Source organism: Streptomyces sp. NPDC024555, from assembly GCF_055559335.1.
The window spans coordinates 56,569-111,442 of sequence record NZ_JBVHKV010000003.1; the positions used below are offsets into that span (position 1 = coordinate 56,569).

Sequence of the window (54,874 nt, forward strand, 5' to 3'; positions counted from 1 at the left end):
CAGGTGGGCCCAGCCCCCGAGAACCGAGGTACCGTCCGTGACCCCCCGCCCCGCCGCGCCCGCCCCGCACACCGTGAGCGTGGTCGGCATCGGCGCCGACGGCTGGGCCGGACTGACCGGGACCGCCCGCGCGGAGCTGACGGACGCGGAGGTACTGATCGGCGGCGCACGCCAGTTGGACCTGCTGCCGGCCGCCTGCGAGGGACGCCGGGTGCCCTGGCCCTCGCCGCTGCGCCCCGCCCTGCCCGGACTGCTCGCCGGCCACGCCGGCCGGCGCGTCGCCGTCCTCGCCAGCGGCGACCCCCTGTTCTACGGCATCGGCCGCGCCCTCACCGAGGTCCTGGGCGCGGCGGCGCTGCGCGTCCTGCCGCACCCCTCGTCCGTCTCCTACGCCTGCGCCCGCCTCGGCTGGCCGCTGGAGGACACCGAGACCGTCACCCTGGTCGGCCGCCCCCCGGCCCGGCTCGCCGCCGCCCTGCACGACGGCCGCCGGATCCTGGTCCTGAGCGCCGACGCCACCACCCCCGCCACCGTCGCCGCCCTGCTGCGAGACCGGGGCTTCGGACCGAGCCGGATCCGGGTCCTGGAACAGCTCGGCGGCGAGGACGAGTCCCGTACGGAGGGCACCGCCGACAGCTGGGAGCACCCGCCGGGCGACCCGCTCAACATCGTCGCCGTGGACTGCCGCCGCGCCCCCGACGCCCTGCGCCTCGGCGCCGTCCCCGGTCTGCCCGACGAGGCGTACGCGCACGACGGCCAGCTGACCAAGCGCCACGTCCGGGCCGCCACGCTCGCGGTCCTCGCCCCCGCCCCCGGCGAACTCCTCTGGGACATCGGCGGCGGCTCCGGCTCCATCGCCGTCGAGTGGATGCGCACCCACCCCTCCTGCCGGGCGATCACCGTCGAACGCGATCCCGAGCGGGCCCGCCGCATCACGGAGAACGCCGAGCGCCTCGGCGTCCCCGCCCTGCGCGTCGTCACCGGCCCGGCGCCCGCCGCCCTGGCCGGACTGCCCGCCCCCGACGCCGTGTTCATCGGCGGCGGGCTCACCGCGCCCGGACTCCTGGACGCCTGCTGGGAGGCGCTGCCGCCCGGCGGACGGCTCGTCGCCAACACCGTCACGCTGGAGTCCGAGGCGGTCCTCGCCCAACGCCACCGCCGGCACGGCGGCGAACTCGTCCGTCTCGCCGTCGCCCACGCCGTCCCCGTCGGCGGCTTCACCGGCTGGCGCCAGGCGATGCCCGTCACCCAGTGGTCCGTACGCACCCCCTCCGCCCCCGTTCCCCGTCCAGGAGACGACAGATGACCGTGTACTTCATCGGCGCGGGCCCCGGTGCCGCCGACCTCATCACCGTGCGCGGCGCCCGCACCCTCGCCTCCTGCCGGGTCTGCCTGTACGCCGGCAGCCTGGTGCCCCGCGAACTCCTCGCCGAATGCCCCGACGGCGCACGGCTGGTGGACACCGCCGGACTCGACATCGAGCAGATCACCGCCGAACTGACCGCCGCGCACCGGGCCGGCCACGACGTCGCCCGGCTGCACTCCGGCGACCCCTCGGTCTTCAGCGCGGTCAACGAGCAGATGCGCCGCCTGGACGAGGCGGGCATCCCGTACGAAATCGTCCCCGGAGTGCCGGCCTTCGCCGCCGCCGCGGCCGCCCTCAAGCGGGAACTGACCGTGCCCACCGTCGGCCAGACCGTCATCCTCACCCGGATCGCGCGGCGGGCCACCGCGATGCCCGAGGGCGAGGACCTGGCGACCCTGGGCCGCAGCCGCGCCCTGATCGTGCTGCACCTGGCCGCCGGACACATCGACAGCGTCGTCGAGGAACTGCTGCCGCACTACGGCGCCGACTGCCCGGCCGCCGTCGTCGCCCTGGCCTCCCGCCCCGACGAGATCGTCCTGCGCGGCACCCTGGACTCCATCGCCGCCCAGGTGAAGGCCGCCGGAGTCGTCCGTACCGCCGTCATCATGGCCGGCCGCACCCTGGGCGCCGAGCAGTTCCACGACAGCCACCTCTACTCGCCCGCCCGTGAACGGCACACCTGCTGACCCCACGGCCGCCCCGGACCGGTCAGCGCACCCCGCTGCGCCCCACGACCGCGCCCGCCCGGTCGATGCAGACGACGTCCACGGCGACCGGCGCGCCCCGCAGCACCGACAGCGCCTGCTCGCGCGCCTCGACCGCCACCAGATCGCCCAGCGGGACCCCGCGCGCCCGGCACGTCTTCAGCGCCGCGAGACCGGTGTTGGCCGAGGCCACCTCGGCCGCCAGCTCCTCGTCCGCACCGCCCCGCCGGGCCAGCCGGGCGAGGAACTCCTTGTCGACCTGGGAGCGGCCCGAGTGGAGGTCGAGATGACCGGCCGCGAGCTTGGACAGCTTGGCGAACCCGCCGCAGATCGTGAGCCGTTCGACCGGGTGGCGGCGCACGTACTTGAGGACCGCGCCCGCGAAGTCCCCCATGTCCAGCAGGGCCAGCTCCGGCAGCCCGTACTCGGCGACGGCGGTCCGCTCCGAGGTGGAGCCGGTGCAGCCCGCCACATGGCGCAGACCGGCCGCCCGCGCCACGTCCACCCCGCGCCGGATCGAGTCGATCCACGCAGAGCAGGAGTAGGGCACCACGATCCCGGTCGTGCCGAGGATCGACAGACCGCCCAGGATGCCCAGCCGGGGGTTCCAGGTGGAGCGGGCGAGCTCCTCGCCGTGGTCCACGGAGACGGTCACCTCCACGTCCCCGGAGCCGCCGTGCGCCGCCGCGACCCGGGCGACGTGGTCGCGGATCATCTGCCGGGGCACCGGATTGACGGCCGGTTCCCCCACGTCCAGGGGGAGTCCGGGCAGCGTCACCGTGCCCACGCCCGGCCCCGCCCGGAACACCACGCCCGCCCCCGCCGGCAGCGCCCGCACGGTGACCCGGACCAGCGCGCCGTGTGTGACGTCCGGATCGTCGCCCGCGTCCTTCACCACCCCCGCCGTCGCCCGCTCCCCGGCCAGCTCCTCGACCGCCAGGGCGAAGGCCGGAGTCTGCCCCCGGGGCAGCGTGATCGTCACCGGATCGGGGAACTCGCCGCTCAGCAGGGCCGTGTACGCGGCGGTCGCCGCCGCCGTCGCACAGGCACCGGTCGTCCAGCCGGGCCGCAGACCGGTGTGCGCGAGCTGGGCACCCCGCCCGCCCTTCGCCTCGCTCATATCACTCACACCACTCGTGTCACTGGGGAGACCCGTGCCGCTGGGTCCTGTAGGGCGTTCCCCGGAGGGAATCGATGCACGTTCTGATCCTCGGCGGTACGACGGAGGCCCGCAGGCTCGCCGAACTGCTGGCCGCCGCCCGCCCCGCCGCGACCACCGTGACCAGCTCGCTCGCCGGACGCGTCGCCGGCCCCCGGCTTCCGCCGGGGGAGGTCCGCGTCGGCGGGTTCGGCGGCGTCGACGGACTCGCGGCCTGGCTGCGCGACCACCGGGTGGACGTGCTCATCGACGCCACCCATCCGTTCGCCGGGACCATCAGCCGGAACGCGGCCCTCGCCGCCACCGCCGCCCATGTTCCCCTGCTGATGCTGCGCAGACCCGGCTGGGTGCCCGTGGACGGCGACGACTGGCACCCGGTCGGCTCCCTCGCCGAGGCCGCCGGGGCGCTGCCCGCGCTCGGCCGCCGGGTCTTCCTCACCACCGGCCGCATGGGCCTGGCCGCGTTCGCCGGACTGGACGCGCTGTGGTTCCTCGTCCGGTCCGTCGACCCCCCGGAGCCCCCGTACCCCGCCCGGATGGAGACCCTGCTGGAGCGGGGCCCGTTCACCCTGGACGGGGAACGGGAGCTGATCCGCCGCCACCGCGTCGACGTCCTCGTCACCAAGGACAGCGGCGGCGCCGCCACCGCGCCCAAGCTGGAGGCCGCCCGCGAGGCCGGGATCCCCGTCGTCGTGGTGCGCCGGCCCCCGCCCCCCGAGGGGGTCGCGGTGACCGGCACCCCCGAAGGGGCCCTCGCCTGGCTGCGCGGGCACGGAATCGGCGGTCAGACCTCCGGGTAGCGGCGCGGCGTCCACACGATCTGCCGGCCGCCCGGCCCCTGTTCCCAACGGGTCTGCGAGGAGCCGACGATCAGCAGGGTGCGCATGTCGACCTCGGCCGGATCGAGCGCGGCCAGCCGGACCGTACGGACGGACTCGGCCGGACCGCCCACGTCCTGGGCCACGACCACCGGCGTGTCCGGGGAGCGGTGCTCCAGCAGCAGATCGCGCGCCTTCCCGACCTGCCAGGTCCGGCTGCGGGAACCGGGGTTGTACAGGGCGAGCACCAGATCCGCCGAGGCCGCCGCCCGCAGCCGCTCCGCGATGACCTCCCACGGCTTGAGCCGGTCCGACAGGGACAGCACGGCGTAGTCGTGGCCGAGCGGCGCCCCCGCCCGCGCGGCCGCCGCGTTGGCCGCGGTCACCCCCGGCAGCACCCGCACCGGCACCGCCGCGTACTCCTGGCGCGCGGCCACCTCCAGGACGGCCGTCGCCATGGCGAAGACCCCCGGGTCACCGCCCGAGACCACGGCCACCCGCCGCCCGCGCCGCGCGAGGTCGAGGGCGAACTCCGCCCGCTCCGACTCGACCTTGTTGTCCGAGCCGTGCCGAGCCTGCCCCGGACGCACCGGCACCCGGTCCAGATACGTGGTGTAGCCGACCACGTCGTCGGCGGCGGCCAGGGCGCCCCGGGTCTCCGGCGTCAGCCAGAGCGGTCCCGCCGGACCCGTCCCCACGACGACGACCTCGCCGCCGCCGGGGACGCGCTCCGGACGCGGCGCGCCGACCCGGCTGGGCAGGACCGCCACCGCGAAGTACGGCACGGACGCGGCGTCGGTCTCCGCCAGTTCGCCCAGCCGCTCCCCGGCCATCGTGGCCCGCTCGACGTAGCGGGCCTCGGGCAGCCGCCCCGACGCCTCGAACGCACGCCGCACGGTGGGGAAGGTGCGGCCGAGCTTCATCACCACGGCCGCGTCGGTCCCGGCCAGACGCGCCGTCAGCTCCTCCTCCGGAAGGGTGCCGGGCAGGATCGTCAGCACCTCCTCGCCCTCCGCGAGCGGGGTCCCGAGCCGGGCCGCCGCCGCGCTGACCGAGGTCACGCCGGGGATCACCTCGGTGGGATACCGGTCGGCGAGCCGCTTGTGCATATGCATGTACGAGCCGTAGAACATCGGGTCGCCCTCGGCCAGCACGGCCACGGTCCGCCCCGCGTCGAGATGGGCCGCCAGCCGCGCCGCCGCCTCGGTGTAGAAGTCCTCCAGCGCGCCCCGGTAGCCGCCCGGGTGGTCGGTGGTCTCGGTGGTGACCGGGTAGACCAGCGCCTCCTCGATGTGGTCGGCCCGCAGATGCCCCGCCACGATGGACCGTGCGATGGAACGGCCGTGCCGGGCGCTGTGGTACGCCACCACGTCGGCCCCGGCGACGACCTCCACCGCGCGCAGCGTCATCAGGGACGGATCGCCCGGCCCCAGCCCGACTCCGTACAGCCGGCCGGTCTTCTGCTCACTCACGCTTACTCTTCCTCGCTGGCGATCGCGTTGAGCGCGGCGGCCGCGATGGCGCTGCCCCCGCGCCGCCCGCGCACGATCAGATGGTCGAGGCCGGACGGGTGCGCGGCCAGGGCGTCCTTGGACTCGGCGGCGCCGACGAAACCGACCGGCACCCCGATGACGGCGGCGGGGCGCGGAGCCCCCTCCTCGATCATTTCGAGGAGCCGGAACAGGGCGGTGGGCGCGTTGCCGACGGCCACGACCGCGCCGTCCAGCCGGTCCCGCCACAGCTCCAGGGCGGCCGCGCTGCGTGTGGTGCCGAGTCCGGCCGCGAGTCCGGGCACGGCCGGGTCCGACAGGGTGCAGACCACCTCGTTGTCCGCGGGCAGCCGCTTGCGGGTCACCCCGCTGGCGACCATGGCCACGTCGCACAGGATCGGCGCCCCGGCGCGCAGCGCCGCACGGGCCCGGACCACGACGTCCGGGCTGAACGCCAGATCACGGACCAGGTCGACCATGCCGCAGGCGTGGATCATCCGGACCGCGACCTGGCTCACCTCCGGTGACAGGCCCGCGAGGTCCGCCTCCGCCCGGATGGTGGCGAAGGACTGGCGATAGATGGCCGGTCCGTCCTTCTCGTACTGGTGCACAGTGGTGTCGCTCTCTTCATCGGGCGTGGAAGGGATGGGGAAGTTCACGGGGCGGGGGTCGGGGGCCGGCCGTCGGCGGCGCGGGCCGCCGCGATCGCCGCCGCGAGGGCCGACGGATCGTCCGGCACGTCGGCCGGGGCCCCGGGCACCCCGTCGCGGACCCGGGTGACGCGGTGTCCGTCGCCCAGGGCGAGGACGTCGACCCAGGTGCCGCGCGGACGGCCGCACCGGCGCTCGCACCCCGACCAGTACACCGGCAGCGGACCCACGGCCCCCAGCGCGGCGGCCGCCTCGGCCCGCACGTCCGCGCGCGATTTCGCGCAGCCCGGCCGTCCGGCACAGGCCCCGACCCCCGTCCAGGGGGAGCCGGGACCGGTCACCAGACCGGCCGCGTCCAGGGCCTCCAGCGCCGCGTCCGCCCGTCCGGCCGCGACATCGGGCACGATCACCCCGCGCCACGGGGTGAGCCGCAGTCCGCCGGATCCGTGCTCCCGGGCCAGGTCCGCCAGCAGCCGCCACTGCGCGCCCCGGAGCCGTCCGAACGGCACCCCGACGGACAGGGAGGCCGACCCGTCCGGCCCCGGCACGAGACCCGGCGGCGGTGATCCTGACGTGGCGTCAATCCCCGGCGCGGGCAACGCGATCGGGGTGAAGGGGACGCCGTCCCTCCGGAGTCGTCGCGCCAGCTCGTCGAGCACGGGCCGCGCCCCGTCCGCCAGGTCCGCCACCCGCCAGGCACTGGTGGGGCGCGCCGCGTCCAGGAACGCCTCGGCGGCGGCCAGCGCGGCCCGGGGAGCGCCGGCGTCCGGGACGCGCAGCGCCTCCCGGACGGGCCCGACGCGCAGGGCCGCGTCCCCGCCGTCCAGCGCCCGCAGCGTCACATCCGCGCCGAGCGCGTCCATGTCGCCCCGGCCGTCGTCGAGCGCGAACAGGAACCGCCCGGAGAGCCGGGTCGCCGCCTCGCTCGCGCACACCAGCGCGTCCAGCGCGACCAGCCACGGCCGGACGGCCCGGACCCCGCGACCGTCCAGCCCGGACAGCGGCGAGGCCACCACGTTGCGGACCCGCTCATGGCGTTCCGAAGGCAGCAGACCCGACGCGCGCAGCAGGGCGGACAGTTCGCCGCCGCACTCCTCGCCCAGGCCCCGAATCTGCACATTGCCCCGCGAAGTGAGATGCACGTCACCGTCGCCGAGCCGCCGCGCCACCTCGGCCAGAACCTCCGTGCCGTCCGCGTCCAGCACCCCGCCCGGAACCCGGATCCGGGCCAGCGCACCATCGTCGGCCGCGTGCAGCCGCAGCGCTCCCGGACACCGGTCACCAGCCTCTGACCTGCGCGAACGCACACCGGCTGGCGGTTCGGGGCGCTCGCCGCCGGACCCGTCGGAGGCATCGCCGGGCAGCGCGGAAAAGGTGGGAGAGGGGGGCATGGCGGCGAGCATACCGACCATCTCATCAGACCCGGCGCCGCCCGCAGTCGCTACTATGCCCCCTGACGGACCCACCGGTCCGTCGTCGCCACAGACGGCGACAGGGGAGGAAGCCCGGTGCGAATCCGGCGCGGTCCCGCCACTGTGAGCCCGGTCCCCGGACCGGGTGAGTCAGGAACTCCCTTTCCCCGCACCCGGCTCCGGCCGGGCCAGGGGGAAACTCGACACCGCCCGGGGCGTGGACACCCCGAGGAAGGCCTGACGCCGCATGATCCTGCTCCTGTCGACGTCCGACACCGACCTGCTCAGCGCCCGCGCGTCCGACGGGCCGGTCGCCTACCGCCACGCCAACCCCTCCCGGCTCCCGCTCCAGGACCTGCCCGGCCTCCTCGACGGCGCCGAACTGGTCGTCGTACGGCTGCTCGGCGGGGTCCGCGCCTGGCAGGACGGGCTCGACCAGGTCCGCGCCACCGGCCTCCCCGTCGTCGTCCTCACCGGAGAACAGGCCCCCGACGCCCAGCTGATGGCCGCCTCCACGGTCCCCGTCGGCATCGCCGCCGAGGCCCACGCCTACCTCGCCCACGGCGGCCCCGCCAACCTCGAACAGCTCGCCCGCTTCCTGTCCGACACCGTCCTGCTCACCGGCCACGGCTTCGAACCTCCCGCCCCCGCACCCTCCTGGGGCCCGCTGGAACGCACCCCCCGCGCCACGGCCCCCGACGCCCCCACCGTCGCGGTGCTCTACTACCGGGCCCACCACATGAGCGGCAACACCGCCTTCGTGGAAGCCCTGTGCGGGGCCGTCGAGGACGCCGGGGCCCGCGCCCTGCCGCTGTACGTCGCCTCGCTGCGCGCCCCCGAGGCCGAACTGATCGAGGCCCTGCGCGCCGCCGACGCGATCGTCACCACGGTCCTCGCGGCGGGCGGCACCCGGCCCGCCGAGGCCTCGGCCGGCGGCGACGACGAGTCCTGGGACGCCGGCGCGCTCACCGCACTCGACGTGCCGATCCTCCAGGCGCTCTGCCTCACCAGCTCCCGCACCGACTGGGAGGACAACGACGAGGGCGTCTCCCCGCTCGACGCCGCGAGCCAGATCGCCGTACCCGAATTCGACGGCCGCCTCATCACCGTCCCGTTCTCCTTCAAGGAGATCGACGAGGACGGCCTCCCCGCCTACGTCCCCGACCCCGAACGGGCCGCCCGCGTCGCCGGGATCGCCGTACGCCACGCGACGCTGCGCCGCATCCCCAACGCCGGCAAGCGCCTGGCGCTGGTCCTCTCCGCGTACCCCACCAAGCACTCCCGGATCGGCAACGCCGTCGGGCTCGACACCCCCGCCAGCGCGATCGCCCTGCTGCGCCGCCTGGCCGCCGAGGGCTACGACTTCGGGGACGAGGAGGTCCCGGGGCTCGTCTCCGGCGACGGCGACGCACTGATCCGCGCCCTCATCGAGGCCGGCGGCCACGACCAGGAGTGGCTCACCGACGAACAACTGGCCCGCAACCCGGTCCGTATTCCGGCCGCCGACTACCGCCGCTGGTACGCCACGCTCCCGGCCGCACTCCGCGAGGGAGTCGAACGCCACTGGGGCCCGCCGCCCGGCGAGATGTTCGTCGACCGCTCCCGCAACCCCGAGGGCGACATCGTCCTCGCCGCCCTGCGCCGGGGCAATCTCCTCATCCTCATCCAGCCGCCGCGCGGCTTCGGCGAGAACCCGATCGCGATCTACCACGACCCCGATCTGCCGCCCTCGCACCACTATCTGGCCGCCTACCGCTGGATCGCCGCCCGCGCCGACGACGGCGGCTTCGGCGCCGACGCCATGATCCACCTCGGCAAGCACGGCAACCTGGAATGGCTGCCCGGCAAGAACGCCGGACTCTCCGCCGCCTGCGGCCCCGACGCCGCGCTCGGCGATCTGCCGCTCGTCTACCCGTTCCTCGTCAACGACCCCGGCGAGGGCACCCAGGCCAAGCGCCGGGCGCACGCCACGCTCGTGGACCACCTCGTGCCGCCGATGGCCCGCGCCGACAGCTACGGCGACATCGCCCGCCTCGAACAACTCCTGGACGAGCACGCCCAGATCGCCGCCATGGACCCGGCGAAGCTCCCCGCGATCCGCGCCCGGATCTGGACCCTCATCCAGGCCGCGAAGCTCGACCACGATCTGGGCCTGGAGGACCGCCCGGAGGACGAGGGCTTCGACGACTTCATCATGCATCTCGACGGCTGGCTCTGCGAGATCAAGGACGTGCAGATCCGCGACGGACTGCACGTCCTGGGCGGCGCCCCCACCGGCCCGGCCCGGGTCAACCTCGTCCTCGCGATCCTGCGCGCCCGCCAGATCTGGGGCGGCACCGCCTCCCTGCCCGGACTGCGCGAGGCCCTGGGCCTGGACGAGTCCGCCGCCGTCCGCGCCGACGCCGACGCCGTCGAGGAGCGGGCCCGCGCCCTGGTCCAGGCGATGGAGGACGCCGGCTGGGACGGGTCCGCCGTCGCGACCGTGGCCGCCGGACACCCGCAGGCCGTCGCCGACATCCTCTCCTTCGCCGCCTCCGAGGTCGTCCCGCGCCTGGCCGGCACCACCGCCGAACTCGACCACTGCGTCCACGCCCTGAACGGCGGCTTCGTCCCCGCCGGACCCTCCGGCTCCCCGCTGCGCGGACTGGTCAACGTGCTGCCCACCGGCCGCAACTTCTACTCCGTCGACCCCAAGGCCGTTCCCTCCCGGCTCGCCTGGGAGACCGGACAGGCCCTGGCCGACTCGCTCCTGGAGCGCTACCGCGCCGACAACGGCGACTGGCCCGAATCCGTCGGACTCTCCCTGTGGGGGACGAGCGCGATGCGCACCGCCGGGGACGACGTCGCCGAGGCCTTCGCGCTGCTCGGCATCCGCCCCGTCTGGGACGACGCCTCACGCCGCGTCACCGGCCTGGAGCCGGTCCCCGCCGAGGAACTGGGCCGCCCCCGCATCGACGTCACCCTGCGCATCAGCGGCTTCTTCCGCGACGCCTTCCCGCACACCGTCGGCCTCCTCGACGACGCGGTCCGCCTCGCCGCCTCCCTGGACGAACCCGACGCCCTCAACCACGTACGCGCCCACACCCGCGCCGACCTCGCCGCGCACGGCGACGAACGCCGCGCCACCACCCGGATCTTCGGCTCCCGCCCCGGAACCTACGGCGCCGGACTCCTCCAGCTCATCGACTCCCGCGACTGGCGCACCGACGCCGACCTCGCCGAGGTCTACACGACCTGGGGCGGCTACGCCTACGGCCGCGACCTGGACGGCCGCCCGGCCCGCGAGGAGATGGAGACCGCGTACCGGCGGATCGCCGTCGCCGCCAAGAACACCGACACCCGCGAGCACGACATCGCGGACTCCGACGACTACTTCCAGTACCACGGGGGCATGGTCGCCGCCGTCCGCGCCCTCCGGGGCAGCGCCCCCGAGGCGTACATCGGCGACTCCACCCGCCCCGAGACCGTCCGCACCCGCACCCTCACCGAGGAGACCTCCCGGGTCTTCCGCGCCCGGGTCGTCAACCCCAAGTGGATCGAGGCGATGCGCCGCCACGGCTACAAGGGCGCCTTCGAACTCGCCGCGACCGTCGACTACCTCTTCGGCTACGACGCCACGACCGGCGTGGTCGCCGACTGGATGTACGACAAGCTCACCGAGACCTACGTCCTCGACCCGGTCAACCGCGCCTTCTTCCAGGAGGCCAACCCCTGGGCCCTGCACGGCATCGCGGAACGCCTGCTGGAGGCGGAGTCCCGGGGCATGTGGGCCGAGCCCGACCCCGAGGTGCTGGCCGCGCTGCGGCAGACCTTCCTGGAGACCGAGGGCGAGCTGGAGGGCGAGGACTGAGCCGTACGGCCCCGGCTCAGCGGGCCGCCGGGGCGCGGCCGTGCCCCGCCCGGGTGCTGAGCCGGTGCGCCGTCCGCAGCAGCAGCCGGCCCAGCTCCGGGCGCCGGTCGTCGCGGAACCGCGATTCGACGCCGGTGATGCTGACCGCCCAGGCGGGCCGCCCGTGCTGGTCGAAGACGGCGGCGCCCATGCCCCAGCTGCCCTCCAGGACGAGCGCCGGATTGGTCGCGTACCCGGCGGTGCGCGTCAGCCGGACCCGCTCGCGGATCCCGTCCGCGTCGTGCGCCGCTCCCCACGCCCCGGTCAGCTCGGTACGGCCGAGATAGGCGTCGATCTCCTGGTCGTCCAGGAACGACAGGATCGCCAGACCGCCCGACGCGACGCCCAGCGGGAAGCGCGTGCCCTCCTGGAGCACGAAGGAGCGGAGCGGGAAACTGCCCTCCTCCCGCAGCACGCACACGTTCTCGTCGCCCCGGCGCAGCGACAGGAACGCGCTCTCGCCGGTCTCGTCGGCCAGCGCCCGCACGGCGGGGCGCGCCGTGTCGACGAAGTCGTAGCGGCGCGCGGCCAGCGCCCCCATCAGGAAGACCTCGGGGCCCAGATGCCAGCGGCCGGTGCCGTTGTCCCGGTCGAGGAGACCGGAGTCCTGGAGCGAGGACAGGATCCGGTGCACCGTCGTCCGGGCCACCCCGGCCTGCTGGGCGGCCTGCGCGGTGGTCACCCCGTCCGCCGCCGCGCTGACGATCCGCAGCAGCGCCGCCGCCCTGCTGATGGCCTGGGCACCCTCCATCGAAGCCTCCATATCGTGGACGGTTCTGCGTCGCACGCTCACGATCAGAGCGGTTGTGCCGTCCGGGACAGTAAACCCCACCTGGCCATTGCCGGGGAATCGCGGCCCTCTCTACGGTGTGGGGGAGCGTCCACTTTATGGACAGGAAACAAGGAGTGGACATGTCGAAGGTGTTCACCAGCGCGTCCGCGGCGCTGGAGGGGCTGCTCCGCGACGATCTGACCATCGCGGTCGGCGGCTTCGGTCTGAGCGGCAATCCGCTGGACCTGATCGAGGCGGTCCGCGACTCCGGTGTGCAGGGGCTGACGGTCGTCTCCAACAACATGGGCGTCGACGGCAAGGGCCTCGGGCTGCTGCTGGAGAAGCGCCAGGTCCGCAAGGTCATGGGCAGCTACGTGGGGGAGAACAAGCTGTTCGCCTCGCAGTACCTGGACGGCACGCTCGACGTCGAGTTCGTGCCGCAGGGCACGCTCGCCGAGCGGCTGCGGGCGGGCGGGGCGGGCATTCCGGCCTTCTACACCCCCACGGGCGTCGGCACCCCGGTCGCCGAGGGTAAGCCCACCGCGGAGTTCGACGGCCGCACCCATCTGCTGGAACGGGCCGTCGTGCCCGATCTCGCGCTCGTCCACGCGCACCGCGCCGACCGCGAGGGCAATCTGACCTACCGCCTCACGGCCCGCAACTTCAATCCGCTGGTCGCCACCGCCGGGACCGTCACCGTCGTCGACGCCGAAGAGGTCCTGGAGGACGGCTTCCTGGACCCCGACACGGTGACCACGCCCGGCGTCTTCGTGCACCGGGTGGTGGCCGCGCGGCCCCGGGCCAAGGAGATCGAGCAACTGACCGTACGGACCCGGGAGGCCTGAGATGGCGTGGACACGTGAGCAGATGGCGGCGACGGCCGCCGAGGAGCTGCGGGACGGCCAGTACGTCAACCTCGGCATCGGCATTCCGACCCTGGTCGCCAACCACCTCCCGCCCGGGGTGCGGGTCACCCTCCAGAGCGAGAACGGCATCCTGGGCACGGGCCCGTTCCCGTACGAGGGGGACGAGGACGCCGATCTCATCAACGCCGGCAAGCAGACCGTGACGCTGCTGCCCGGGGCGAGCGTCTTCGACTCGGCCACCTCGTTCGCGATGATCCGCGCGGGCAAGGTGCAGACCGCCGTCCTCGGCGCGCTCCAGGTCGCGGCCAACGGGGACCTGGCCAACTGGACGATCCCCGGCAGGCTCGTCAAGGGCATGGGCGGAGCGATGGACCTGGTCGCTGGCACGCCCCGGGTGATCGTGCTGACCGAGCACAACGCCAAGGACGGCAGCCCCAAGATCGTGGAGCGGTGCACCCTGCCGCTGACCGGCGCGGGCGTCGTCCAGCGCATCATCACCGACCTCGCGGTCTTCGACGTCACCCCGCGCGGACTGGAACTCGTCCGCCTCGCCCCCGGCACCGACCCGGAGGAACTGCGCGGGCGCACCGGCGCGCCGTTCACCGTCCGCCTCCCGGAGGGCGACCGGGTCCGGGGAGCGTGAGCACACCACGACGGCCGGCCCCCGCGCACGGGACGCGCGGGGGCCGGCCGTCGTGCGGGGCCGGGATCAGCGGTGGTCGCTCGGAGTGCCGAGGAAGGCGACCGCCTCCATGACGTGGACCACGGCCAGTTCGGCGATGGCCGGGTCCGCGGTGACGACGTTGAGCGCGGCGCGGACCGGCCAGCCCGGGAGCGGTGCGGCGATGCCGTACGCCCCGACGTTCACCTCGCTGTGCGTGGAGACGAAGCCGGCCTCGCGGATCGACTGGACCCGCTCCGGCTCGCCCGCCCGCGGCGGCCCGGAGGCCAGGCAGGCCAGCCCTCCGGAGCCGCTGTCGATCGGGTCGCGGCTGCCCTTGCGGTACCAGAACAGCGGCCCGTCGGTGGGCGGTTCGGCCACCACCGTGGTGACGGCCGCCGTCCCGATGATCTCGACCAGGCTCGCCGTGGCGTCGACCTGGCGGGCCAGGCGCTGGAGCACGGGCTCCGCGACGACGCGCAGGCTGGGGCCGGACTCGCCGAGTATCCCGGACACGGCCGGGCCCACGGCGTAGCGGCCCTCGTCGTCGCGCGAGGCGAAGCCCGTGCGGTGCAGCGAGACCAGCAGCCGGTGCGCGATGGAGCGGTGGAGGCCCGTCGCCGCGGCGACCTGACTGGTGTTCAGACCCTCGGAGTGGCGGCTCAGTTCGACCAGGATCGCGAGTCCGCGCTCCAGGGTCTGCGAGCCGCCGCTCTCGGTGTCGTTCGGGGGTGTCATGACACCTCTCTGGGGGTCGTCGGGGGTCGCTAGGCCGTGGGGAGGATCGTGCCGCGGACCTCGCCGAGGCCGATGCGGCCCCGGGCGCCCGGCGCCGAGTAGCGCAGGACCACCTCGTCGCCGTCCTCCAGGAAGGTGCGCTTCTCGCCCCCGGCGGTCCACGGCTCGGTGCCGCCCCAGGACAGTTCGAGGAAGGAGCCGCGCTGATCCTTCTCCGGGCCGGAGATCGTACCGGAGGCGTAGAAGTCGCCGACGCGCAGCGAGGCCCCGTTGACCGTGAGGTGGGCGAGCATCTGCGCGGGCGACCAGTACATGGACCGGTACGGCGGACGGGCCACGACCGTGCCGTTGACCTCGACCTCCACGTCGATGTCGTAGCCCGAGGGGCCCTCCTCGCGGAGGTAGGGCAGCACCTCGGGGTTCTGACCGGGCAGTGCGACGCGGGCGTGCTCCAGGGCGGCGAGCGGGGTGACCCAGGCGCTGATGCTGGTGGCGAAGGACTTGCCGAGGTTGGGGCCCAGCGGCACGTACTCCCAGGCCTGGATGTCCCGGGAGGACCAGTCGTTGACGCCCGTGACACCGAAGACCGTCTCGGTGAACTCCGAGGTCGGCACGCGCTCGCCGAGCGGGAGCGTGCGCCCCACGACGAAGCCCAGTTCGGCCTCGATGTCCAGACGCAGCGAGGGGCCGTACGTGGGCGCCGGGTCGGCGGGGGCCTTGCGCTGGCCGGCGGGGCGGCGCACCGGGGTGCCGGAGACGACGATCGAGCCCGCGCGGCCGTGGTACGCGACGGGCAGATGGCGCCAGTTCGGCATCAGGGCGTCGCCGTCGGGGCGGAAGATCCGGCCGACGTTCCCGGCGTGGTCGAGGGAGGCGTAGTAGTCGACGTAGTCCGCGACCTGGAACGGCAGGTGCAGGGTGACGCCGTCCAGCGGGACGAGCCGGACGCGGCCCCGGTGGGCGGTGTCGGTGAGCAGCTCCACGGCCCAGGCGCGGACGGCGGCCCAGGTGGCGGGTCCGGCGGCCATCAGCGGGTTGAGCGCGGGGGCGTCGAGCAGCTCCGTCCACTCGGGGCGCAGCGCGGCGGCCGCGTGGCCGAGGTCCAGGACCTGGTCCCCGATGCGGACGCCGAGGCGCGGTCCGGCGTCCTCGGTCGAGAAGACGGCGTACGGCAGGTTGTCGACGTCGTAGGGGCTGCCGTCGGCGGCATCGGCCCAGGTGACGGGGTGGGTGCTCATGGTGGGGCCCTTCGGTGTCGGTGGTCCGGATGGCGTGGTGCGGTGCGGGCGGAGGCGGGATCGGGGCGTGCGCGGCCCGCCGCGGGGGATCAGGAGCCGAGCAGTCCCAGCGCGCCCAGGTCCTGGAGCGGTTCGAGGACGCTGCAGGAGCCGTACGAGGTGAAGGCGGTGCGGGCCGCCGCGGCCCCCTCCTCCGGGAGTGCGGTGACGGCCGCGGCGAGCGCCTGCGGGTCGCGTGCGGCGAGGGCGGACCGGACGGCGGGCAGCCCTTCCCCGGCGCGGGCCCGTGCGGTCGCGAGCAGCACATTGAGGTAGCCGTGGTGCTCGAAGCCGGTGGCGGGGGCGGTGTGGCGGACGGCGTGGTGCAGTCCGGCGGTGCACTTGAACGGGGTGCCGGCGGCCACGGCCGCGTGGATCCAGGCGGCCAGCTCGTCCTCGGTGGGGAAGGCGGCGGCCTCGGTGCCCCCGGTGCGGAACTTCAGCCGGAAGCCGTGCCGGGCGACTGCGGCGAGCGACGCACCCCACTCCGGATCGCCGGGCCGGGGCACCTCGACGTACACGGTCCCGGGCGGGTCCAGGGCCGCCAGCTCGTCGATCTGCCCGGCGACGGGCCGGTCCGGACCGGGCCTGACCTCCAGGGCGGCGAGGACCAGCCGGCCGGTGGCGCCCAGGGCGGTCAGCGCGGCGGGAACGGCCGCCGCCCCGGCCACGAGGCTCACCCGCAGCCCGTCCGGGAACAGCGCCGGCTCCGCGAGCGCGGCCAGCTCCTCCAGGGCCGTGGAGGCCACGACGAACGGGCCGATCAGCCCGGCGTGGTCGGACGCCAGATGGGCGGCGTGCTCGGCCACGGCACGGGGCAGCGGAGCCAGACCGGGCGGGAAGACCGCCGCGTCGTCCACGAGATGTCGGAAGGCGAGAGGTATTGACACGCGACACACCCTAGCCGAGGATCATCGAAATGCGAACAGGTGGCGTTCTTTAATCGGTCACCTTCTCCGGTCGCCAACCCCCGGTCGCCACCGCGACGTTGGTTCGCCACCGCGACGTTGGTTCTCCACCGCCGACCGCCGCAGCGCCTTCCGTATCGGCGCCGGGCGCCACAGGGCCGTTCGCTCACCCTCGTTCCCCAGCCCGTCCTGGGTCTACCCGCCGGAGGAGTCATGGCGTACTACCGTCGAGTCGGCATCGTGCCGCCGAAGCGGCACACGCAGTTCCGCGACGACGCGGGCGCGCTCCACTACGAGGAGCTGATGGGGGAGGAGGGCTTCTCCTCCGACTCCTCGCTCCTCTACCACCGGGGCGTGCCCTCCGCGATCGTCGCCGCCGAGGTCTGGGACCTCCCGGACCAGGCGACGGAGGCCAACCACCCGCTCAAGCCCCGCCACCTCACCCCGCACGCCCTGTTCGACGCGGACACCGCGGCCCGCACGGACGCGGTGACCGGCCGGCGGCTCCTGCTCGGCAACGGCGACGTGCGCCTCTCCTACGTCGTCGCCGGGGCACGCTCACCGCTCTACCGCAACGCCGTCGGCGACGAGTGCGTCTACGTGGAGTCCGGCACCGGGACCGTGGAGACCGTCTTCGGCGTGCTCCCGTACTGCACGGGCGACTACGTCCTCCTGCCGCGCGCCACCACCCACCGCTGGCTCCCCGACACCACCGACGGACCCAGCCGGCTGTACGCGATCGAGGCCAACAGCCACATCGCACCGCCCCGGCGCTACCTCTCGAAGTACGGCCAGCTCCTGGAGCACGCCCCCTACTGCGAACGGGACCTGCACGGCCCCGAAGCCGTCCACCTCGCCGAGGGACGCGACACCGAGGTGCTGGTCAAGCACCGGGGCGGCCCCCACGGCGTCGTCGGCACCCGGTTCCGCTACGACACCCACCCCTTCGACGTCGTGGGCTGGGACGGCTGCCTCTACCCGTACACGTTCAACATCGAGGACTACATGCCGCTCACCGGCAAGATCCACCAGCCCCCGCCGGTGCACCAGGTCTTCGAGGGCGACCACTTCGTCATCTGCAACTTCGTGCCGCGCAAGGTGGACTACCACCCGCTCGCCGTGCCGGTGCCGTACTACCACTCCAACGTCGACAGCGACGAGGTCATGTTCTACGCCGGAGGCGACTACGAGGCCCGCAAGGGCTCCGGCATCGGCGTCGGCTCGCTCACCCTGCACCCCGGCGGGCACGCCCACGGCCCGCAGCCGGCGGCGCTGGAGGCCTCGCTCGGCGCCGAGTACTTCGACGAGACCGCCGTCATGGTCGACACCTTCCGCCCCCTCGAACTGGGAGAGGGCGGCCGACGGACCGACGACGGCGCCTACGCCTGGGTCTGGGCCGGCCGGCAGGCCTGACCCCCGTCCGCTCCACCGCACCCCCGCACCCCGCACCCCCGTGAAGAGCTTCCCGAAGGACCCTTCCATGGACAACCTGGCCACCGAGACGGCTGCCGCGGCGACCCCGCCGGCGGAATCCCCCGCCCCGTCCGCCCAATCCACGCTGAAAGTGATCAGGGCGGCGATCCTCGGCACCGTCGTCGAGTACTACGACTTCGGTATCTACGGCTACATGGCCACCCTGATCGCCTCGCACTTCTTCGTCGACAGCGATCCGAACACGGCCCTGCTCTCCACCTTCGCCGCCTTCGCGGTGGCCTTCTTCCTCCGCGCCCCCGGCGGCATCCTCTTCGGCCACATCGGCGACAAGTACGGCCGCAAGAAGGCCCTCACCTGGACCATCCTGCTCATGGCCGTCGCCACCACGGCGATCGGCCTGATCCCCTCGTACGCCACGCTCGGCCTGTGGGCCACCGTCCTGCTGGTGCTCTGCCGCTGCCTCCAGGGCTTCGCCGCGGGCGGTGAACTCGGCGGCGCCAACGCCTTCGTCTCCGAGCACGCCCCGGCGGACCGGCGGGCCTTCCACACCTCGTTCGTGAATACCGGCACCTACCTCGGCTCCCTGTTCGCGTCCCTCGTCGCGCTGCTCCTCACCTCCACCCTCAGCGAGGACACCGTCCGCGACTGGGCCTGGCGCATCCCCTTCCTGCTCAGCGTCGTCATCGGCGTGATCGGCATCTACATCCGCAGCCAGCTGCCCGAGACCGAGCAGTTCGAGGCCGTCCAGGACAGCGACACCGTCGAGGTCGCCAAGTACCCGGTCGCCGACGTGTTCGCCCACGCCTGGCGGCAGATCGTGCTCGTCATCTTCCTCGGCGCGCTGATCGTCGGCGGCTACTACGTCGCCGGTGTCTACGCCGCCAGCTACCTCCAGACGGAGGGCGGCCACTCCGCGGACTTCGCGTTCACCTCCACCTGCATCGCCATGGTCTCCGCCGTGATCAGCCTCCCGATCGCCGGACGCATCGGCGACCGCTACGGCCGCCGGCCGGTGTTCTTCGTCGGCAGCGGCGTCACCGCCGTCATCGGACTGCCCGCCTTCATGCTGATGCGCGACGGCGCCCCGCTCGCCGCGATCCTCGCCCACTCCTCGCTGACCTTCTTCATCGGACTCGTCAACGGCGTCTCCTTCGCGACGTACGCCGAGATCTTCCGGGCCCGCTACCGCTACACCGGCATCGCGATGAGCAACAACGTCACCAACATGGCGCTCGGCGGCACCGCCCCCTTCATCGCCACGCTGCTCATCAACATGACCGGCAACAACCTCGCCCCGGCCGGCTATCTCATCGCCACCGCCGTCATGACCTTCGTCGCCACCTTCTTCCTCAAGGAGACCCGCGGAACGGAGCTGGAGCTGTGAGCGCCGCACACCCCGGGACCCCCGCCGCTTCCACCGGACCTCTTGCCGCTTTCGCCGGGACCCCCGCCACCCCGTGTCCCCCCACCGCCCGCCGCCGGTTCGAAGGCCGCTCCGTCGTGGTCACCGGCGCCGCCGGAGGCCTCGGCCGGGCCGACTGCCTGGCCCTGGCGGCCGAGGGCGCCCACATCTGGGCCGCCGATCTGGACCTGGACGCCGCGACGGCCCTGCTGCCGGAGCTCGAAGCGGCCGGCGGATCGGGGAGGGCCGTCCCCCTCGACGTCGCCGACCCCGACGCCTGGACCGCGCTCGCGGGCGAGATCGAGGCGGCCGGACCCCTGCACGGCCTGGTCAACAACGCGGGCGTCAGCCTCCGCGCCGGCATCGCCGGCACCACCGTCGACCAGTGGCGCCGGATCATGGACATCAACCTCTCCAGCGTCTTCTACGGGCTCAAGACCCTCACCCCCGCCCTGACCGAAGGCGCCCGGAACGGCGGCGCCGCCGTCGTCAACATCTCCTCCATCGCCGGAATGGTCGGCTACTTCTCCGCCACGTACGGCACCAGCAAATGGGGCGTACGAGGACTCTCCAAGGTCGGCGCGCTCGAACTCGCCGCCCACGGCATCCGCGTCAACTCCCTCCACCCCGGCCTCACCGACACCCCGCTGCTCCACCAGGCCCCCGACACGGGTTTCGTCGACGAGAGCGCGAAGTCCGTCCCCGCGGGCCGGCTCGCCAGCCCGCAGGAGATGGCCGGAGTCGTCGCCTTCCTCCTCTCCGACGACGCCGCGTACATCACCGGAGAGGAACTGGTCGTCGACGGCGGACTCACCTCCGGCGGCCTCTACCACCGCATCCTGTCCGGACTGGCGGCGGACCGGTGAACCCGCTCCTCGCGACGCTCCTGGAGGTCCAGCACCTCTACGCCGTCCAGTCCCACGCCATCGACGGCGGCGACGCCGAGGGCTGGGCCGGCACCTTCGTCCCCGACGGGGCGTTCGTCTCCCCGACCTACGACGCCCCCGTCCGGGGCCGCGACGCCCTCACCGCCTTCGCCCGCGACCTGCACACCGCCGCGCCCCACCTCCACCACCTGATCACCAACGTGGCCGTCCGCCCCGCGGACGCCCCCGGGGAGTACCGCGTCCGCGCGAACCTCCTCATCGTCACCACCCACGACCTCGCCGGCGGAGCGGCCCGCATCGACCGGATCACCACGATCGACGACCGGTTGCGCCGCACCCCCGGCCACCCCGAAGAACTGAGGCTCGTCCGCCGCCACGTCACACGCGACGGCGACGCGCCCGACACCACCGCACCACAGCAGAAGGAGCACCACCCGTGACCCACCAGACCACCCCCGCCGAGGACAACCCGGGTCGCGTCGACTACGCCCCCCTGCCCGCGACCAACCCCGAACTGGTCGGACGCACCGTCGTCGTGACCGGCGCCGGACGCGGCATGGGCGCCCTCTTCCTGGAGGAACTGGCCCGCCGCGGCGTCAACGGCGTCGGCGGCGACCTGGACGCCGCGGCCATGGCCGCCACCGCCGACGAGATCAACACCCGGCTGTCGGGCGTCGAGGGCGCCGGCCGCGTCGTCGGCGTCGGCGCCGACGTCACCGACCCGGCCGCCTCCGAGGCCCTGGTCGCCACCGCCCTGCGGGAGTTCGGCCGGCTCGACCTGTGGGTCAACAACGCGGGCGTCTTCCCCCAGGCCGAGTTCACCGACATCAGCCCCGAACAGCTCGCCCTCACCTACGGAGTCAACGTCAACGGCGTCGTCTACGGCGGCCAGGCCGCCGCCCGCCACTTCCGCACCGTCGACGGCGGCGCCATCGTCAACATGGCCTCGGTCGCCGCCGTCCGCGCCCGGCCCACCCGCGCCTCGTACAACTCCTCGAAGGCCGCGGTGAAGCACCTCACCACCTGCATGGCCGTCGAGCTGGGCCCCGACAACATCCGCGTCAACTCCATCGCGCCCGGCTACATCGACACCGAGATGACCCGCTGGGTCCGCGACGACCGGGCCGCCATGAACCGCGCCCTGAGCACCGTCCCGCTGCGCCGCATCGGCGCGCCCATGGAGGTCTTCGGCGCGCTGTACTTCCTGCTCTCGGACAGCGCCCGCTACATCACCGGCGCCAACATCCCCGTGGACGGCGGTTCCCAGCATGTCTGAGCCCGGCTACGACTACGACGTCATCGTGATCGGAGCGGGCGGCGCGGGCCTCGCGGCCTCCGTCTCGGCCGCCCAGGCCGGCGCCCGGGTCCTGCTCCTGGAGTCCGAGGACGAGATCGGCGGCTCCACCCAGCTCTCCGCCGGACTGCTCACCGCCTCCGCCACCAGCGTGCAGCGCGGCCTCGGCATCGAGGACTCCCCGCTGCGGATGTTCCAGCACTACATGGACCTCAACGGCTGGCGGCTGCGCCCCGGCCCGGTCCGGATGTTCTGCGAGGAGTCCGGCGCGATCGTCGACTGGCTGCTCGACCTCGGCGTGGAGATCCCCGCGCAGGTCTCCCGCAGCGCCCACGAACCGGGCCTCACCCGGGCCGGCGTCGAGGACGTCTGGCGCGGCCACGTCCCCAAGGACCAGGGCTACGGACTGGTCCAGGTCCTCGACAGGGCCCGCGCCCGCCTCGACGTGGACCTCGCGCTCGGCAGCCGGGTCGAGGACCTGGTGATCCGCGACGGAGCGGTCCGGGGCGTCGTCATCGGCGGCGAGGAGGCCACCGCCCCCGCCGTCGTCGTCGCCAGCGGCGGCCTCGCCGCCGATCCGGACCTGGTGCGCCGCTTCCTGCCGGACGCGGAGATCGCGGGCGACGCGCTGTTCGTCGTCGCGGCGCCCGGGGCCCGCGGCGACCACATCGGCCTGGCCGAACGCCACGGCCTGGGCCTCTTCGGCCAGGGCTGGGGCCTGCTCCTGGTCACCGCCGAGTTCCAGCGGTACCACCACTGGCAGAGCGGCTTCCCGCCGCCCTCGCGGATCCACGTCGGCCCCGACGGGCGGCGCTGCATGGACGAGGACGCGCCGTACGCGGTCAGCCCCGGCATCCTCAAGGACCACGGCGGCTGGGTCTGGTCGGTCTTCGACGACACCGCCCGCGCCGCCCTGCCGGAGGGCTACGCCGACTGGACCCCCGCCCGGGTCCTGGAGGAGGCGGACAAGGGCGTCGTCCTGCGCGCCGACACCCTGACCGGCCTCGCCGAGCTGATGGGCGTCCCCGCGCGGAACCTGGAGGCGGCCGTGGACCGCTTCAACACCCTCTTCACCGAAGGCCGCGACGAGGACTTCCTCCGCCACGAGTCCCTGGCTGCCAAGGGCGCCGACGCCCACCTCGCCCCGATCGCCACCGGCCCCTTCCACGCCGTGCGGATGCTCCCCGCCGAACTGGTCTGCACCCACACCGGCCTGGAGATCGACGCCTCCACCCGCGTCCTCGCCACCGACGGCCGCCCCGTCCCCGGTCTGTACGCGGCGGGCGAGGCCGCGGGCGGCATCCTCGGCGAGCGCTACGTCGGCGGCGGCAACTCCGTCGCCCACGCCCTCGTCCTCGGCCGCGTCGCCGGCCGCGAGGCCGCCGCCCGCGCCGCCACCCTGTCCCCCCGCCCCCAGGAGGCCACCGCATGAGCCGCGCCGACGACCGCTTCGCGATCCAGGACGTCCTCTTCCGCTACGCGCGGGCCGTGGACCGCCTCGACCACGACGCCATCGCCGCCTGCTACTTCGACGATGCCGTCGACGTCCACGGCGCCTACACCGGAGACGCCGCCGGCCTCGTCGAGGACATCCGCACCCGTCACCGCACCATCGACTCCTCCCAGCACTTCATCACCAACGTGCTCGTCGACTTCACCGACGACGACTCCGCCCACGTCGAGTCCTACTGCCTCTGCTACCTCCGCCAGGCCCCCACCGGACCCGGCACCCCCCAGGACCTCGCGATCATCCGCTGCCGCTACGTCGACCGCTTCGAACGCCGCGCCGGCACCTGGGGCATCGCCGACCGCGTCGTCGTCTTCGACGAGTCCCGCACGGTCCACGTCACGGACACCCTGGACCCGACCTGGGTCGCCTCGCACCGCGACGCTTCGGACCCGGTGTACACGTGGGGGGTGGGCGCGGGGGCGTAACTCCGGTGTGGGGCCCGCCGCCTCGGCTGTCCGGCGGGCCCCACACATGTCCTACTCCGCCGAGGCGAGGCCGACGAACCCGGTCCAGGCGTTGCGCGAGACGCGGAGGACGGGTCCGGCCGCGACCTCGACGCGGTCGCCGCCCTCGGCTCCGCTGGGGCCGCTCCTGAACCAGGCCGGTGACGACGTGGCGTTCATGGCACTCCCGAAGCCCTCTCGACAGATGCTGATGAACGGTTGATCCCATGGCGGTCCTCGCTCGTGTCCCGTGCGACGCCGTCAATGCGCGTGAGCGCCCCTCAAAGCCCGGCCAGGGCGAGCAGCCGGTGCATGAACGCGAGGGGCAGGGCCGGGTTCGCCGCTGCCGTGGCCGCGACGTGCTCCGACGGGTCGGCCAGGAGCCCCGCCAGGTCGTCGGGCGGCAGCCGGGGATGGGCGGCGACGGTGCGGCGGACCACGTCGTCCGGGTCGGCGGCCAGCCGGCGGATGAGGGGTACGGGCAGGTCGGGGTCGCGCGGGGCGAGCCGGCGCATGCGGGGGTCGGGGTCCGTGGCCAGGCGGTGGAGGGCGGTCGGAGGAAGGGGGAAGGTGTCGGCCGGCCGCCATCGGACCCTTTTGTCCGGGCGGTGGGCGCGGTCGAGGCGCTCGGCGGTGACGGCGTCGATCCGGTCGGGGGCGTTCAGGGCCATGGCGGTGCGGACGCTGCTCTCCTCGTCGTTGAGCAGTCGGGTCACGAGCGGCGGCGGCAGACGGTCGGACATCGCCGCCGAGGCGCGGAAGCAGACGTAGGGAGAGTCCGCGTACGGCACGGGATCAGCCGTCACCCACGGAAGGCGCAGGGCGCTCAGCTCCGCGCGGGCCACCTCGCCCATGACCTCGCATTCGAACGCGGCGTCGTCCAGGGACAGGGCGCTCGTGAGCCAGTCGGCCGGGGGCGCGGCGGAGATCCGGGCGTGGATTCCGGCCCGGACCGGCTCCGGGGTGTCCTCGCGGGCGAAGACACGGACGGCGACGCACGGGTCGGGGTCCTGGGCGAGTGCGTCACGCAGTGCGGGAGGCAGATCCGGGTGTGCCGCGAGTTCGATGCGCACCCTGTCGTCGGGGTCCTCGGCCAGCCGGTGCGCGGTGGCGGTGTCCAGCGTGCAGTGGCGCACGGCACCGGCGCGGGTGACCGGGTCGGCCAGCAGGCGCGGGACGAGATCGGACGGCGGGACGGGGTGGGGGAGCCGGCGGAAGTACGTGGCGCAGGCCGCGGCCCGTACGGAGTCGTCGGGATCGGTCAGCAGCCGGCGGCGGACCGGTTCCGGGGCCTCCGTCCACCATTGGGCCACCGTCGCCCGGACCTCCGGGCTCGGGTCCGCCGCAAGCCGGGTCCGCAGGTCGTCGGGCGTGTGATCGTTCTCGGCCAGGTGCTGGCGGACCTGCTGGTCGCCGTCGTCGAGCAGCCGCTCGAAGAGTTCGCGCGGGGAGCCCTCCGCCGCCACGGCCACGGCTCTGCGGATCGAGGGGTCCGCATGGCCCGCGAGGACCATCCGGAAGGCCGGTGGGAGACGGCGGTTCAGGGCGAGCGAGTGGGTGAGCCAGTGATCGTCCACCGCGATGATCTCGGCCATCATGTCCTCGCTCAGATCCGGCCGCTTGGCCACCTGGCCGAGGCCCTTGCGGCGGCCGAGGAACCGGCGGACGAGGTCCGGTGGCAGCGCGGGGTTCTTCGCGAGGCCGTCGACGACCTGATCGAGGTGGACGGGCGGGGGTACGGCGTGGGACACGGCGGGCTCACCTCGGGTTTCAGCGGTTCTGGCGGTGACGACGGCGGCGTCGGTCCCTTGGCCGTCGCGGTTCCGGCGGACTCAGCCGTGCGGCTCACGGCGGTGGTGCTCCTCGCGCCAGGCGCGGGGCGACATCCCGTACGCCTGCTTGAACACCTTGCTGAAGTGCGTGGCGTTCACGAAACCCCAGCCGCGGCCGATCGCCGCGACGGTGCGCAACCGGTGCGCCGGGCTTGCGAGTTCACGGCTGCAGGCCTCCAGCCGGCGGGCCCGGATCCAGTCGCCGAGGCTGATGCCGGCGCGGGAGAGGACGACGTAGAGGTGGCGTACGGAGATGCCGTGCGCGGCGGCGATGCGGGCGGCGGACAGCCCGGGATCGGCCAGATGCTCGCGGATGTACTGGGTGATCCGCAGGGAGAGCGTGGCTTCGAGGGGCTCCTTCGCCAGGCCGGCGTCGCCGTGCTGGGTGATCAGGACGGCCCTCAGCAGTTCGACGCTGGGGGCGACGACGGCCTCCGCCGGGCCGGAGCCGCGCAGTTCGTCGCTGTCGGCGAGCTGGGAGAAGTAGGTGTACGCCAGACGGGCGAGCGGATTGCCGGCCCCCAGCGTCACCGTGGTGGTGTCCCGGAGCAGCCGGTCGGGGAGCGCCAGCGCCGTGAGCGGCAGGCGCAGGAAGTGGTGGTCGACCCCCTCGTCGAAGAGCAGGGTGTACGGGGCGTTCGACTGGAAGACCGCGAACTCCCCGGGCCCCACGACGCACTCGCGGCCGTACTGCGCGCCCATGCTGGTGCCCCGCACCTGGAGACTGAGGAAGAGCGACGGTTCCTCGTCCTTGCGGACCAGCCGATCCGTCCGTCGCAGCGTGACCGCCGTCGACCGTGCCGTGCACACACGGAGCGGACCGACGGTGCCGACCTCCATCCGGGCCCGGATCTCGTCGCCCGGCGGCCGGTGGTCGATGTCGACGACCACGATGGAGTCCCACACCGCGTGCCGGATCACTTCCTCGCGGTCCTGCGGCCGTATGTACGCGGTGTCCAGCCCCGTACTCATTCGGCCACGCCCGGCCCGTGATCCGCCCGAAGGCGCCCCGGCACGTCGGCGCTTCCTCTCTCCACGCCTCCCCCTCCCCCTGGACGTTCTCCGACACGAGTGTGGAGGACGCGCCCGTGCCGTGCAACGGCCGTGGTCAGTGGTGCGGGTGTGACCAACAGACGGTTGGTGCTTGGTGATTGTCGGCCGTCGGCCGGTGTGCGGAGACCGAGGCCGGGGCGGGTAAGGAAGGGCCGCCCCCGACCACCCGGTCGCTCCGTGGCGACTTGCGGTTGCCGCAACGGCAGCTTCTACGGTCGTGACCGGGGCCGGAGGAGCCGGCCCCGTGAGGCGAGAGCGAGGGGAGACGATGGTGGACCGGCCGAGCGCGCGGACGTGGCCCATCGCGGAGGTGGCCAGGATGTCCGGGGTGACCGCACGGACCCTGCGGCACTACGACGAGACAGGCCTCCTGCCGCCCGCCGGGACGGGGAGCAACGGTCACCGCTACTACGGCGAGAGCCAGCTCCTGCGGCTCCAGCAGATCCTGGTCCTGCGCGAGCTGGGCCTGGGACTGGAGGACATCGGCCGGGTGCTGGCGGAGCAGATCGACGAGCTGGACGCCCTGCGCGGCCACCACCGGCGGCTGCTCGCCGAACGGAACCGGCTCGACACCCTGGCCGCCACCGTCTCCCGCACGATCGCCGCACTGGAACAGTCCAGGAAGGACGACGCGCCCATGACCATCAACCGGCCCGAGAACCTCTTCGAAGGCGTACAGCCCGCCCAGTACCAGGAGAGCCTGCGCGACTTCCCCGCCCACGCCGAACGCGTCGCCCATCACGTCGAGGGCCTGAGCCCCGAGGCCGTCGAGGCGGGCCAGCGCGAACGCACCGCCCGGATGATCCGCATCGCCGAACTCCGCGCCGCGGGCCACGCCCCCGGCTCCGCCCCCGTCCAGGCCGAGGTCGACAGCCACTACCGCGCGCTCTCCGCCCTCCGCCCGGTCTCCGCCGAGGAGCACCGGGCCATGGGCCGAGCCGTCGTCGACAACCCGGCCTGGCGCGCCGCCTACGAGGCCATCGCCCCGGGCCTCGCCGTATTCCAGCGCGACGCCATCGAGGCCTACACCGCCGACCGGCTCGCCTGAGCCCCGGGACGCGCTTCGAGGGGTACGCCCGGGTCCCGGGACGCGCTTCGAGGGCTTCGACCGAGTCCCGGGGGGCTCCGGCGGGGGCGGCGGCACAACCGGCACGGTTCTCTGCACGCCCGGAACAGCCGCACGCCCCCGCCGGCCTGTTCGGCGTCGCGGGGGCCGCGGCTCCCTCCGCCGCCGCGGCCTCCACCTTCCGGCTCTGCGACACCGCGTGGAGCGAGTTGGCGACTGCCCCCGCAGCAGCGGGGGCACCACCCGTGCCGGATCCGTCCGAGGATCTCCATCAGCGCCCCGTCCAGATGGGCCGACTACGATCCGGGCCCACACCCTCGGCCTGCGCGCCGACGGCACGGTCCTGAGCACGGGATGCAACGGTGGGACACCCAGACGTACGCTTGCCCGCCGGTCAGCCCCCGGCGGTCACGGAAAAGGGGGAGGCCGCTGCTCTCGCGGACTGTTCCTCCGGAGCCGAGCCCGACCAGCGGGCGGCGAGCATCGCGCAGACCGTCAGCTGCATCTGGTGGTAGAGCATCAGCGGAAGGACGGCCAGCGCGGCCTGCGCCCCGAACAGCACGGAGGCCATGGGCAGTCCGTTGGCCAGGCTCTTCTGGGATCCGCACAGGACGACCGCGATACGCGAGGGCCGGTCCAGCCCCGCGCAGCGGGCCGCGGTCTGCGTGGCGACGAGTGCCACCGCGAGGAGCAGCGCGAGGACGGCGACCAGGCCCAGCAGCCGGCCCGGGGTGACGCTGCTCCAGACGCCCTGGTTCATGCCCGTGCTGAATGCCACGTAGACGACCAGCAGGATGGACGCCCGGTCCACCGGACCGAGGAACCGCTTGTTGCGTCGGACGAAGGCCTCCAGCTGCGGGCGCAGCAACTGCCCGGCGAGGAACGGGGCGAGCAACTGCGCGGCGATGCGCAGGGCCCCGTCCGCGGAGAGACTGGCCTGTGAGCCGATCAGCCAGGCGGCGAGGAGCGGGGTGACCGCGAGCCCGATCACGCTGGAGTAGGTGCCGGCGCAGATGGCGGCGGCGACGTCGCCCCGGGCGGTGGAGGTCAGCGCCACCGACGACTGGACGGTGGACGGGACGATGCACAGGAAGAGGATCCCCGCGCCGAGTTGAGCGGTCAGCGCGTCGGGCGCCAGCCGGAGTACGGCCAGTCCCAGGAGCGGGAACAGGACGAAGGTCGACAGCAGGATCAGCGTGTGGAGGCGGACGCGGCGCATTCCCGCGAGGGTCTCCTTCGTGGAGAGCCGCACACCGTAGAGGAAGAAGAGCAGGACGATCGCCGCCTGCGACGCGGTGCGGGCGGCCGTCTCGGCCGGGCCCGTGGCCGGCAGCAGCGCGGCCAGCGCCACGGTCGCGGCGAGCGCCGCCACGTACGGATCGACGAACCGGGGCCATCGCGGACGCAGGGCCCGCCGGGCCTTCGGCGGTGCCGCGCGGGACGGGTCGGGCGGTGCGGGCGGGGCGGAGGTGCCGAGGGTGCCCGGTCTCCGGTGGTCGGTCACCCTCAGTCCTCCTCGTCGTCGGTGCGGTCGGGGTTGATCAGCGTGTCCATGAGGTCCACGGCGCTGCCGTCGTGGTCACTGCCCGAAGTGCCGCTGCCGTGATTGGTGTTGGCCGTGCGGTCGATCTCCAGCCAGGAGTCCGCCTCGGAGTTGTCGATGACCGTCAGCTTCAGGTCCCCGGCGGCGGCGGGGGAACCGGCGGCGGCCACGAGGGCCGCCGTCAGGGCCGCGGCGGCGGCCGTGAGGATGCGCAGGCTCACGCGGAGAGTGCCTCTCGCGCGTCGTGGTGCCGGCTGATGTTCAGCTCCAGCAGCTCGGTCGACTCGCGCACCCCGACCTCGCCGGTGTCGCCGGCCTCGGGCAGCCGGCCGTCCGCGAACTGCAGCTCCGCCAGCGCCGTGTCCATCGCACGGTGCGCGGCGAACAGGCACGGAGTGCTGTAGATCGCCACGTCGACCCCGAGTTCCGTGAGCTCCGTGAGCGACAGACGGGGCGACTTCCCGCCCGCGATCTGGTTGAACAGCAGCGGTTTGTCACCGACCACCCGGCGGATGCGCTTGATCCAGTCCACGCTGCGGACACCGTCCACCAGGACCACGTCCGCCTCGGTCTCGGCCAGGGCCTCCGCCCGGCGCAGGATGTCGGCCTCCTCCGTCGCGTCCGTACGCGCGACCACGACCAGATCCGTACGGGACGCCAGCACCAGCTCCAGCTTCTCCAGGTACTCCTCCAGCGGCAGCACCTGCTTCCCGTCCGCGTGCCCGCACCTGCGGGGCCGCTTCTGGTCCTCCAGGATCACTCCGGAGGCCCCGCTCCGCTCCAGCCGCTGCACCACGTGGCAGGCCACCTCGGGGTCGACGTACCCGTCGTCGATGTCGACGAGCAGATGCTGCCGCGGGAAAGCCCCGCGCAGCCGCTCGACGAATGCCACCATGTCCGGCCACGCGATGAAACCGATGTCCGGCAGGCCGTAGTGGGAGGCCGCGAATCCGAAGCCCGAAACAAAGAATCCGTTGTAATGCTGGGCGGCGATCGATGCGGAATACATATCGAAGATTCCGATGAGCGGCGTCGTTCCGGACGCGTTGATCTCCCGGCGCAGAACACTTCCGTACGTCATGACTGTTCTCCGTGTGTGTGGGGGGTGGCGGGGGCTTCCCGACCGGGGCGCCGAGGCAGCGCCCAGCGTGAAGGCGCGCCCCATGGAAGGCGTAGAGGACAGATAGTCGGATGAGAGACCGGAGGTGTGATGACTTTTCCGTGCGATCAGGAAAAGTGATTGCGGAGCGAATCTCCGGCCACATGGAAAACCATAGCTTTGCTGTCCGTTTGCGCGCAAGGGAGACTTTTGACCTTGACGTGAAAAAGTCTTTTGCGGATCCTTTTCAACAGTTGAATCCCGACGTTCCTGGAAAAGGAAATCAGCAGCTCGTCGATTTATCCGTTCATCACGCGATCCGCTGGTCCGCCGCCCGCCCGCCCGCCCGTCAGCGGCGGCCCTGAGGAACGGCGTCGTCGGGCAGACCGCGCACGATCACCGCGACCGCGGCCGCCGCCCCGTCCGCCTCCTGGACCCGGCCGTCGGCGGATCTCACCTCGAACCGGCCCCGGCCGAGCGGTCTGGTCCGCGGGAGGTCATGGCAGGCGGGCGGCTCGGCCCGGCGGCTGAAGGTCAGCCAGAACAGGGACCGTCCGGGCGACAGGGACCTCAACCGCGGCTGTGCGTAGGCGGCTTCGACCAGCTCCCGCCAGTCGGCGTCCTGCCCGCGCGCGGCGGACCGGCGCATCATCCGCCACCGGGCCGGCACGGCCTCACCGCGTTCATGGGCCTCGGCCAGCTCCCACGTCCTCAGGAAGTCCCACCGCGCCACGAGCCCCCGCACCCCGGCCCCCTGGATCCAGGTGCGCAGCGCACCGGCCGCCTCGGCCAGGTCCTGTGTGCTTCCCGAGGCCATGTGCACGTCGCGGGCCCAGCAGTCGACCAGGAACCCGCGTTCCTCGCCGGCCATCAGGACACCCGCCGAGCGGTCGTCCGCCCTCACCTCCGCGGCGACGTAGCGCCAGCCCGGCGAGGACGTCAACTCGACCGCGAGGGCGGGTTCCTCGCGATCGACCGCCGCCTGGAGCGCGTTCCGCAGCGAGCCCGCCTCCGCCACCTCGGGATAGAGCGCGGCGTACGCGTGAAGGGGGTGGCTGTCATCCGTCGGAGCCGCTTCCGGACGCGGCGCGTACTCATCGGACGAATGGTCGACTTCGGCCGGCTTCACTCCGGGCAGCTCTTCGGACATACGGCCGAGTGTGCCACCACAGCCCCCTGCCGAGCCCGCGACGACCGATCTGGGGCCCATCGACACGCTGAAGGAACGGGGCGGGGCAGTGTCACGCGCTGCGGCAGCCCCCAAGAGCCGTCCCGCCGGAGTCCACCTCCCCACCGCGACGCCCCCCGGAGCGCCGCCCCCCGACCACCCGCCCCGCTGATCACGACCGGGCGCGGACCCTAGACCGAGAAGCTGTTCACCCTGGTCGGCGTCACGCGGACGATCACCCGGGCGATCTCGTCGGGCTCCGGCGGCGGGGCCTCGCCGAGATATCTGAGCGAGAGCGAGAGCGGAAGCTCCTTCGCCGGGTCGGGGACGATCTCGGCGGTCCCCCGGAGTTCGACGGAGTGGTAGGGGTTGGCCAGGTCGAAGACGGTGATGCTCACCCGGGGGTCGCGACGGAGGTTGCGCACCTTCGCCCGCCCCTCGGTCGCGGAGAACACCACGGTGTCGCCGTCGCGCTGGTACCACACCACCGAGGCCTGGGGCCCGCCGTCGGCGTTGAGCGTCGACACCGTGGCGAAGTTCCTGCCGTCGAGCAGCGTGCGTGTCGCGTCGTCGAGCGTCGCGGACATGGGGTCCTCCTGGTTCCGTTCATCCAACTCATACGCCCCTCGGGGCACTTCTTGTTACGGGACCCATGTTCTGTGACTGTGGAAGCCAACGGAAGAAGGCACTTTCATGTCACAGCGGAACATCTGTGTAACCGAGTCGGCCGAGGTCACCCAGGCGTGCCGGGTGCTCGACGTACTCAATCGGGTCAGCGGAAAATGGAGCATCAGCGTTCTCATGGAGGCCCATCACGGACCCGTGCGCTTCACCGAGTTGGAGCGGGCCATCCACGGCATCAGCCGTCGGATGCTCACCCTGACGTTGCGCAACCTGGAGCGCGACGGCCTGCTGACGCGCACGGTGTACCCGACGGTGCCGCCGAAGGTGGAGTACGAGGCGACGGGAATGGCGCGAGAGCTGTACGAGTACCTGGAGGGGCTCACCGCGTGGGCCGAGCGGCACGAGCCCGCCGTGGCGGCCTCACGGGAGGCGTACGACCGCGCGGGCGGCTGACCGGGGCGGCCGAAAGGGAGCGCCGCTCGATCACGGGGGATGGGGTGCGCGGGGCGGCCCGGACCGCCCCGCGCCGTCCGTCACATGCTGCCGCCGCCACTGGTGTCCTGTTCGTACGAGCGGCTGTCGGGGTGGTACGCGACGGGGTGCGCCGGGTCCAACTCGACGAGGAGATCCCCGTCTTCGTCGCGGTGCACGATCACACGCGTCCCGGGAACCGGGATCTCGTGCGCCCAGGTGTTCACGCGCACGGTGACGGTGCGCTCGGCTCCTTCGTCGCCGTCCCGATAGCGGACGGGCACGTCACCGCCGTGATTCCACGTCCTCGGATCCGGAAGCGCCGTGATCGCCCCCGCGTATGCCGTTCCCGAGGCCCGCAGGCGGAGGATGCGCACGACATCCCTCCGTGCGCGGCGTATCCCCCGCACGGCGAAGGTACCGACAACCGCGCAGGCGAACGCCGCTGCCGCCGCCACCGGCAGGAGGACACCCTCCGCGCCGTTCAGCGCGCCCAGCACCGCGAGCCCCGGCGCGACCCCGCCGAACAGGCCGGCCAGCAGAAGGAGATTGCGCGGCCGCTCCCGCATCATCAGCGGCATGCCCTCGACGTAGACGCCCGCGAACTGGAGCAGCGCGAACCCCGCCGCCGGAACCGCCAGGGCCAGCCACCACCAGGACCCCGCGGACGATCCCCCCGACGGACCCGAGACCACGAGCCCGGCGCCCACGACCGCCACCGCGACACCCACGACGAACCCGGCCACGACGAACCAGAAACGCCGGGTGAAGGACCCGAGCACCGCACCGGCCGGCACGGCGGTGACGTTGCCGCCCCGCAGGCCCCGCGTGGTGAACACCGGCCGGTCCTCGATCCAGGGCCATTCCCCGTCCGGCTGGGCCATCGCAGCCCCCTCCTCGTCGCGTCTCATCCGATCCGCCGACGGCAGAGACGTCGCGTCGCCGCTGCGTGGTTCGGTGCGCACGGAAACGATTTGGGTGGCTTGAGTTCTGGCGCACCGGCCTCGACCTCAGGGTGTTCACCCCCGCCATCCTGGGGCAGAACGCGCGGAACCCATGCAGGACCCGACGGTCCTCAAGGCCACGCCCGCCGGCTGCGTGAGCGCGGTGACGCCCGCGTCGGGCACCGGCACCGTCACGGCGCTCAACGGCAAGGCCAACAGCGGGTCCGGCACGTGGAAGGCCGGCGTCGACGGATCGGCGTTCGCCGGGGCGGCCCGGGGCACGGTGATCAACGCGTGCGACACGGTGGCCCTGCGCTGGGGCGGCTGACCGGGAGTGGGCGCCGCACGGGTCCGTCCGGCAGGACGGGCAGCGCGGTCAGGCGGCGGTGCAGGTAGCCGCCGCCCCAGGCCAGCTCGGACAGCGAAACCGCCGGGGCCGGCCGGCGCCAGCGGCCGAGCAGCTGGGTCAGGGCCACCGTCAGCTCCAGCCGGGCGAGCCCTGACCCGGGGCAGTAGTGCGGTCCCAGGCCGAAGCTCAGGTGGCGGCTCGCGGTGGAGCGGCCGGGGTCCAGCGTGCCGGGGTCGGCGTGGCAGCGGGGGTCGTGGTTGGCCGCCGCCACGGACAGCAGGACACCGCTGCCCGCCGGGATGACGGTGTCGCCGAACCGGATGTCCTCCAGCGCCACCCGCTTGGTGCCGAAGGAGCCCGGGGTGTCCCAGCGCAGCAGCTCGTCCACGGCGCGCGGGATGCGTCCCGGCTCCTCGCTCAGGCGCTGCCACACCTCCGGGTGGGCCAGCAGCGCCACCACGCTCATGCCCATCGCCTGCACCGTGCTGTCGAACCCGGCGAGCAGCAGCATCGCCAGCAGGGACGCCACTTCGTCCTCGCTCGCGCCGCCCTGTTCCCGCCAGGCGGCCAGGACGCGGGAGACCAGGTCGTCCCCCGGGGCGGCGGACCTGCGGGCCATCTCACCGCGTACGAAGGCGTCGATCCGGGTGACGCTCGCGTCCACCTCGGCGGCGGTGCGGCCGGTCTTGTCCGCGAGGAGCGCCACCGGCTCGTACAGGGCGGCCCGCTCCGCCTCGGGGACGTCGAAGACCTCGCACAGCGAGTGGAAGGCGAAGGGGCGGGCGAAGGCGTCCATCAGCTCGACCGGGCCCCGGCCGCGCGCCGCGTCCGCCGCGTCGAGGAGTTCGGCGGCGGTCCGCTCGATCCGCTCGCGGTGGGCGGCCATGCGCGCCGGGGTCAGGGCGGGCGTCGCCAGGCGGCGGATGCGGGTGTGGTCCGGCGGGTCGTAGTTGACGAGGGTCAGGTCGAGTGCGCGGCGGCGCACCGCGGGGTCGGGTGTACGGCCGCCGCTCAGGGAGAGGCGCGGGTCCATGAAGCCGGCCCGCACGTCCTCGGCCCGGGTCACCAGCCACGCCGGGCGCCCGGCCGGTGTCCTGACCCGGGTCACCGGGCAGGTCTCCCGGATCTCGGCCAGCACCTCGGCCGGCCGGTTCACGAACCCGGCCCCGAGCGGCTCCGGAAGTCGCGGCCGCCCTGCCGGCACGGGCGCGCCGGCCGTGACAGCGGGTTCGGTTTCCATACGGAGCCGTCCTCTCACGTCGCGGAGTGTGTGGCGCACACCGTAGGAACGGCGGGTTGCCCGCCGGTTCGGCCCCGGTGCGGTTCCGGTATGCCCGCTCCCCGTCCCGCCGGCGGCGCCGGGGCGCCGACCAGGAGGATTCACCGCCGCACAACCGGGGACGAACCGGTGCCGAACCCCGTGCTCCTAGCTTCCTGGCCGTCGGCGCAGTGCCGCCGTCCGTCGTCCCGATCGCCCGTCGTATGGAGGACCATCATGGCCGAGAACGTCGAGCCCAACGAGACCCCCGAGCAGGACGCCCCCGAGGTGGAGGCCCACTCCGACGCCGTCATCGGCTGGTGCGGTGTGCACCAGGAGGTGGCCGAGGAGCCCGAGGTCGTAGCCCACGTCGAGTCGCCCATCGGCTGGTGCGGTGTGCACCAGGAGGTGGCCGAGGAGCCCGAGGTGATCGCGCACTCCGAGGAGGGCGAGGACACCCCGTGGTGCGGCGTCCACCAGGAGCAGAACCTCTGATCCGGCCCTCAGGCCGGTCCTCCTCGGCCGCGGCGGCCTCGTCGCCGCGGCCGGGGGCCCGTCCCGGCCACCCCGCTCCCGCCCCCGCCCCGACCCGGAGGTCGCCGTGTCCGGTACGCAGTCCCTCGCCGTCCCCTCCGCCGGGGCCCGTCTGATCCGCGCCGACAGGGGGTGGTGGTTCCTCGGCGCCGGCGGGTACGCGCTGATGCGCCCCGCGCAGGTGGAGCCCGACGGCACCCTGCGGCCCTCGGCCGAACGCTATCTGCGCGACGCCGGTCTGTACGACCTGAAGCCCTACAGCTCGTATTCCCTGACCGTGCTGACCAGCACCGACTGCAACCTCGGCTGCGGCTACTGCTTCCAGAACACCTCGCAGGACCCCAAGGGGGGCAGCAGGCCGCCGCGCATCCGCCACGCCCGTCTGACGCCCGAGGCCGTCGGGCAGGTCCTGGACTTCACCCGGACGCGCATGGAGGCGGCGGGGCTCGACCGGCTGTCGCTGCTGCTGTTCGGCGGGGAGCCGCTGCTCAACCCGCGCGGCTGCCGCGACCTGCTCACCCGGGCAGGTGAACTGGGCCCGCTCACCGCGTCGATGACGTCCAACGGCACGCTGCTCACCCCGCTGATCGCGAAGGAGCTGAACGCGGCGGGACTCGGCTCCGTCCAGGTGACCTTCGACGGCGACCGCGCCGACCACGACTCGATCCGGGTCAAGCGCTCCGGGGGCGGCACCTTCGACGTCATCGTCTCCAACATCGCGCGCGCCATCGAGCGCACCTCCCTGCGCTGGATGCTGCGGGTCAACGTCTCGCACCTGAACCGGCACGGCGTCGACGAGCTGGTCGAACGCCTCGGTTCACGCCTCGACCCGGCCCGTTGCGGCATCCACTTCGCCCGTGTCGGCGACGTCGGCGTCGGCTACGCCAACAACCTGCTCCACGAGGACGGCCTGGTCGAGGACTTCGTCCGCTGGCACGCCCGCGCGCTGGAGCTCGGCTTCACGGTGTCCCGGCCGCGCGCCCATGTCCCCTGCCAGGCCTGCTCCTTCGCCGACGGACGGTACGGGGCGGTCATCAACGCCGATGGCGTGCTGGCCAGTTGCTGGGAGACCGCAGGGAAGCCCGGCATGGAGGTCGGCACCGTCTCCGACGGCTATCTGAGCGCGGAGCAGACGAAGGGCCGCTGGGTCAGCTGCCACGACCACTACCGCTACGACGAGGAGGCGGCGGTCCGCGCCGTCTTCCAGGACCGGGTGGACGCAGGGGTGCTGGACTGCCTGCACGGTGCCGGACGGCTGGGGTGAATGCCGGTATGAAGAGCGCGGGCATTCTGCGCACCAATGCCGACTTCCGCCGCTACTGGCTCAGTTCGACGCTCTCCACCCTCGGCTCCCAGCTGTCGCTGCTGGCCTTCCCGCTGCTCGTGCTGTCCATCGGCGGCAGCGCGGCCCAGGCGGGGACGGTCGCGACCTGCTCGATGGTGACGCGGACGCTGCTGAGGCTGCCCGCGGGCCATCTCGCCGACCGGCTCGACCGGCGGATGATCATGGTGGGCACCGACGTGGTGCGTCTGGTGGCGCTGGCCAGCATCCCGCTGGCGTCGGGGCTGGGAGGGCTCGGGCAGGCGCAGCTGCTCGGCGTGGCCGTGGTGGAGGGGGCGGCCACCGCGATGTTCTCGCCCGCGGCCACGATCGCGGTGCGCGACGTGGTGCCGGAGAAGGATCTCACCGACGCGCTGAGCCGCAGCCAGACGGCGATGGCGTCGAGTTCGCTGATCGGCCCGTTCCTGGGCGGCTGGCTGTTCACCCTGGACCCGATCCTGCCGTTCGCCGTCGATGCCGCCTCCTACGGGGTGTCGGCCGTGCTGCTGCTGCGGATCGGGATCAGGCCGACCGAACGGGTCGCGGACAGCGAGCGCGACAACCGGCTGACGGCCGGGCTGCGCTGGCTGACGCACCAGCGGGCGCTGCTGGCCGCCCTGATCTTCGCCGCGGGCATCAACATCGTCTCGGCGGCGGCGCAGGTGACGATGGTCGTCTCGCTGCGCCAGAGCGGCGCGGGCGGGACGGCGATCGGCGCGGTGATGGCCTGTGCCGGCATCGGGGGGCTGCTGGGCGCGGCTGCCGCGCCCTGGCTGATCAAGCGGAACCCGGCGGGGCGGCTTTTCCTGCTCATCGGCATGGTCTGGGCGCTGGGCCTGGCCATCTTCTCCCGGACGACGCTTCCCTGGGTGATCGGCCCGGTCCTGATCGTGGTCGTCTTCTTCAGCCCGCCCGCGGGCATCGTGGTGGGCCGCGCGGTGCTGGTGCTCGCGCCCCGCGATCTGCTGGGCCGGGTCAGCACCGCGACCGGTCTGATGATGGCCGGGCTGGCCTCCGCCGGGCCGATCGTGGCGGGCTCGTTCGTGGACTCCGTCGGGGCGAGCCGCACCTGGCTGGTGCTGGCGGGCACCGCGGCGGTGGTCACCCTGCTCTCCTCGGTGCCGCTGCTGCGCGAGACCAGTCTGGACGCCACCGAGGACGACCGCGGCGGTGCGCCGAAGGATGCGGACGCGCCGCTGCCCGAGCCGGCCGGTGAGGACGACGCCGGGGCCGCCGGACTGGTCCCGGCGCCTCCCGGGTTGCGTCCCGGCAGCGGCGGCTCCTGACCGCACCCGCCTCCCGCCGTGTCCGATGCGACCGTTCTCCCTGGAGGGCCGCGATGACCGTGTCACCGCCCCGCGACGCCGGGCCGGTCTACCCGGCCGCTCCCCGCACCGGTCCGGTCGAGGTCCTCCACGGTCGGCCGGTGGCCGATCCGTACCGGTGGCTGGAGGACACGGACGACCCTGCCACCGCGGTCTGGAGCGCCGCACAGGACCGGCTCTACGCCGGGGAGCAGGCCCGCTGGCCCGGCCGGGAGGCGTTGCGCGGCCGGATGGCGGCGCTGCTCTCCGGGGGCGGCGCCTCGCCCCCGGTGGTGCGTGGCGGGCGGGAGTTCCATCTGCGCAGGGACCCCGGGCGGGAGTTCGCGGTGCTCGCCGTCCGCGAGGGCGGCCGGACCAGGGTGCTGCTCGACCCGCTGGACGCCGACCCGTCCGGTTCGACGGTGCTGGACGCCTGGGAGCCGTCGTGGGAGGGCGGTTCGGTGGCCGTGCAGCTGTCGTCGGGCGGTACGGAGCAGTCGGTGCTGCGGGTGCTCGACGCGGTGACCGGGGCGGTGCTGGACGGGCCCGTGGACCGGGTCCGCCGCTCCCCTGTGGCCTGGCTGCCGGGCGGCCGGGCCTTCTACTACGTACGCCGGCTGCCGCCGGAGCGGACGGGGGGACGTCACCGCCGGGTGTATCTGCACCGAGTCGGCACCCCGGCGGACCTGGATACCGAGATCTTCGGCGCCGGGCGGTCCGAGACCCAGTACTACACCGTGGCCACCTCGCCCGACGGCCTGCTCCTGGTCGTCGGGGCCAGCGAGGGCACCGCGCCCCGCACCGATCTGTGGACAGCCGACCTGAGCGCGGCCGGCCCGGACCGGCCGGTCCTGCGCCCCTTCCAGCAGGGGACCGACGCCCGCACCTCGGTCCGCGTCCGTTCCGGCGGCGGGCCGCTGCTGCTCAGGACGACGGAGGACGCGCCGCGCGGCAGGATCGCCGAGGCCCGCCCCGACGCCACGGGACCCGGCCGGTGGCGCACCCTGGTCGGCGAGGAACCGGGCACGGTGCTCGGGGACGTCGCGGTCCTGGACGGGCCGGCGCTTGAGCGGCCGCTGCTGGTGGTCGTACGGACCCGGCACGCGGTCGGTGAGATGACCCTGCACGATGCCCGAACCGGCGCACGGACGGGGTCCGTTCCGCTGCCGGGGCAGGGCACGGTCACCCGCCTGACGGCGCGTCAGGAAGGGGGCCACGAGGTGTGGTTCGCGTACACCGACCACATCACCCCCGCCTCCGTCCTGCACTACGACGCGGTGACCGGCCGACTCGGTCCGTGGGCGGGCGGTCCGCCTGCCGCGCCGCCGGCCGAGGGGGTGCGGGTCAGCCAGGAGGTCGTCCGTTCCGGTGACGGCACCGAGGTGCGCATGTTCGTGATGTCCCCCGCCGGCTTTCCCGATCGGCCCCGCCCCGCCGTCCTCACCGGATACGGCGGTTTCGGCGCCTCGATGACGCCCGGCTTCACCCCGCAGGCGGTGCCCTGGGTGCGGGCGGGCGGGGTGTACGCGGTGGCCTGTGTGCGCGGGGGCGGCGAGGAGGGCGAGGAGTGGCACCGGGCCGGGCGCCGCGAGCACAAGCACCGCACCTTCGAGGACTTCGACGCCGCCGCCGGCCACCTGCTCGCCGGGGGCTGGGCCGCGCCGGGCCGGCTCGGGGTGCTCGGCAGCTCCAACGGCGGCCTGCTGGCGGGCGCCGCACTGACGCGCAGGCCGGAGCTGTACGGGGCGGTGGTGTGCGCGGCGCCGCTGCTGGACATGGTGCGCTACGAGCTGTCGGGGATGGGGGCGAGCTGGCGCGAGGAGTACGGGAGCGCCCAGGACCCCGCCGACTTCGCGCGGCTGCTGGCGTACTCCCCGTACCACCGGGTGCGCGAGGGCGTGCGCTACCCGGCCGTGCTGCTGGCCGTGTTCGACGGCGACAGCCGCGTCGACCCGGCGCACGCGCGGAAGATGTGCGCCGCGCTCCAGTGGGCCGGTTCGGGGGACGGGCCGGTGGTGCTGCGCACCGAGCGCGGTGTGGGGCACGGCACGCGCGGCGTCTCGCGCAGCGCCGGCCTGTACGCGGACGTCATGGCCTTCCTCGCCCACCATCTTGGCCTCGACCTGACGAAGGACGCCTCCGGATGAACGTACTGCTGTGCCCGCTGAGCGATCCCGGCTACCTCTACCCGGTCCTCGCGGCCGGCCGCGAGCTGAGCCGCCGCGGCCACACCGTCCAGGTCCTCGGCGGACCGGACGCCGCGCCCGCCGTCACCGCCGCGGGACTTGAGCCTGCGGCCGTCGCCGGACGCGCCGTGCTGTCGGTGACCCACTGGACGGTCCGGGGCCCCGAGCAGTACGCCGCCGTGGCCGGGGCGGTCCGCGCGCTGCGCCCCGATGTGCTGGTCACCTCGGTGCTCAACCACGGCGCGCTGGTGGCCGCCGAGGCGGCCGGACTGCCGGTGGTGGTCCTGGGGCTCGCGGCGCACCTGTGGCCCTACCGCACCGGCCCGGACGACGGCTGCGGCCGTGCCTGGCGGCTGGCCCGGACGCTGGAGCACTACACGGCGCTCCGGGAGGGCGCCGGGCTCGCCCCGCGCCGCGACCGCTTCCCGGACACCCCGCTCCTGGGCACCGCCTTCCTGCTGCGCGGCCACCCCGTCATGGAGGTCCCCGGCGCCGAACTGCCCCCGGCCGTACGCCATGTCGGCCCCTGCTGGTGGGAGCCGGCGCCCCCGGTGCCGGTGCCGGAGCCGTTGTCGGCCGCCGGGCCTGTCGCGTACGTGCATCTGGGCCGCACCTTCGGCGGCAGCAGTCTCTGGCCGCGTCTGAACGCCGCGTTCGCCTCCGGAACGTACCGGGCCGTCGTCGAGCTGGGCCGGTCCGGTGCCCCCGATGCCGCCCCGGACGCCCGGCTGGCCATCGGGCGCCGGGCGTGGATGGGGCCGCTCGTGGAGCGGGCGGACCTCGTCCTGACCAATGCCACATCCGCCCCCGTGCTCGCGGCGCTCCTGTACGGCAAGCCGCTGCTCGTCGCCCCCAACGGGTCGGAGCAGCAGGTCCTCGCCGCCGCCTGTCTGCGCGCCGGGGTCGCCCGCAGGCTGCCGGAGGCCGGGGCGGACGCGGCCGCACTGCGCGGCGCCGTCGAGGACACGGGCCGCGATCCGGGGCTGTGCGCGCGGGTGCGGGAGGTCGGCGGTCTGCTGGCCGACGGCAAGAGCGAGGCGCGTGCCGCCGACGCCGTGGAGTCGGCGGCACGCTGACGCCCCGGCTCAGCCCCCGTGCGGGGCCTGCGGCGGAAGGCCGTCGAGCAGGACGTCGCGCAGGGCGGTCACCAGTTCCAGGCTCCGCGTCCGGACCGCCGTGGGTGTCTCCTCCTCGCGCCGCTCGGTGACGACGGCGAGGGCCGCCGCCGCCTGTCGGGCGAAGAGGGCGAGCAGGTCGAGTTCGGAGAGGCTGGAGCGGGACTGCTCGACCGGATCGAGGACTTCGAGCACGCCGAGCACCCGGTCGTGGTGGGCGAGCGGCGCGGCCATCAGCGCGTCAGGGACGTAGCCGGTCGACCGGGCGACGTCGCGGGCGAACATGCCCTGCTGCTTCAGGTCGTCCGCGACCATCGGCTCGCCGGAGACGAGCACCCAGCCCGCGAGCCCCCGGCCGGCCGGGAACCGGGAGCCCACGAGGGCCTCCTCGCCCTCCCCGGCCACCGCCTGGAAGACCAGTTCGTCGGCGTCCCGGTCGTGCAGCAGGACGGAGCTGGCCGCGGCGCCGAAGATGGCGCGCGCGGTCTCGACGACGGACTGCAGCAGATCGCGTTCGGCGCTGCCCGCCCGTGTCGCGGGGCCCGCGCCGGTGGCGGGGACGAGGCCGTGGGACTGGCTCATGATTCACCTCGGGTTCCTGGATCGCCGATGCGTACGTTCGCGGCGGAGAGGTACAGCGCGTGCTTGATCTGGAACGGGGTCAGCTTGGGGCGGCTGCCGAGCAGCCGCGCGCACAGCCCGCTGATGAACGGGGTGGCGAAGCTGTTGCCCGTGGTGCGGATGGTCTTGCCGCCCGTCCAGGCCACCTGCACGTTCTGGCCGGGCGCGAAGAACTCGACGGGCGGTGCGGGGTTGTAGAGGAAGAGCCCGGGGTCGTCCTCGCGGTGCGTGCCGACCGAGATCACCGAGGAGAACCGCCAGGGGAAGCTCTCCACGGGCGTGTTGTGGGCCGATGCCACCAGCGTGGTGCCGGTGAAGAACGCCTGGTCGGCCAGGGAGCGCAGGGTCTCCAGGAACTGCGGGCGGGTCGTGGACAGGCTCAGGTTGACCACGTCGAAGCCCTGGTCGACGGCCCAGCGCAACCCAGTGAGCAGGGCGTCGCCGGTGCCGGTGAGGCCCTGGCCGAGCACGCGCACGCTGTACAGGGAGCATTCCGGGGCCACCCGCCGCACGATCCCGGCGCACGCCGTGCCGTGCCCGCATCCGTCGCCGGCTCCGTCGGGCAGCGGGCCGCTGTCGATGACCCGCGGGGTCCCGTCCGCGTCGGCCCTCACCTCGTACGAGCCGTCGACCGGGCCGACCCCGGGGTGCCCGCACTCCACCCCGGTGTCGACGACGCAGACGCGTACGCCTGCCCCGTCCGACCACTGCGAGGGGTCGGCCGAGAGGGCCGGCACCGTGTCGGCGAGCATCGCGAGGTCGTCGGGCGTGCGGTCGCGCAGGCTCCAGGTGAGCCCTTCCGCCGTCTTGGTGGTCATAGGGTCCTGCCTTCCCGCCCGGCCGGGTCGGTGTCCCGGGCCGCGGCCGCGCTGTCGTCGGCGAACGCGGCCGCGCGGTCCGCGCCGAGCCGGTGTCCCTTGGCGGCGAAGTGCCGCAGCGCCGTACGCGCCTCCCGGGCCGCCTCGCCGGGCAGCGCCAGGGTGCGCAGGGTGTGCGCGAGGTCGAGGGCGGCCGTGCCGCGCACGACCGGTGAGTCGGTGTCACCCGCGGCGGCGGTCGCCCGCTGCGCGCAGGTGCGGGCGGCGGCCGGTTCCCCGGCGAGTGCGAGGGCGCGGGCCCGCAGCCCGAAGGCGTCGGCGGACTCCGCCGGGGGCAGCCCGGCCTCCAGCGGGTCGGGCAGGGCCAGTGCCTGGGCCGGCTCGCCGCGCTCCAGCAGCAGGCGGGCCCGTTCGCGGGCGATGCCGGGCAGCGCACCCGTGGCGCCGAGTTCCCGTCCGGCGCGGGCCGCCTCGTCGAGCAGGGCGAGTCTGCGCTCGGGGGTGCCCGTCAGCGCCTCGACCTCGGCGGCGAACAGCGGGACGAACAACGCGCTCTCCGCGTAGCCGAGGCCGTGGGCGAGCCCCGCCGCCTCGGCCAGCAAGGCGCGGGCCTGGCCGGGGCGGCCGTGGAGGGCCAGGAGCACGGCCAGCGGGCAGGCCAGGGTGGCGCGCACCGTCGGCCGCCCGGCGCCATGGGCGGCGAGGAGCTGTTCGCAGCGCTCGACGGCGCGGGCGACCGGGGTCGGGCCCCGCCACAGGGAGATCCCGAACGCGCCGAGTGCGAGGGCCCGTTCGGGTTCGGCGTCGGCGCGGTCCGCGTGGTCGAGTGCGCGGCTGAGCAGCGCCTCGGCCTGGGCGTGCCGGCCGCGCCGCTGGCGGTCCTGGGCCATGCGCACGCAGGCGCGGGCGATGCCCTGGTCGTCGCCGGCCGCCGTGAACGGGCCGAGCGCGGCCTCGGCGACGTCGGCGGCCGAGCCGTGCCGGGGGTCGAGCGCGGTCAGCGCGAGCCGGGCGTGGGCGGCGCCCAGCGCGTCACCGGCCTGCTCGGCGGTGTCGAGCGCCCCGGCGAGGAGTTCCCGGCCGCGCACCGCGTCGCCGCGGGCCGCTTTCGTCTCGCCGAGGCGGCGGGCGGCCTCGGCGGCGACGGGCTCGCCGGGGGCGGCCAGGTCGAGGGCCTGGGTCAGGAGGTCGTCGGCCCAGGCCAGGTCGGAGCGGGCCAGGGCGGCCGCGCCGGCCCGGGTGAGCAGTCCCGCGGCGCGGGCCCGCAGTACGTCGGTGTCCTCGTCGTGCGCGCCGAGTTCGGTCAGGAGCCGGTGGGCGCGCGCCAGGTGGGTGCCGGCGGCGGCGTCCCCCGCCTCCCGCCCGGTCAGGACCCGGGCGGCGTGCTCGTGCCGCCGGGCGCGCACCTTCTTGGCCATCCCCCGGTACGCGGTCTCCTGGACGAGGGCGCTGCCGAACCGGAGCACGGCGCTCGCGGCCCGGCTGCGGTCGCCGGTCTCGATGAGCCGCCGCCGCAGCAGTCCGCGCAGCAGGCCGGTGGCGGAGTCGGCGGTTCGCGCTTCCTCGGCGGCGGCCAGCCCGGTCAGGTCGGCGCGGCGAAACTCGCGGCCCAGGACGGCGGCGAGTTGCAGCAGGGTCCGCTCCTCGGGCGGCAGCGCGTCGATGCGGGCGCCGAGCAGGGCGTGCACGGTGAGCGGCAGGTCGTCGCACTCGGCGGCCACGGCCGTCAGGTGTTCCAGGTAGAGCGGGTTGCCCTCGGCGCGGTCGAGCGCGCTCTCCAGCACGCCCTGGCGGTGGGCGGCGACCTCGACGAGTTCGCCGGCCAGGGCCGCGGCCTCCTGGCGCGTGAGCGGGGTGAGCATGAGGGAGGCGGAGCGCATCCGGCCGCTGCCCCACCCCGGATGGGTCTCCAGGAGTTCGGGGCGTGCGGCGCACACCAGGGCGACGGCGGAGCGGTCGAGTTCGTCCAGCAGCCGGTCCGCGAGGTCGAGCAGCGGCGCGGACGCCCAGTGGCAGTCGTCCAGGACGAGCACCACGGGCCGTTCCCGCGAGAGGGCGTCCAGCAAGCAGGCCAGGGCCATGAGCGTGTCGTCGGTGGAGGGGCTGGGGGTGCCGTCCGCGAGCAGTCCGCCGCGCAGGAGGCGCAGCGCATGGTCCGCCTCGGTCCGCTCCGGGGCCGGCAGCCGGGCGAGCCCGGCGTCCTCCCCGACGGCCAGGAGCACCTGGCGCACCGCTTCGGCGAGCGGTGCGAGCGTCCCGGTCTCGCCGTACGGGCGGCATCTGCCTTCCCCGTACGCCGGGCGGTCCCGCAGCCATTCGCGCAGCAGCCGGGTCTTGCCGAGGCCCGCCTCGCCGTAGACGGTGACCAGGTGCGAGCGGGGGTCGGTGGCCAGTTTGCGGAGCAGCAGCCGGAGTTCGGCGAGTTCCTGTTCGCGGCCGATGAAAGGGGTGTCGAAGCGCCGGACCCGTTCCGGGTCGTCCTCGTGGAGTGCGACCAGGCGGTGGGCGGGTACGGGGGCCACGACGCCCTTGAGGGCGAGCGCCCCGGCCGGTTCGGTGACCGCCGAGGGTCCGGCGGCGCGGAGGGTGGCGGGGCCGATGAGGATCTCGCCCGTGCCGGCGTGCTGTTCGAGGCGGGCGGCGATGTTGACGACTTCGCCGGAGACCAGGGACTGCCGGGCCGTCGGGTCGGCGTTCACCACGACCTCGCCGGTGTTCACGCCGATGCGGACGGCGAGCCGTACTCCGTGCCTGCGGTCCAGGTCGGCGTTGAGGCCGTCGAGGCCGGTGACCATGGAGCGGGCGGCGGCCAGGGCCCGGTGGGCGTCGTCCTCGTGGCGGGCGGGGACGCCGAAGACCGCCATCACGGCGTCGCCGATGAACTTCTCCACCGTGCCACCGTGTTCCTCGATACGGGTCCGCATCAGCGCGAAGTACCGCAGGGTCACAGTGCGCAGCGTCTCCGGGTCGAGCCGTCCGGACAGGGCCGTGGAGCCGACGAGGTCGCAGAAGACGACGGTGACCACCCGGCGTTCCTCGGCCGCGCCGGAACCTGCCGCCGGGACGCAGGCGGTCCCGCACCGGGGGCAGAAGGCTGCGCCGTCCGGTGGCGGTTCGGGGCAGTCGGGGCACTTCGTCCGTGTGGCGGTGGTCATCAGAACAGCGCTCCGCCGGCGATCTCGCTGTGCGCCTGTACCTCTGGCTCGGCCGCGTCCAGCCGCTCCTTGAGGCCCAGCAGCAGGGTCAGTTCCTCCGCGCTGAGGTCCCGGAGCACGTCCCGCTGCTCGGGCGAGAGGCTGTGCAGCGGGAACCCGGCGTCCTCCAGTGCGCGCAGGCGGTCGCGGTCGTCCGCAGGGTCAGTCATGGGTGCTCCCCGATGTGTGTGGTCCCGTGGCGATGCGGTCGAACAGCTCGGCGAGTGCGGTGACGGTGTGCAGCGCGCTGACGGCGATCAGGGAGCGCTGTTGCGGGCTCAGCGGCAGCCGGCCGATGAGCCGGTCCAGGTCCGCGCTGTGCCCGTCGTCGAGGTCGGCGTGCAGGCGTACGGTCTCGAAGGCGGCGGGCGACAGCCCGGTCTCCCTCGCGAGCCTGGCGGCCAGGCCGGGGGCCGGTGCGTTGCCCTCCAGCACGGCGATGTAGCCGAGCAGGGCCACCGGGTGGCTGTGCTCGATCCAGTAGTACTGGGCCCCGACGAGGGAGGCGACCCGGGCGGGCGGGACGGCGGCGGTCAGCTCGCCGGGCGGCGCCCCGCAGACGGCTGCGTCCGTGAGCAGCCAGTCGTCGTGGCCGCGTTCCTCCTCGGCGTGCGCCCGCAGGTACCGGGCGAGCGGCAGTGCCACCGGGTCGTGCGGCAGCGCCTCGCAGTGCCCGGCGGCCCGTTCCATGAGGGGGACGGAGGCGCGGATCACCTGGTGCATGGTGTGCAGGTAGTGGCGGTAGCGGGCGGGGAGCCCGGGGCCGGAGCGCCACATGCGGGCGGCGGCCGACCGCAACACCGGCTGGACGAGGGAGAGTTCCAGCCGCAGCAGCGCGGCGGCCGGCGAGGTGGCGCCGGTGCTTCTCACGCGGGTGCCTCCTCGCCGTCCCGGCCGCCGAGCAGCACGAGCGGCGCGTACCGACCGGTGCCGTACCGGCGCAGCAGCGTCTCGGCCCCCGCGTCGCGCTGGAGCCGGGCGCCGAGCACGTCCATCGCGCCGGCGGCGGGGCTGGACCCGGCGGCCCGCGCCGCCCCCAGCGCCCCGGGCCGCCGCGCCAGGGTCCGGCAGTCCGCGCAGGAACCGGCGCCGGCGGTCCGCAGGGTGCGCAGCACGGGCGACTCCTGGCAGCGGCGCCGTATGTCCGTCCAGTCGTCGACGGCGATGTGCCCGAGCCGCAGGTGCGGCGGCGTGGGGCGGGCGTCCACCACGCGCTGGTTGCAGCAGGCGGTGACGGTCCCGTCGAAGGCCACGGTCGGCCAGGCCGCCATGGCGCACGGGGCGGGGCGCTGCCCGGCTCCGCCCGGCGGGCGCGCGGCCGCCCAGTGCGCGGCGCGTCCGGCCGGGCGTACGTGGTTGACGAGGACGGCCGCGCGGTCCCGGAACTCGGTCCGGATGGCGGCGGTGACGTCCGCGAGATAGGGGTCGTCGGGTGAAAGGCCCACGACATGGAAACTCGCGTCGATTCCTTTTTCCATGATGTGGTGCACCGCGCGGAATACCGCCGCGCGCGGCACCTCGCGTTCGTGGAATACGTCGATGCTGGCGGAGAAATGGTCGATGTGGCGCAGCGCGCGCATGATGCGGGCCGGTATCCGTCCGTCGGCCGCGAAGAACATGCCGCTCAGGACGGCCGTCCGGGTCCCGGCCCGCGCGGCGAGTCCGGCGAGGCCGTCCACGAGCCGGGGCCGCAGCAGGGGTTCACCGCCCGTGAGCATGAGGACCTGCGGGCGGTCGCCGGGGGTGAAGCCGCCGACGAACCGGCGCAGCGCGTCGGCGGGGGTGTCCTCGCCCCGGAGGCCGGACGAGGTGGAGCAGTGGGCGCAGCTCAGCGGGCAGCGTCTGGTGAGGGTGGCGAGCAGCCCGGCGGCGGGCACCGGACGCAGTTCGATGATCTCCGCCAGTCGCATCGCGTCACCTCCTCGGTCACCTGGGCATGCGGCGCCAGCGTGCGCGGCGCCGGTTCGGCAGTGGTTGGGGTCCGGTTCGGAGCCGGTACGGGAGCGGGGCCGTCCGCCCGCGCGGCCGGTCGGCCGTTTCACCCCGCTATGAGGCTTGTCCACCCTTCGTCCCGGCGGGTCTGTTGCTGCATGCACCTTGAGCCATCCTCAAGCCCATGGCCGCGCCCCCGGCTTGTGACCATGCTGTGAAGAACGGCGGGAATTCCATCGTATTCCCGCCGAATTCATGGCTCCTCGCGGATTCGCTCACCCCCCCGACCGCTCCCCGGAGGCTTTCGTGCACGCCATTGTTCTCTGCTCCCCGAACTCCGACGACACCGGCTGGGGAAGGGGTTGAGGGAAATATGACGGATACCTTTGCGGAAACCCGCCCCGGGGAGGCGGAGTCCGGGGCGGCGGGAGAACGCGCCGGCGCGCGTCTGCGGATCGACCTGCTCGGCCCGCTGCGCGCCACCCGAGACGGGCTTGTGCTGCCGCTCGGCCCACTGAAGCAGCGTCTGGTCCTGGCGGTCCTGCTGACCCGGCCGAACGCGCCGGTCTCCCTGGAGGAACTGACCGACGCCGTCTGGCCGGACGACCCGCCGCGCACGGCCCGCAAGAACCTCCAGGTGTACGTGTCGACGCTGCGGCGGGTCCTGGACCCCGGCGATCTGGGCCGGCTGCACCACGGTCCCGGCGGGTACGTCCTGCATCTGGGCGCCGACGAGTGCGACAGCCTGCGCTTCGAGGAACTGGCCCGCCGCGGTGACGCCGAGGTGCGTGCGGGCGCCCCGAGCCGCGCCGCCCGGTTCTACCGCCAGGCACTCGACCTGTGGCGGCATGAGCCCTTCAGTGATCTCGCGGGCCGCGCCGATGTGCTGCGCGCCGCCGTCGCACGCCGCCATGTGCGCCGGCTCGCGGTGTACGAGGCGTGGGCGGAGGCGCAGTTGGAGACGGGTGACGCGGCCGCGGTCGCCGACACCGTGGACGAGATGGTCGCCCGCCACCCGCTGCGGGAGCGGCTGCGCGCCGCCCAGATCACCGCGCTGCACCGGGTCGGCCGCCGCACGGAGGCGCTGGCCGCGTACGACGACTGCCGGCAGCAGCTCTCCCGCGAGCTGGGGCTGGAGCCCGGCACGGCGGTGCGGGGCGCCTACCGCGCCGTGCTCGCGGACGCCGCCCCGTCCCGGCCGAGCGGCGCTGCCACCGGGCCCCGGCTGCTGCCGCCCGGCCTCGCCGACTTCACCGGGCGGGCGCGTGAGGCGGAGGCGGTCGCCGCGCGGCTGGGCGGCGAGGGCGGTCCGCCGGTACTGCTCACCGGACCGGCCGGTGTCGGCAAGACGGCTCTGGCGGTGCACGTGGCGCACCGCCTGGCCGCCCACTACCCGGACGGCGTGGTCGCCACCCGGCTCTGCGCCGAGGACGGTTCCATACGCCCGTGGGCCTCGGTGCTGGCGGAGCTGGCCCGCGCCCTGGGCTGTACGGAACGCCTGCCGGCCGGCCGGGAGGAGGCCGCGACCGCCTGGCGGTCCTGGCTGTCCGGGCGGCGGATCCTGCTGGTCCTGGACGACGCTCCGGACGCCGCCGCCCTCGGCCCGCTGCTGCCGCCCTCGGGTACCACCGCCGCGCTGGTCACCTCCCGGAGCCGGCTGCCCGGCCTGGAGGCCGCGCACCGGACCGAACTCCCGCCGCTCTCCCCCGACGAGGCCCTGGGCCTGCTCGGCGGGATCATCGGCCGGACCCGGGCGGCCGCCGAACCGGCCGCCGCCGCGCGTATCGTCGCCGCCACCGGGCTGCTTCCGTTCGCCCTGCGCGCGGCCGGCAACCGCCTCTGCGTGCTGCGCCACATGCCGCTCGGCCAGTACGCGGACCGGCTGGAGCACCCGGCGGAGGCCTTGGACGAGCTGGCGTCCGGCGGTGTCGGGGTCCGCACCAGGCTCGCGGGCACCTGGGCCCGGCTACCCCTGCCCGCCCGCGACACCCTCGACGCCCTGGCGGCGCTGCCGGGCCCCGCCTTCTCCCTCCCCACCGCGGCCCGCGCCCTGGGCGTGGAGGGCCGGGCCGCGCAACGGGCCCTGGAGAACCTGATCGATGTCGGCGTCCTGCCCCCGCCGCTCTGCCCCGAGGTGACCGCGCACACCGGGGCGGCCGAGGAGTGCGTGCGGTACGAACTCCCCTGGCTGACCCTGCTGTTCGCCCGGGAGCAGGCGAGCGCGAGGGACACGCGGTGCTAGGGCGTGTCCGGAAAGTCCCGCCTGCGCGGCGACGCGGACACGCCCCAGGGCCTGTCCGGCGGATCTTCGCGGGACAGGCCCTGGGCCGTGTCCGGAAGATCCAGGGGCGGGACCCCTCCGGCGCGGCGCTGGGGGCGCCGCCGGGGCGCTCAGGCGGTTCCCGGGGCCGTGGCGGCCGGGCCGGAGGACTGCACGCGGGCGAGATATCCGGCCTGGAAGCGGCTGGCCGCGCCCAGTTGCTCCATGATCTCGGCTATGTGCTTGCGGCAGGTGCGCAGCGACATCCCCAGCCGCCGGGCCACCATCTCGTCCTTCATGCCCTCGGCCAGCAGGCGCACGATGGCCTGCTTCACCTCGTCGCGCGCCGAACTCTCCGTCCACGCCGGCTGGTAGGGCTCCGCGAGCGACCAGGCGTGGTCGAAGGTCGTGCACAGGTACGCCACCGTGGACGGGTCGTGGATGACGATGGCCGCGTCCAGGTCGTCCTGGTGCGGGATGAACACCGTCTCCCCGTCGAAGGCGACCATCCTGCCGAACAGTTCGCTCAGCGTCCGGATCTCGGCCCCCTCGGCGGTCATCCGCCGCGCGTACTCCTGGGTGGGCAGGTGGTAGCGGGCCGTGTGCTGGTACAGCGTGCGCATCCGCACTCCTCTGCGCAGCATGTCCCGGTCCCGGACGAAGGCCTGCTCCAGGAGAGCCGGGGAGCGGCCCCCGCCGGGGTGGCAGGTGCGCACTTCGCGCCGGCATCGCATGGTCGCCTCGGTGATCATACCGACGACGGTTTTCAGGTCCGTGACCTCCGTCAGCGCCGGCCGCCCCTGCCATCTTCGCCGGCCCTCCGTGTAGAGCGGGGTCAGGAGCGCCAGCTCGCCGCGGAGCTGGTCGATCTCGGCGAGCTGCCGGCGCAGCCCCGCCTCCTTCGGTGCGATGAGCGCGGCGATGGCCGCGTCCGGGGCCACCGGCACCAGCCGGTCGGGGTCCTCGGGCACATGCCTCAGCAGCAGGAGGTCGGTCAGGGTCCGCACCGCCGACGCCGCGCAGTTCTCCGGCAGGCCCAGCATCGCGCCCACGGTGCGAACGTCGCACGAGCCCTGGTCGCTCACCCAGCGGAACACCCGGACGGCGTCCTCGGACAGCTGTGCTTCCGGCGCCGTCCCCGCCGTCTGCTCGCCCGGGCCCGTCGACCGGCCGTCGCCCTCACCGATGCCGCCCACCCGACCCCCTCGTCAGCTTCCGATGGCTCCGCCCGGCCCGTACAGATGTCTATTGTTCAGATGCGCGGTGGATATTCCCAGACCCCCTGGAGGGAAACACCGTGAAACGGACCAAAGGGACACTCGTCCTGCTCCTCGGCCGCGTGGCCCTCCTTCTCGGCGGCCGGGCCCGTCGCCGGCGGCCCCCGCCGGGTGGCGACGGCAGTACGGCCCGCGACATCCTCAACCAGCCCCCGCGCCCGCTGCGCGGCGACGACGGCCCTCCGGCGGTGCGCACCCCGCGCTGGTGAACGGCCGGCGGGCCGCTGTCCGCTTCGGCTCGGCCCGCCAGGTCCGGCGCGCGCAGCATCTCGGGCGGAATGCCCCAGGCGTCGACCAGGTCGACGGCGAGGGGCCGGACCTTGCGGCAGAGGTCGTTCACCTCGCGGCTGATCGCCTTGGAGCGCTGGACGGTCAGGCGGCCGTGCTCCATGAACCACGCGCGGTCCGCCTCGATCGTGGACAGGGCGAACAGGTCGCACAGCAGGCCCAGCGCCGTCCTGTTGCCGCCCTCGGGAAGGCCGCGCACCTTGTCGGTGAACGCCTCCAGCACCAGCCGCTCGACGTGCGCGCGGGCGCCCCCGCCGCACGTGGCGCGACCGACATCAGATGTTGCGAGGTCGCTTCGATGACAACTCTGCGTAAAAGCTGACGACCGCTCAGGCCTACCTGACGCATTGTCGACCAATCAAGATCATCTGCACACGCGTGCACAAGGTGCTGAAAGGCAACAGAGATCAGCGAAAGGTTGTGAAGGCAAGTATTCGCAGGTCAGGCAACATGTCGCGGTGTCGTGCCCCTTGTCTCCAAGGGGCACGACGCCCTGCCCGTCAGATGTCCCGGAAGATCTCGATCTGCGCGCCCACCGAGTTCAGCCGCTCCGCCAGTTCCTCGTAGCCGCGGTTGATGACGTACACGTTGCGCAGGACCGAGGTGCCCTCGGCCGCCATCATGGCGAGGAGGACGACGACGGCCGGGCGGAGGGCCGGGGGGCACATCATTTCGGCGGCGCGCCAGCGGGTGGGGCCCTCGACGAGGACGCGGTGGGGGTCGAGGAGCTGGAGGCGGCCGCCGAGGCGGTTGAGGTCGGTGAGGTAGATGGCGCGGTTGTCGTAGACCCAGTCGTGGATGAGGGTCTGGCCGTGCGCCGAGGCGGCGATGGCCGCGAAGAAGGGGACGTTGTCGATGTTGAGGCCGGGGAACGGCATCGGGTGGATCTTGTCGATCGGTGCCTCCAGTTTGGAGGGGCGGACCGTCAGGTCGACCAGGCGGGTGCGGCCGTTGTCCGCCGCGTACTCCGCGGAGCGGTCGCAGTCGACGCCCATCTCCTCCAGGACGGCGAGCTCGATCTCCAGGAACTCGATCGGGACCCGGCGGATCGTCAGTTCGGACTCGGTGACCACCGCGGCGGCCACCAGGCTCATCGCCTCGACCGGGTCCTCGGAGGGGGAGTAGTCGACGTCCACGTCGATGGTCGGGACGCCGTGCACGGTGAGGGTCGTGGTGCCGACGCCGTCCACCCGTACGCCCAGCGCCTCCAGGAAGAAGCAGAGGTCCTGGACCATGTAGTTGGAGGAGGCGTTGCGGATGACCGTGGTGCCGTCGTGGCGGGCGGCCGCCAGCAGGGCGTTCTCGGTCACGGTGTCGCCGCGCTCGGTCAGGACGATGGGGCGGCCGGGTGTGACGGAACGGTCGACCTGCGCGTGGTAGATGCCCTCCGTCGCGGCGATGTCCAGGCCGAAGCGGCGCAGCGCGATCATGTGCGGCTCGATCGTCCGCGTACCGAGGTCGCAGCCGCCGGCGTACGGCAGCTTGAAGCGGTCCATGCGGTGCAGCAGCGGGCCGAGGAACATGATGATCGACCGGGTCCGGCGCGCGGCGTCCGCGTCGATCGCGTCCATGTCGAGGCGGGCCGGCGGGACGATCTCCAGGTCGGTGCCGTCGTTGATCCAGCGGGCGCGCACGCCGATGGAGTTGAGGACTTCGAGGAGCCGGTAGACCTCCTCGATGCGCGCCACCCGGCGCAGCACCGTACGGCCCTTGTTGAGCAGCGACGCGCAGAGCAGGGCGACGCAGGCGTTCTTGCTCGTCTTCACGTCGATGGACCCGGAGAGCCGGCGGCCGCCGACCACCCTCAGGTGCATCGGGCCCGCGTAGCCGAGCGACACGATCTCACTGTCGAGTGCTTCACCGATGCGCGCGATCATCTCAAGGCTGATGTTCTGATTGCCGCGCTCGATGCGGTTCACGGCGCTCTGGCTGGTGCCCAGCGCCTCGGCCAGCTGGCTCTGTGTCCAGCCCCGGTGCTGACGGGCGTCACGGATGAGCTTGCCGATGCGTACGAGGTAGTCGTCTGACATGCCGGAAGGCTATCTCACATATGAGATGAACCCTGTGCCGGGGTGTGGTGTTCGGGTGACGGGTGGGTGAACGCGCACGCCGTGGGCGGGGAGGGGTGCGGGAGGCGGGCGGAGGTTTCCGTGGCCAGGGTCCCCCCGGTACGCGGGTCCGGCACGCCGGGCGCGGCCATCGGGGTGGCGCCCGTCGTGCGAGGGGGTGCGCCCCGAGGCGGGCGGTGATCGTCGGCGCTCCGGTCCCGATAGGGTTCTGTCTGGTCAACGGGCTTTCGTGCGGGCGGAGTTGCGGCCGGGCGGCGGCCGGACAACGGAGGAGAGGAGCGCCAGTCATGCGTGGAGGCCGGATCGCCGTGGTCGGCGGCAGCATCGGCGGGTGTGCGGCGGCCCTGGCCGCGTCGCGCGGCGGGGCCGAGCGGATCACCGTCCTGGAACGGGCCGACGACCGGCTCCGGGACAGGGGCGTGGGCATCGCCCTGCACAGCGACCGGTTCGAGGAGCTGAGGGACGCGGGATACGTCGCCCCGGAGATGCCCTGGGCCCCGCTGACCCGGCGGGTGTGGAGCGCGCGCGACGGCGGCGCCGAGCACGGACGCGTCATCGGGGAGCAGCCGTTCCCCTTCCGCGCCTACAGCTGGGGCTCCCTGTGGAGCGAACTGCGACGGCGGGTGCCGGAGGGGGTCTCCTACCGGTCCGGCGCGGTCGTCACCGGGGTCGAACCGGACGCCGACGGTGTCACGCTGAGCCTCGACGGCGGCGAGCGGGAGCGCTTCGACGTCGTGATCGGCGCCGACGGATACCGCTCCGTCGTCCGCGAGGCCATGTTCCCCGGCGCCGACGCGACGTACGCCGGGTACATCGGCTGGCGCGGAACCTCGTCCGACGTCGCGGACCTCCCCTCGGACGGACAGGA

General features: G+C 74.0%; 50 protein-coding genes, 2 pseudogenes and 1 riboswitch (1 of these 53 cut by a window edge). Of the genes and pseudogenes, 25 read left to right on the top strand and 27 right to left on the bottom strand.

The window, feature by feature from the left end:
• Window positions 1-37 precede the first annotated feature (37 nt).
• Window positions 38-1,306 (top strand): precorrin-6y C5,15-methyltransferase (decarboxylating) subunit CbiE, encoded by a 1,269-nt coding sequence (gene cbiE, locus ACZ4FH_RS05685; protein WP_467302540.1) that lies wholly within the window; start codon window positions 38-40, stop codon window positions 1,304-1,306.
• On the top strand, window positions 1,303-2,052 hold the full coding sequence (cobM, locus tag ACZ4FH_RS05690; protein ID WP_467302542.1) for a precorrin-4 C(11)-methyltransferase: 750 nt from the start codon (window positions 1,303-1,305) through the stop codon (window positions 2,050-2,052). The genes cbiE and cobM overlap by 4 nt, the downstream gene beginning before the upstream one ends.
• A 22-nt stretch (window positions 2,053-2,074) precedes the next feature.
• Here cobM and ACZ4FH_RS05695 read toward each other — a convergent pair whose 3' ends face one another.
• The gene (locus ACZ4FH_RS05695; protein ID WP_467302543.1) at window positions 2,075-3,190 is read right to left on the bottom strand and encodes a cobalt-precorrin-5B (C(1))-methyltransferase; all 1,116 of its coding nucleotides are present in this window, start codon (window positions 3,188-3,190) and stop codon (window positions 2,075-2,077) included.
• 74 nt (window positions 3,191-3,264) lie between these two features.
• On the opposite strand from ACZ4FH_RS05695, the gene ACZ4FH_RS05700 reads away from it, so the two are divergent.
• Window positions 3,265-4,029: a cobalt-precorrin-6A reductase gene (locus tag ACZ4FH_RS05700; protein WP_467302544.1), complete on the top strand. Its 765-nt coding sequence runs from the start codon at window positions 3,265-3,267 to the stop codon at window positions 4,027-4,029.
• Here ACZ4FH_RS05700 and ACZ4FH_RS05705 read toward each other — a convergent pair.
• From ACZ4FH_RS05705 to cobG, 3 genes are read right to left on the bottom strand one after another with little or no spacing between them, the layout of a single operon-like run.
• Window positions 4,014-5,519, bottom strand: a complete 1,506-nt coding sequence (locus ACZ4FH_RS05705) for a precorrin-2 C(20)-methyltransferase (RefSeq protein WP_467302545.1) — start codon at window positions 5,517-5,519, stop codon at window positions 4,014-4,016. The two genes, ACZ4FH_RS05700 and ACZ4FH_RS05705, sit on opposite strands and share 16 nt — an antisense overlap.
• A gap of 2 nt (window positions 5,520-5,521) precedes the next feature.
• On the bottom strand, window positions 5,522-6,148 hold the full coding sequence (locus tag ACZ4FH_RS05710) for a precorrin-8X methylmutase (protein WP_467303073.1): 627 nt from the start codon (window positions 6,146-6,148) through the stop codon (window positions 5,522-5,524).
• Between the two features lie 44 nt (window positions 6,149-6,192).
• Window positions 6,193-7,590: a precorrin-3B synthase gene (gene cobG / locus ACZ4FH_RS05715; protein ID WP_467302546.1), complete on the bottom strand. Its 1,398-nt coding sequence runs from the start codon at window positions 7,588-7,590 to the stop codon at window positions 6,193-6,195.
• 70 nt (window positions 7,591-7,660) lie between these two features.
• A riboswitch (cobalamin riboswitch) is annotated at window positions 7,661-7,759 on the top strand.
• Between the two features lie 87 nt (window positions 7,760-7,846).
• Here cobG and cobN point away from each other — a divergent pair.
• On the top strand, window positions 7,847-11,449 hold the full coding sequence (cobN, locus tag ACZ4FH_RS05720; protein ID WP_467302548.1) for a cobaltochelatase subunit CobN: 3,603 nt from the start codon (window positions 7,847-7,849) through the stop codon (window positions 11,447-11,449).
• 16 nt (window positions 11,450-11,465) lie between these two features.
• Here the strand turns inward: cobN and ACZ4FH_RS05725 are convergent, their stop codons facing one another.
• Window positions 11,466-12,239 (bottom strand): IclR family transcriptional regulator, encoded by a 774-nt coding sequence (locus ACZ4FH_RS05725; RefSeq protein ID WP_467302549.1) that lies wholly within the window; start codon window positions 12,237-12,239, stop codon window positions 11,466-11,468.
• Window positions 12,240-12,400: 161 nt separating this feature from the next.
• Here ACZ4FH_RS05725 and ACZ4FH_RS05730 point away from each other — a divergent pair, with 161 nt between their 5' ends.
• A complete protein-coding gene (locus ACZ4FH_RS05730; RefSeq protein WP_467302550.1) occupies window positions 12,401-13,105 on the top strand; it encodes a CoA transferase subunit A in 705 nt (234 codons plus the stop codon).
• A gap of 1 nt (window position 13,106) precedes the next feature.
• Window positions 13,107-13,769, top strand: coding sequence for a CoA transferase subunit B (locus tag ACZ4FH_RS05735; RefSeq protein ID WP_467302551.1), 663 nt, complete (start codon window positions 13,107-13,109; stop codon window positions 13,767-13,769).
• Between the two features lie 66 nt (window positions 13,770-13,835).
• Here ACZ4FH_RS05735 and ACZ4FH_RS05740 read toward each other — a convergent pair whose 3' ends face one another.
• The 3 genes from ACZ4FH_RS05740 to ACZ4FH_RS05750 form a co-directional block, all read right to left on the bottom strand.
• On the bottom strand, window positions 13,836-14,525 hold the full coding sequence (locus tag ACZ4FH_RS05740) for an IclR family transcriptional regulator (RefSeq protein ID WP_467302552.1): 690 nt from the start codon (window positions 14,523-14,525) through the stop codon (window positions 13,836-13,838).
• A gap of 29 nt (window positions 14,526-14,554) precedes the next feature.
• Entirely contained in the window at window positions 14,555-15,763 is a 1,209-nt protein-coding gene (fahA, locus tag ACZ4FH_RS05745; protein ID WP_467302554.1) for a fumarylacetoacetase, read from the bottom strand.
• A gap of 89 nt (window positions 15,764-15,852) precedes the next feature.
• Window positions 15,853-16,692: a hypothetical protein gene (locus ACZ4FH_RS05750; RefSeq protein WP_467302555.1), complete on the bottom strand. Its 840-nt coding sequence runs from the start codon at window positions 16,690-16,692 to the stop codon at window positions 15,853-15,855.
• A 231-nt stretch (window positions 16,693-16,923) separates the two neighbouring features.
• On the opposite strand from ACZ4FH_RS05750, the gene ACZ4FH_RS05755 reads away from it, so the two are divergent.
• The 7 genes from ACZ4FH_RS05755 to ACZ4FH_RS05785 all read left to right on the top strand — a co-directional run bounded on the left by ACZ4FH_RS05755 (window position 16,924) and on the right by ACZ4FH_RS05785 (window position 23,662).
• Window positions 16,924-18,123, top strand: coding sequence for a homogentisate 1,2-dioxygenase (locus ACZ4FH_RS05755; RefSeq protein ID WP_467302556.1), 1,200 nt, complete (start codon window positions 16,924-16,926; stop codon window positions 18,121-18,123).
• A gap of 67 nt (window positions 18,124-18,190) precedes the next feature.
• Window positions 18,191-19,528 carry an MFS transporter gene (locus ACZ4FH_RS05760; RefSeq protein ID WP_467302557.1) on the top strand — a complete coding sequence of 446 codons (1,338 nt, stop codon included), beginning with the start codon at window positions 18,191-18,193 and terminating at the stop codon, window positions 19,526-19,528.
• A 116-nt stretch (window positions 19,529-19,644) separates the two neighbouring features.
• Window positions 19,645-20,412, top strand: a complete 768-nt coding sequence (locus tag ACZ4FH_RS05765) for an SDR family NAD(P)-dependent oxidoreductase (protein ID WP_467303074.1) — start codon at window positions 19,645-19,647, stop codon at window positions 20,410-20,412.
• Entirely contained in the window at window positions 20,409-20,873 is a 465-nt protein-coding gene (locus ACZ4FH_RS05770) for a nuclear transport factor 2 family protein (RefSeq protein ID WP_467302558.1), read from the top strand. The genes ACZ4FH_RS05765 and ACZ4FH_RS05770 overlap by 4 nt, the downstream gene beginning before the upstream one ends.
• A complete protein-coding gene (locus ACZ4FH_RS05775) occupies window positions 20,870-21,709 on the top strand; it encodes an SDR family NAD(P)-dependent oxidoreductase (protein ID WP_467302559.1) in 840 nt (279 codons plus the stop codon). Before ACZ4FH_RS05770 ends, ACZ4FH_RS05775 begins: the two co-directional genes overlap by 4 nt.
• Window positions 21,702-23,159: an FAD-dependent oxidoreductase gene (locus ACZ4FH_RS05780; RefSeq protein ID WP_467302560.1), complete on the top strand. Its 1,458-nt coding sequence runs from the start codon at window positions 21,702-21,704 to the stop codon at window positions 23,157-23,159. The genes ACZ4FH_RS05775 and ACZ4FH_RS05780 overlap by 8 nt, the downstream gene beginning before the upstream one ends.
• Window positions 23,156-23,662, top strand: coding sequence for a nuclear transport factor 2 family protein (locus tag ACZ4FH_RS05785; RefSeq protein WP_467302562.1), 507 nt, complete (start codon window positions 23,156-23,158; stop codon window positions 23,660-23,662). Before ACZ4FH_RS05780 ends, ACZ4FH_RS05785 begins: the two co-directional genes overlap by 4 nt.
• Window positions 23,663-23,713: 51 nt before the next feature.
• On the opposite strand, the gene ACZ4FH_RS05790 is transcribed toward ACZ4FH_RS05785, so the two are convergent.
• The 3 genes from ACZ4FH_RS05790 to ACZ4FH_RS05800 form a co-directional block, all read right to left on the bottom strand.
• Window positions 23,714-23,860: a DUF397 domain-containing protein gene (locus tag ACZ4FH_RS05790; RefSeq protein WP_467302564.1), complete on the bottom strand. Its 147-nt coding sequence runs from the start codon at window positions 23,858-23,860 to the stop codon at window positions 23,714-23,716.
• A gap of 101 nt (window positions 23,861-23,961) precedes the next feature.
• The gene (locus ACZ4FH_RS05795) at window positions 23,962-25,431 is read right to left on the bottom strand and encodes a hypothetical protein (RefSeq protein ID WP_467302565.1); all 1,470 of its coding nucleotides are present in this window, start codon (window positions 25,429-25,431) and stop codon (window positions 23,962-23,964) included.
• A gap of 81 nt (window positions 25,432-25,512) precedes the next feature.
• Window positions 25,513-26,484, bottom strand: coding sequence for an AraC-like ligand-binding domain-containing protein (locus ACZ4FH_RS05800; protein WP_467302566.1), 972 nt, complete (start codon window positions 26,482-26,484; stop codon window positions 25,513-25,515).
• Between the two features lie 349 nt (window positions 26,485-26,833).
• Here ACZ4FH_RS05800 and ACZ4FH_RS05805 point away from each other — a divergent pair, with 349 nt between their 5' ends.
• Window positions 26,834-27,613, top strand: a complete 780-nt coding sequence (locus tag ACZ4FH_RS05805) for a MerR family transcriptional regulator (protein ID WP_467303075.1) — start codon at window positions 26,834-26,836, stop codon at window positions 27,611-27,613.
• 412 nt (window positions 27,614-28,025) lie between these two features.
• Here ACZ4FH_RS05805 and ACZ4FH_RS05810 read toward each other — a convergent pair whose 3' ends face one another.
• From ACZ4FH_RS05810 to ACZ4FH_RS05820, 3 genes are read right to left on the bottom strand one after another with little or no spacing between them, the layout of a single operon-like run.
• Window positions 28,026-29,135 carry a bile acid:sodium symporter family protein gene (locus tag ACZ4FH_RS05810; RefSeq protein WP_467302567.1) on the bottom strand — a complete coding sequence of 370 codons (1,110 nt, stop codon included), beginning with the start codon at window positions 29,133-29,135 and terminating at the stop codon, window positions 28,026-28,028.
• A gap of 2 nt (window positions 29,136-29,137) precedes the next feature.
• Window positions 29,138-29,395, bottom strand: coding sequence for a hypothetical protein (locus ACZ4FH_RS05815; protein ID WP_467302569.1), 258 nt, complete (start codon window positions 29,393-29,395; stop codon window positions 29,138-29,140).
• A complete protein-coding gene (locus ACZ4FH_RS05820) occupies window positions 29,392-30,255 on the bottom strand; it encodes an isocitrate lyase/PEP mutase family protein (protein ID WP_467302570.1) in 864 nt (287 codons plus the stop codon). The genes ACZ4FH_RS05815 and ACZ4FH_RS05820 overlap by 4 nt, the downstream gene beginning before the upstream one ends.
• 155 nt (window positions 30,256-30,410) lie before the next feature.
• On the opposite strand from ACZ4FH_RS05820, the gene ACZ4FH_RS05825 reads away from it, so the two are divergent.
• The gene (locus ACZ4FH_RS05825) at window positions 30,411-30,638 is read left to right on the top strand and encodes a hypothetical protein (protein ID WP_467302572.1); all 228 of its coding nucleotides are present in this window, start codon (window positions 30,411-30,413) and stop codon (window positions 30,636-30,638) included.
• Here the strand turns inward: ACZ4FH_RS05825 and ACZ4FH_RS05830 are convergent.
• Window positions 30,623-31,423, bottom strand: coding sequence for a DUF6193 family natural product biosynthesis protein (locus ACZ4FH_RS05830; protein ID WP_467302574.1), 801 nt, complete (start codon window positions 31,421-31,423; stop codon window positions 30,623-30,625). The two genes, ACZ4FH_RS05825 and ACZ4FH_RS05830, sit on opposite strands and share 16 nt — an antisense overlap.
• Window positions 31,424-31,632: 209 nt before the next feature.
• Complete coding sequence (locus tag ACZ4FH_RS05835; RefSeq protein WP_467302575.1) at window positions 31,633-32,028, bottom strand: PPOX class F420-dependent oxidoreductase; 396 nt, start codon at window positions 32,026-32,028, stop codon at window positions 31,633-31,635.
• Between the two features lie 106 nt (window positions 32,029-32,134).
• Between ACZ4FH_RS05835 and ACZ4FH_RS05840 the strand changes: the two genes are divergently transcribed.
• A complete protein-coding gene (locus ACZ4FH_RS05840) occupies window positions 32,135-32,518 on the top strand; it encodes a winged helix-turn-helix transcriptional regulator (RefSeq protein ID WP_385115088.1) in 384 nt (127 codons plus the stop codon).
• A gap of 80 nt (window positions 32,519-32,598) precedes the next feature.
• On the opposite strand, the gene ACZ4FH_RS05845 is transcribed toward ACZ4FH_RS05840, so the two are convergent.
• Window positions 32,599-33,420: a hypothetical protein gene (locus ACZ4FH_RS05845; RefSeq protein WP_467302576.1), complete on the bottom strand. Its 822-nt coding sequence runs from the start codon at window positions 33,418-33,420 to the stop codon at window positions 32,599-32,601.
• A 196-nt stretch (window positions 33,421-33,616) separates the two neighbouring features.
• Here ACZ4FH_RS05845 and ACZ4FH_RS05850 point away from each other — a divergent pair.
• Window positions 33,617-33,808: pseudogene (locus ACZ4FH_RS05850) on the top strand (hypothetical protein); the annotation flags it as partial.
• Here the strand turns inward: ACZ4FH_RS05850 and ACZ4FH_RS05855 are convergent.
• Entirely contained in the window at window positions 33,768-35,069 is a 1,302-nt protein-coding gene (locus ACZ4FH_RS05855) for a cytochrome P450 (RefSeq protein WP_467302578.1), read from the bottom strand. The pseudogene ACZ4FH_RS05850 and the gene ACZ4FH_RS05855 overlap by 41 nt on opposite strands.
• Before the next feature lie 255 nt (window positions 35,070-35,324).
• Here ACZ4FH_RS05855 and ACZ4FH_RS05860 point away from each other — a divergent pair, with 255 nt between their 5' ends.
• The 5 genes from ACZ4FH_RS05860 (at window position 35,325) to ACZ4FH_RS05880 (ending at window position 41,508) form a co-directional block, all read left to right on the top strand.
• On the top strand, window positions 35,325-35,582 hold the full coding sequence (locus tag ACZ4FH_RS05860; protein ID WP_306051074.1) for a hypothetical protein: 258 nt from the start codon (window positions 35,325-35,327) through the stop codon (window positions 35,580-35,582).
• 106 nt (window positions 35,583-35,688) lie between these two features.
• Window positions 35,689-36,885, top strand: coding sequence for a radical SAM protein (locus ACZ4FH_RS05865; protein ID WP_383642168.1), 1,197 nt, complete (start codon window positions 35,689-35,691; stop codon window positions 36,883-36,885).
• Between the two features lie 8 nt (window positions 36,886-36,893).
• Window positions 36,894-38,228 (top strand): MFS transporter, encoded by a 1,335-nt coding sequence (locus ACZ4FH_RS05870; protein ID WP_467302582.1) that lies wholly within the window; start codon window positions 36,894-36,896, stop codon window positions 38,226-38,228.
• A gap of 53 nt (window positions 38,229-38,281) precedes the next feature.
• The gene (locus ACZ4FH_RS05875; RefSeq protein ID WP_467302584.1) at window positions 38,282-40,393 is read left to right on the top strand and encodes a prolyl oligopeptidase family serine peptidase; all 2,112 of its coding nucleotides are present in this window, start codon (window positions 38,282-38,284) and stop codon (window positions 40,391-40,393) included.
• Window positions 40,390-41,508, top strand: a complete 1,119-nt coding sequence (locus tag ACZ4FH_RS05880) for a glycosyltransferase (protein WP_467302586.1) — start codon at window positions 40,390-40,392, stop codon at window positions 41,506-41,508. The genes ACZ4FH_RS05875 and ACZ4FH_RS05880 overlap by 4 nt, the downstream gene beginning before the upstream one ends.
• Before the next feature lie 9 nt (window positions 41,509-41,517).
• Here ACZ4FH_RS05880 and ACZ4FH_RS05885 read toward each other — a convergent pair whose 3' ends face one another.
• From ACZ4FH_RS05885 to ACZ4FH_RS05910, 6 genes are read right to left on the bottom strand one after another with little or no spacing between them, the layout of a single operon-like run.
• Entirely contained in the window at window positions 41,518-42,129 is a 612-nt protein-coding gene (locus ACZ4FH_RS05885; protein WP_467302587.1) for a GAF domain-containing protein, read from the bottom strand.
• Window positions 42,126-42,986 (bottom strand): S8 family peptidase, encoded by an 861-nt coding sequence (locus tag ACZ4FH_RS05890; RefSeq protein WP_467302588.1) that lies wholly within the window; start codon window positions 42,984-42,986, stop codon window positions 42,126-42,128. Before ACZ4FH_RS05890 ends, ACZ4FH_RS05885 begins: the two co-directional genes overlap by 4 nt.
• Window positions 42,983-46,141, bottom strand: a complete 3,159-nt coding sequence (locus tag ACZ4FH_RS05895) for an AAA family ATPase (protein ID WP_467302590.1) — start codon at window positions 46,139-46,141, stop codon at window positions 42,983-42,985. The genes ACZ4FH_RS05890 and ACZ4FH_RS05895 overlap by 4 nt, the downstream gene beginning before the upstream one ends.
• Entirely contained in the window at window positions 46,141-46,350 is a 210-nt protein-coding gene (locus ACZ4FH_RS05900; RefSeq protein WP_018550946.1) for an aroma-sacti cluster domain-containing protein, read from the bottom strand. The genes ACZ4FH_RS05895 and ACZ4FH_RS05900 overlap by 1 nt, the downstream gene beginning before the upstream one ends.
• The gene (locus tag ACZ4FH_RS05905; RefSeq protein WP_450681108.1) at window positions 46,343-47,050 is read right to left on the bottom strand and encodes an iron-containing redox enzyme family protein; all 708 of its coding nucleotides are present in this window, start codon (window positions 47,048-47,050) and stop codon (window positions 46,343-46,345) included. Before ACZ4FH_RS05905 ends, ACZ4FH_RS05900 begins: the two co-directional genes overlap by 8 nt.
• Complete coding sequence (locus ACZ4FH_RS05910; protein WP_467302592.1) at window positions 47,047-48,090, bottom strand: radical SAM/SPASM domain-containing protein; 1,044 nt, start codon at window positions 48,088-48,090, stop codon at window positions 47,047-47,049. Before ACZ4FH_RS05910 ends, ACZ4FH_RS05905 begins: the two co-directional genes overlap by 4 nt.
• Before the next feature lie 395 nt (window positions 48,091-48,485).
• Here ACZ4FH_RS05910 and ACZ4FH_RS05915 point away from each other — a divergent pair, with 395 nt between their 5' ends.
• Window positions 48,486-50,354 carry an AfsR/SARP family transcriptional regulator gene (locus ACZ4FH_RS05915; protein WP_467302593.1) on the top strand — a complete coding sequence of 623 codons (1,869 nt, stop codon included), beginning with the start codon at window positions 48,486-48,488 and terminating at the stop codon, window positions 50,352-50,354.
• A 149-nt stretch (window positions 50,355-50,503) separates the two neighbouring features.
• Here the strand turns inward: ACZ4FH_RS05915 and ACZ4FH_RS05920 are convergent, their stop codons facing one another.
• Window positions 50,504-51,568 carry a LuxR C-terminal-related transcriptional regulator gene (locus ACZ4FH_RS05920; protein WP_467302595.1) on the bottom strand — a complete coding sequence of 355 codons (1,065 nt, stop codon included), beginning with the start codon at window positions 51,566-51,568 and terminating at the stop codon, window positions 50,504-50,506.
• 101 nt (window positions 51,569-51,669) lie between these two features.
• Between ACZ4FH_RS05920 and ACZ4FH_RS05925 the strand changes: the two genes are divergently transcribed.
• Window positions 51,670-51,858, top strand: coding sequence for a hypothetical protein (locus ACZ4FH_RS05925; protein WP_467303089.1), 189 nt, complete (start codon window positions 51,670-51,672; stop codon window positions 51,856-51,858).
• Between the two features lie 32 nt (window positions 51,859-51,890).
• Here the strand turns inward: ACZ4FH_RS05925 and ACZ4FH_RS05930 are convergent.
• A pseudogene (locus tag ACZ4FH_RS05930) lies at window positions 51,891-52,184 on the bottom strand (acyl-CoA dehydrogenase); the annotation flags it as partial.
• Window positions 52,185-52,437: 253 nt separating this feature from the next.
• Window positions 52,438-53,967, bottom strand: a complete 1,530-nt coding sequence (locus ACZ4FH_RS05935; protein WP_383642128.1) for a helix-turn-helix domain-containing protein — start codon at window positions 53,965-53,967, stop codon at window positions 52,438-52,440.
• Between the two features lie 326 nt (window positions 53,968-54,293).
• Between ACZ4FH_RS05935 and ACZ4FH_RS05940 the strand changes: the two genes are divergently transcribed.
• A protein-coding gene (locus tag ACZ4FH_RS05940; RefSeq protein ID WP_467302597.1) for an FAD-dependent monooxygenase crosses the window boundary here: on the top strand, window positions 54,294-54,874 show its start. Its footprint extends 637 nt past the window's final position; only the first 581 of its 1,218 coding nucleotides appear in the window; it begins with the start codon at window positions 54,294-54,296; the stop codon falls past the right edge of the window.

Coding starts and splice junctions, on each gene's coding strand:
- cobM (WP_467302542.1), top strand. CDS start 1,303: ATGACCGTGTACTTCATCGGCGCGGGCCCCGGTGCCGCCGACCTCATC.
- ACZ4FH_RS05695 (WP_467302543.1), bottom strand. CDS start 3,190: ATGAGCGAGGCGAAGGGCGGGCGGGGTGCCCAGCTCGCGCACACCGGT.
- ACZ4FH_RS05700 (WP_467302544.1), top strand. CDS start 3,265: ATGCACGTTCTGATCCTCGGCGGTACGACGGAGGCCCGCAGGCTCGCC.
- cobG (WP_467302546.1), bottom strand. CDS start 7,590: ATGCTCGCCGCCATGCCCCCCTCTCCCACCTTTTCCGCGCTGCCCGGC.
- cobN (WP_467302548.1), top strand. CDS start 7,847: ATGATCCTGCTCCTGTCGACGTCCGACACCGACCTGCTCAGCGCCCGC.
- ACZ4FH_RS05725 (WP_467302549.1), bottom strand. CDS start 12,239: ATGGAGGGTGCCCAGGCCATCAGCAGGGCGGCGGCGCTGCTGCGGATC.
- ACZ4FH_RS05730 (WP_467302550.1), top strand. CDS start 12,401: ATGTCGAAGGTGTTCACCAGCGCGTCCGCGGCGCTGGAGGGGCTGCTC.
- ACZ4FH_RS05735 (WP_467302551.1), top strand. CDS start 13,107: ATGGCGTGGACACGTGAGCAGATGGCGGCGACGGCCGCCGAGGAGCTG.
- ACZ4FH_RS05740 (WP_467302552.1), bottom strand. CDS start 14,525: ATGACACCCCCGAACGACACCGAGAGCGGCGGCTCGCAGACCCTGGAG.
- fahA (WP_467302554.1), bottom strand. CDS start 15,763: ATGAGCACCCACCCCGTCACCTGGGCCGATGCCGCCGACGGCAGCCCC.
- ACZ4FH_RS05755 (WP_467302556.1), top strand. CDS start 16,924: ATGGCGTACTACCGTCGAGTCGGCATCGTGCCGCCGAAGCGGCACACG.
- ACZ4FH_RS05760 (WP_467302557.1), top strand. CDS start 18,191: ATGGACAACCTGGCCACCGAGACGGCTGCCGCGGCGACCCCGCCGGCG.
- ACZ4FH_RS05780 (WP_467302560.1), top strand. CDS start 21,702: ATGTCTGAGCCCGGCTACGACTACGACGTCATCGTGATCGGAGCGGGC.
- ACZ4FH_RS05785 (WP_467302562.1), top strand. CDS start 23,156: ATGAGCCGCGCCGACGACCGCTTCGCGATCCAGGACGTCCTCTTCCGC.
- ACZ4FH_RS05790 (WP_467302564.1), bottom strand. CDS start 23,860: ATGAACGCCACGTCGTCACCGGCCTGGTTCAGGAGCGGCCCCAGCGGA.
- ACZ4FH_RS05800 (WP_467302566.1), bottom strand. CDS start 26,484: ATGAGTACGGGGCTGGACACCGCGTACATACGGCCGCAGGACCGCGAG.
- ACZ4FH_RS05805 (WP_467303075.1), top strand. CDS start 26,834: ATGGTGGACCGGCCGAGCGCGCGGACGTGGCCCATCGCGGAGGTGGCC.
- ACZ4FH_RS05820 (WP_467302570.1), bottom strand. CDS start 30,255: ATGACGTACGGAAGTGTTCTGCGCCGGGAGATCAACGCGTCCGGAACG.
- ACZ4FH_RS05830 (WP_467302574.1), bottom strand. CDS start 31,423: ATGTCCGAAGAGCTGCCCGGAGTGAAGCCGGCCGAAGTCGACCATTCG.
- ACZ4FH_RS05835 (WP_467302575.1), bottom strand. CDS start 32,028: ATGTCCGCGACGCTCGACGACGCGACACGCACGCTGCTCGACGGCAGG.
- ACZ4FH_RS05840 (WP_385115088.1), top strand. CDS start 32,135: ATGTCACAGCGGAACATCTGTGTAACCGAGTCGGCCGAGGTCACCCAG.
- ACZ4FH_RS05845 (WP_467302576.1), bottom strand. CDS start 33,420: ATGGCCCAGCCGGACGGGGAATGGCCCTGGATCGAGGACCGGCCGGTG.
- ACZ4FH_RS05855 (WP_467302578.1), bottom strand. CDS start 35,069: ATGGAAACCGAACCCGCTGTCACGGCCGGCGCGCCCGTGCCGGCAGGG.
- ACZ4FH_RS05860 (WP_306051074.1), top strand. CDS start 35,325: ATGGCCGAGAACGTCGAGCCCAACGAGACCCCCGAGCAGGACGCCCCC.
- ACZ4FH_RS05870 (WP_467302582.1), top strand. CDS start 36,894: ATGAAGAGCGCGGGCATTCTGCGCACCAATGCCGACTTCCGCCGCTAC.
- ACZ4FH_RS05875 (WP_467302584.1), top strand. CDS start 38,282: ATGACCGTGTCACCGCCCCGCGACGCCGGGCCGGTCTACCCGGCCGCT.
- ACZ4FH_RS05880 (WP_467302586.1), top strand. CDS start 40,390: ATGAACGTACTGCTGTGCCCGCTGAGCGATCCCGGCTACCTCTACCCG.
- ACZ4FH_RS05885 (WP_467302587.1), bottom strand. CDS start 42,129: ATGAGCCAGTCCCACGGCCTCGTCCCCGCCACCGGCGCGGGCCCCGCG.
- ACZ4FH_RS05890 (WP_467302588.1), bottom strand. CDS start 42,986: ATGACCACCAAGACGGCGGAAGGGCTCACCTGGAGCCTGCGCGACCGC.
- ACZ4FH_RS05895 (WP_467302590.1), bottom strand. CDS start 46,141: ATGACCACCGCCACACGGACGAAGTGCCCCGACTGCCCCGAACCGCCA.
- ACZ4FH_RS05900 (WP_018550946.1), bottom strand. CDS start 46,350: ATGACTGACCCTGCGGACGACCGCGACCGCCTGCGCGCACTGGAGGAC.
- ACZ4FH_RS05910 (WP_467302592.1), bottom strand. CDS start 48,090: ATGCGACTGGCGGAGATCATCGAACTGCGTCCGGTGCCCGCCGCCGGG.
- ACZ4FH_RS05915 (WP_467302593.1), top strand. CDS start 48,486: ATGACGGATACCTTTGCGGAAACCCGCCCCGGGGAGGCGGAGTCCGGG.
- ACZ4FH_RS05935 (WP_383642128.1), bottom strand. CDS start 53,967: ATGTCAGACGACTACCTCGTACGCATCGGCAAGCTCATCCGTGACGCC.